We start from the raw sequence: 57,671 nt of genomic DNA, 5'->3' as shown, positions 1-57,671 counted from the left end.
TTCTAATTTTGAATATCATTTCGGAGATTATTTTCATCTGGGTCCCGGGGGTAGCTTGTACCTCGCAGGCTTTAATTTGGTGCTACTTTGGTTAGCAGATGTTTTGGTAACCAAAGTGAAAGAAAATAGAGTCTTTACATTTTTCTACTATTGCAGTAAAAGGGTTACCACTATTTATATTATCCAATGGGTATTGATTTGTTGGGGAATGGGGATATTAGGATATCAACAGTTTGGAGTAGTGGGTGTACTTTTATTAATCCCGCTATTTACCTTGTTAACATTAGGTGTTCAACGCTTACTTTTGGATCGTGTGATGTTTAAAAAAGGATCTCAAAAGCACATCTTTTCTGGCAAAAAGCAAATAGTCATTTCTAAAACCTGATAAGATGAGACAGTTTAATTATATTTCTATGTCATATATTCAGGAAGAAGAATTGCTGCTTTGGAAAATCAAGGATACGGGTATGCCTAATTTTTGTTTGCAAGGACTTTTAGAGTTTCAGGAATTTTGTGACTGGGTCAAAACCTATTTTTCCCATCCAGATAGGCCTTTAAAATTTATTGTCTCTGGATCAGAACATCAGGGTATTTATAACATGGGAGGTGATTTGTCTTTCTTTCTTCATTGTATACGATCAAAAGATATTGAACAGTTAATTACTTATGCAAACTTATGTATAGATGCCATTTATGCCATCCATTCTTCTTTTGATTTGCCTGTAATCACTATAGCTTTAGTAGAAGGAAATGCTTATGGCGGTGGTTTTGAATGTGCGTTGGCTCACGATTATATCCTTGCAGCAGAGGATGTGCAGTTTTGCTTACCTGAAAATAAATTCAATTTATTTCCAGGTATGGGAGCACACAGCTTACTGACTCGCAAAGTAAGTCCTTCAGAAGTAAATAAGTTAATTAGAAGCGATACCATGTACAGCGCAAAAAATTTGGAAACTATAGGGCTTGTAGAAAAAATTATTGAACCCAAGATGGCTATGCAGTCATTATATCAGTACATAGCTAAGATAAAAGAACGATTTAACTTCGAACTTCATCATATACAATGTAAAAAAATGGTTAATGCTATATCCAAAGAAGAATTACTGGCAATTACAAATCTTTGGGTTGAGGCGTGCATGAAAGTAGCATCATTTGATTTGCGAAGAATGGAGATTTTGGCAAAAGCTCAATCTCGTATTGCGAGGGTAGCTATTTAAATTGATACTATGCTTCGCTGCCAGTTCTATATTTTTTTGGTGTTACCCCTTCAATTTTTTTAAAAGCTGCTGTAAAATGAGTAGAGTTTTTATAGCCTACAAGTTCAGAAATTTCATAAATAGGTTTTTTACTATGATTAAGAAGTTGTTTTGCTTTGTTCATACGAGTTTGGGTGGCAAATTCGAAAATAGTTTTATCAAAAATCCGTTTGAATTCTTTTTTTAATACGAAATCATTTAACCCAACTTCTCTGGCAAGCTGTTGAATAGAGTATTGAATGGTAAGGTCTGAGGTGATCAAATGTTGCACTTGATATAGTTTTTTGACGAGCTTATCTGTTTGATGGGATGCAATGGGTTTTGATATAGGAGATTTTTCTAACTGGATGGCAATCAATTCGAGCGTTTTAGATTCTAAAAATAGTCGTTTTAACAGCCCTTTTTTAGAGTCTGATAAAATTTCAGAAAGTATATTCAGGGTTTTAGAGCACATTGGTTGTGCAAATTGATGCCTTAGTTTTGAAATAGTATAACGATTCAAAATATCATATTCTTCATCAAGATGGTGTTTCTGAATAAATTCGGCACTCATTCTAATTTTTATTTCTTTTAATCGTTTGTGTTCATGATAGGCAATAGAGCCTTGAATATTAGAAAAATAGGCCAAATAGCATTCTTGACTTTCATAAATATAGTCATGGGTAGTACCTTTGATTTTTATAATTTGTTCTCCTTCAATAAGAAATGATAACTCCAAAAAATCTTTGGGGATTTGGCCGGATAGATGAATATCTTTTGTAAGAATTACATCAAAGATGCCAACATATAAGCCCTCAAAATGATGAAGCCGAAAATAACCCTTACCAAATTCATCTAGAAATTTAAACTTTTTTGAAGTGATGCCACATTGTTCTTGTATGCTAAGTAATTGGATTATTGATTGTAAGGAACTTTGTTGTGTAGGTTTTTTAACTTCAGTTTTAAGCGACGTTCTTTTACGTCTTTTTTTATCCATAATGCGTCATTTATCTTTTTTTATACGTACTATTTTTGCATTTTATATTTATTTAGACTTATTATAAATAACAAATATAGTAAAACGATATTTTAAAAAACAAATGCTTATTTAAAAGTAGGTGAGAACGAATATATGTCAGAATATTCGATATACTTCATACTTAATAATAACAGTAAAACATGCAAGTAAAATGAAAAAAGTGAATAGGTTATTGCTCATAACTTTTCTATGTATCGCTCATACGGTGATTGCACAATCTGGAAGTATCAAAGGGAAAGTGATGTCATCATCAGGAAAAATTTTGGATAACGTAAATATTGCAGTAGGTACTACAAATTTGGGTACAAAAACAAAAACCGATGGAACTTTCGAAATTACAAATATTCCTTCGGGATCTTACACATTAGAAACGAGCTATATAGGATATACTTCTCAGCGAACTTCGATTAAAATAATTGATAATCAAGAAATTAAAATTCCCACCATCATTTTGGAGCCTTCGATACAGGCCTTAGATGAAATTACATTAAAAGGAGATAAAGCCAATACATTTTTAAGAAAAAAAAGTGCAACAGTAGCCAAACTTCCATTGGCAAATATTGAAAACACTCAAGTGTATAATACAGTAAGCGCAGAATTGATAAAGGATCAAGTAGTCACATACTTTGATGATGCCTTAAATAATGTAGTAGGATTAGATAGATTATGGGAATCTACTGGTAGAGGAAATGATGGAGCAGGTTATTTTGCGCTTCGAGGCTTTGAAGCACAGCCTAATTTTTCAAACGGTTTACCAGCTTTAAATTTTGGTAGTCCAGATCCAATAAATATTGAAAAAATTGAAGTAATCAAAGGGCCCTCAGGTACATTATTTGGAGGTCCACTCACCAATTATGGAGGGATGATCAATGTAACGACCAAAAAACCATATTCAGGATTTGGAGGGGAGGTGTCTTATACTACCGGAACATATGGTTTAAATCGAGTTACTGCAGACGTTAATACCAACCTTGATAGCGAAGGAAAATATTTACTACGGGTTACTAGTGCTTATGAATACAGTGGAAGCTGGCAAGATGCAGGCTTTAGTAAGTCATTCTTCATCGCACCCACATTATCTTATCAGGCCAATGATAGATTGTCATTTCTAGTAGTTGCAGAGTTTAGAGATGCAGAACAAACCAATCAACCGTTTTTGTTTTTGAATCGCTCGGCACCCTCGGCTGTATTGAATGCTGATGAAGTAGGGATTGATCGAGATCGTTCATTTACTAGCAATGATCTTACACTAGAGAATCCGACATTTAACTTACAGGCCCAGGTAAATTATCAAATTTCTGACCAATGGAGTTCGCAAACAGCTGTCTCGCGCAGTTTTGCCGAGTCTAGTGGGTATTATTCATTTTTATTCGATGCCGACGGTCAATTTAATTTCCAGCAGTTTATAAAACGTGAAAATTTTAAAACAGAAACTACTAATATTCAGCAAAATTTTAAAGGAGACTTCACTTTAGGTACTCTTAGAAATAGAGTTTTAGTAGGTGTAGATTATTACAACAGAACTATTACTGATAATAGTGATAACAGTATCGTTTTTTCTGGAAGTTTGGGTACGTTTAGACCTGATGGGACAGCGCTGGGTAGATTTGCAGGTGATGGTACTTTTCTTGGTCCTAATGTACCCTTAAATAGAACATCTGTAGACGCAGCCATTACCCAGATTATTACTACTATTTTGGCAGCAGATCCTACTGCAGTGCCTGTAAATAATAATAAAACCAGAGAACATATCTATGGTTTTTACGTTTCAGATCAAGTAGATTTTTTACCACAAAATACCAAACAACAGATTTCTGTAATAGCTGGGGTACGAGTTGATGTTTTTGACAATGAAGGGGATGTTTTTAATGACGAAGACGACTTTGATCAAACGGCCATATCGCCAAAGTTCGGACTTGTATTTCAACCTATAAAAGATCAGCTTTCTATTTTTGGAAATTATCAAAACAGTTTTAGAAATATCGCACCAGAAGTTTCACCAACAGGAGAAGTAATTAATTTTGATCCAGAACAGGGCAATCAATTGGAGTTTGGTATAAAAACAAATGTATTTAATGATAGATTATCTATAGTAGCGAGTTATTATGATATTAAAGTTGAAGACCGTGTATTTTCTAATATTCTTTTAGATAATACAGGAAGTCCTATAGGCGCCTTATCGGTTCAGGGTGGAGAAGTAGAAAGTAGAGGTTTTGAAATTGAAGTCATTGCAAATCCCGTTCCCGGTTTACATATTATTGCCGGATATAGTCATAATGATAGTGAGATCTTGGTGTCTACCAATAATCCAGGACCTTTCGATGAGGTCGGAAGAAGACCAGATACTGCCGGTCCAGAAGACTTAGCTAATTTATGGGCAAGTTATACGTTCCAGGAGTCTTCTATGCTGAAAGGATTTGGAGTTGGTGCAGGATTTAATTATGCAGGAGATCGTAAAACATTAGACAGTTCAATTACAAATACATTTATTATACCTAGTTATACAGTAGTTAATACATCTTTATTTTACCAAAATCAAGACTATCGCATAGCGTTGAAGTTAAATAATGCTTTTGATGAAGAATATTTTAGAGGATGGTCGACCCTAAACGCGCAGCAACCCAGAAGTTTGCTTGCAAGTGTGTCTTACAGGTTTTGATTCGTCTATTAGCACTCTAAAGGGTACAATAGTCATGAGTTTGCCCCTGGTCGGTTGACTTTAAGAAATCTAGTTTCCCCACTTTAATTACATACTCTCGGGAGATAAAGTACTCGAGAGTATGATTATAAAGTAATGGTATTATGAACAAGAAAAAGAAAAATAGGCATAAAACCATACTCCAAATCCATAAAATAGTGGGGCTGGCCACGGGATTGGTCATTTTTATTGTTTCCATAACAGGCTGTTTATGGGTGTTTAAAGAAGAAATTGAAGGCTTCTATGATGATTATAAATATGTCACTCCGCAAAATCAGAAGTTTCTACCTGCTTCTACAATTAAAAAATTGGCAGAAAAAGCACTGCCGGGAAGAGCCATTCACGGTGTGATTTATGGGCAATCCAATGAGGCTCTTGAAGTAATTTTTTATGAAGCAGAGCCTGAAATATTTTATCAAAGTGTGTTCTTAAATCCATATACAGGTGATTTCATCAAAAGAATAAATCATCAAGTTGGATTTTTCGCTTTTGTACTAAAAGGACATCTGTATTTATGGTTGCCCAGTGCAATAGGGTCTAGAGTTGTTTCCTACTCGGTACTTTTGTTTTTAATCATGCTAGTGAGTGGACTTATTCTTTGGTGGCCAAAAAATAAAAAAAATATACGACAACGTTTTACATTTGATTGGAATAAAAAAACACGTTGGAAACGTAAAAACTTTGATCTGCATTCTGTCGTAGGGTTTTACATTTCATCTTTAGGTTTGATTTTAGCATTTACAGGCTGTGTAATGGCTTTTAATTGGTTTTACTTTATAGCCTACAAAGCAAATGGAGGCAATAAAGACCCTAGATTTGTTATACCTGAAAGTGAACAAGTCGTAGTCGTACCAACAGCGTCGAATTATGGATACGACCAATTGATCCCTATGCTCAAAAACAAGTACAAAAATGCCCATAGTTTTGAACTGCATTATCCAGAAAATGATACCACATCTATTCTTGTAGAAGTAAGTAATTCTAAAGGCTTGTTTTATGATATGGATTACTTTTTCTTTGATCAGTACACGCTTCAGGAACTTGAAACCCCAAGTATTTACGGGAAATATAAAGATTCAAAATTTGCCGATAAAGTCATACGAATGAATTATGATATACACATAGGTGCCATAGGCGGTATTGTGGGCAAAATTATCGCTTTTCTGGCAAGTCTCATTTGTGCATCCTTACCGGTAACAGGTTTTTTATTATGGTATGGTAGAACCTATAAAAAGAAAAAGGCAAAGGCAGGACTCGCTAGAGCAATTCCTGATTTATAATTAGTAGGTACTTTTTTAACGAATTATCTATAAAAACCAAAAGCACTCATTCATTATGTAGTGCTTTTGGTGTTTAGAGAAACTCCACATATGTTAAAACCCGCTTTATGCATTAGAAAATCTATTGCGGCTTGAAACTGCTGAAAACCAAGCACTACGTTATATTTTTAAGTGTCACCGTAGCGATGCAATGCTGAAACTTAGAAAACACTTGGTTTTATGACATTTTCAACCTTCATGACAAAATTCTAATGTATAAACCGGGTTAAATTATCAGTAGAAATTAAATGATGTATCAAAGACTCGTAATTTTTAAGTTATACTGACATTGAAAAAACACTTGTTTTTATTGGTGTTTCAACCCTCATTACGAAATTTAATATATAATCAGGGTTTAAGATTGAAAATGATTGTAGTTGGTGCATGCTTTTTTTGTAGGTATAATCATTTCAAAAACGTTTGTTGTATATTTAGAACTGAAACTGGCGAGTCATATGAATAAATTCACAAATAAGTATTTAATTTATGCTTTACTGCTTGGTGTAATTTTTCATGGGATTTTAATTTTTTTCACACTCGAATCTACATACGATGCATTAATACATTTGTTTTTTGGTAACCATTATGCTACAAGCTGGTTCGAACCATGGAATTATAGTTGGTATACTGGTTTTACTGTGATGGGATATCCTCCTCTTGTTCATCAAAGCATAGGTTTATTGTCATATATAGCAGGATTAAAGTTCGGATTGTTTTCGGTTGCTATAATTGCTATAATTTTATTTATAACAGGAGTTTATCGCTATGCACTGGTACTTACTTCTCATAGAAAAGTTGCGGGATATACCGCGATTCTGGCTGTTTTTTCGACGGCATTTATAGAGACACTACACATTTTTGGACAATTACCCAGTATTGTCGGGATTTCAATATTATTACATGCGCTACCAGAGATTTACTTATGGATCAAGATTGGAAAATATAAGTATTTGTGGAAAGCATTAAGCCTTATTGCAGTTACAGTTGCCTCACATCATATAACTACTATTTTTGGAATGGTATTTTTTATTTTTCCTTTAATAGGTATGGCTGTTATGGATGGTGCAAAAGAAAAAATAGGAACTTATAAAGATGTCAGAGTAACGACTTTCATCAAAACATTTCTATCACTATTAAAAAGAATTGTATGTTTCGGGTTTGGTTCTTTAACACTTATTATAGTATGTATATTTCCCTATTGGATCAATACAAAAAATAATCCAATTACACAGGTGCCCATTCCTCATGGCTCTAGAGACAATTTCTTCGAGGTTGCATCTTCAGGGTTAATATTTTTCTTAATTCCTTGGGGAATTTTATTGTTTTTTATGCCGTATATCTGGTATCGTTTTTTTAGTAAAAGATATTTGTTTTTTGGTTTATCATTTACGCTTCTCACTATCTTAGGAACTGGTGGAACAACCCCAATACCTAAAGTGATTCTGGGCGAAAATGCTTTTAATATTCTTACACTAGATCGTTTCACATTGTGGGCTTCATTAATGGCATTACCAATATTTGGAGAATTTGGATACCGGTTTGTAAAAACAGATTTAAGAGAAAAAATTACACAAGATTACGGGCAGATCTATCATCGTATAGTAGGAGGACTCATAACCGTAGTTTTAATAAGTACAACATTTTTTACCGTATGTTTGGGATATTTTAGGTCTTTACAACCACAAAAGATTAAAATGTTACCTATTCTTAATTTTTTAAGGCAAGATCAGCATGATCATTGGAGGTATTTACCGCTTGGATTTGGAGATCAAATGGCATGGCTTTCGGCTCAAACCGAGGCTATGACGGTAGACGGAAATTATCATTCTGCAAGAAGGTTACCCGAGTTAACATCTAAGGCTGTAGAACGACTTGAGAATTCAAAATTTAGAGGTGTAGAAGGGATTGGTTCTTTACAGCAATTTTTAACGGTACCAGAAAAATACAATCTCAAGTATGTTTTTTCTAACGATAAGTTCTACGACCCCTTGTTATATTTTTGTGGGTGGCAACGATTACGAAGATTAGAAAACGGTATTATGGTTTGGGAAAAATTGAACGTTCCCCCACTTTCTAACGTTTTACCCAAAGATGATGTACCCTTGTATCAAAAACTAATGTGGGGATTAATTCCGATATGCACTGTTTTAATTGCTTTCTTTGTTAATATTCAGCCTATCTGGATTCAAGAATTACAATATAAAAATAACTCTCACCCAATCTATTTCAAGTTTGGATTACCATACAAAGGGTTGTTTAAAAATTCAATCTTTAAAGTGTCTCATATATGGGCATTATTTATGACCGCTGTCTTTGGGGTTGGGATTTATCTTATGTATATTAAAAATGCCGCTCAGATAAAACCCTATAATGTAGTCAAATCATATTACGATGCCTTGGATTTTAAAGAATTTAAACAAGCGTATTCTTATATAAACCCTCTAAGCAATACATCTTTGGATCAGTTCATGTTAGAAGTTTCTGTTACCGATGGCTTATTAAGTTCATATGCAAAACTAGATGAAATTGATATAGAGATAATTTCTAGAACAGATACAATTGCAAAAGCTAAAGTAGTTGGTTATTGGGTCACTTCGCTAGAAAGGATACCTAAAACTTTTTATCATGAATTGGTAAAACAAAAAGGGAAGTGGTACTTACAACCTTCAGATTATGATCTAGATATCCCTCCTGATCAATTGTTTACATCAAATAAATCTCTTTTTTACAATCATGGTCGTAGACGTATTACCTCAGAGCAAACACATCACGAAGATGTTTTAAAACAACCTGTTCTTGAGGTTCTTCAAGCAAAAGTTATCAAAAGAGACGGCCAATACCATATTATTGGAGCATTACAAAATGTAGATAATGTTCCGGCAGATGTTGTAATATCAGGAACTCTTTATACTAAAAAAGATATTAAATTGGCCAGGTTTAATGTCAAGGATCAAATGAAGCATAAATTAATGCCTAAAGAAGTAACAAGTTTTAGAATTGATTTTGAAGAAATTGCCTGGAAAAATAAAGAAGATCGAAAACCTAACACATTTGATCCTAACCAATTTACCAGTGTTGATATTACGCAAGTACCAAATAAATTTGATCTACAATGTGCAGGAAATGTTACAACAGTAGATCTTTATAAGGACCTTGTCTTAAATAGTATGGTGATAAAAGAAAACCGCATTCAAGGAGTCTTATTTAATTCGGGCTTAAAGGAAGTCACTATTCCACAGCTCTTGATTTCATATTATGACCAAAATAAGAACATAATTTGGGTAGACCATCACTATTTATCCAAGGGAATACGCCCGCAACGAAAACAGTTTTTTGAATATGATTTATTAGACCTTTCTGATTTAGAAAAAGTTAACGAAACTATGGAGTATGTTTTTGTTAATGGGTTATCAAATCAGCAAATCAGTAGAAATATGGTGCCCAATAGGAATAAGGATCATGTATCATCCCAACTTTTATCAATACAAGGAAAAGGATTTAGTCATATTAAATTTGAAATGAATAGTTATATAGGCAGTTCTAATTGATGAATAGAAATCGTAAACATATTGTTTTGGTTGGTTTTGTACTGCTTTTTGGTATTGGTATTGGTATTGGATCTACATTCATTATAAAAGTTCCTGAATTCTCTAAAGCAACATTAAAAACAACACAAAAAGTGTTTGAAGCAGGAGACAGAATTGTACTGGATTTTAATTTAAAAAACGGAGTAGAAGCACTGCTTTTTCTTAAGAGCTCATTTGGAAGTACTGTGATTTCTTCTACAGAGGGGAAATTTATTATTCCTAATCATTTTTGCAAAAGAAGAGGAGTGTTGAGCTATATTTTGCGGCAAAATTCAAAAATACTTTACAAAGGAAGTGTTATCATAAATGCAAAATCGAATTCGGAAATAGCTTTACAAACCTATATTGGTCCACCTAGTATTGTAGCAGGAGGCAAAGATTATACTATGCATATTGTGGTACCAACCGATGTGTACGATAATCCACTTCCTGATAGTACTACAGTTACGTTTAGACATCAGTTTTTAGATATTGAAAAAGAAAAAGATATGTACACCAAGAACTTAATCGCATGGAAAAATATCTTCTCGTATAATTCTTCAGGAAAATTACAGTTATCATCTGAAGTTAGTAATACCAATTCAAAAGAATCTTCTGTTCAGATATTTCCTGCGTTACCACAGGATTTTCAAATTTTCAGTTCTCAGGAGCATAAATATGCAGATGGGAATCAAATTATTGAATTTACTACCGAAATACTTAAGGATGAATTTGATAATCTTATTAGTGATGGTACTTTAGTAACCTTTATTATTAAAAATAGCAAAGGAATACTTCTACAATCTCGGGGAACTGTGGTAAATGGTCAAGCGACAGCAAACATGTTGCACCCTGATTATAAGGATTCATGGGAGGTAAAAGCATTTATACATGGTGTTTCTGAAAGTAACACACTACACTTGTCTTTTAAGGAAGTTCTGAAGGATTTTGATGTGGATATTAGTTCTGATGGAAGAAAAATAGAAGTAGGCCCTTTGTTAAGCTATATGAAACAACTTATTCCTGACGGTGCTGTAGTAAAACTGGAAATCTATAAACAAGATAGACTAATCGATACCAAAGTAAAAACTTCCTTGAACGGTAAAGTGAAGTTTGATTTAATAGAGGGGTTTTATTCAGCAGGAAACTATGAATTTAGGGTAATAGCATTAGGTGTACAAAAAGTACTTAAAAATATAATTGTACAATGACCGGTTTTAATACAAACATATATAGATTTTTGATCATTAGCTCATTTATCACATTTATTATCGTGGTGCTTTTTGGGATTAGCCAAACCCTAACGTATCTAAACACAGATGCAGATCGATCATCGATGCTTCATCTAGCATTAAATAAAGAAAAATTGTACGTACCTAAAGTAACCTGGAAAGATACAATGAATCCCGGAAGATCAATAGAAAAACAAGTTATGATAGATATTGAAGAAGATTATTTAAACGCATGGTATGTAAGCAATATAGCCTATCAAGACAACAAACTAGAAGGGGTAGACAATTATTATACAACGAGTGCTTTACAAAATATACACACAATTATTCAAGATAATTCTTCCAGAGATATTTCTATACATAGTACAACAATTAATCATAATCTAACTTTAGATTTTTATAGTGCAGATGGTCAATTGGCTATCATTACCGATTCTGACGTTAAAGAATATCAATACGTGTATCAAGAAGATAATTTACTGTTTGAAATAGAAGAAAAGTCAGATTATCAGGCCTTGATGTTATTAGAAGATGGATATTGGAGAATACGTCATTTAATCAAAAAAGAAAATAATCGCCAGGATATTCATAAAAAATCCAACGGATACACAAAGGTAATTCGGTATAGGATATATGTAGATAATAAAGAGTACCAGATCAAAGGAATCAACTATTACCCTCAAAAAACTCCGTGGGATATGTTTGGAAATGATTATGATATCAATCTAATTAAAGAAGACTTTGATATGATCAAAGCCGCAGGGTTAAACACTATAAGAATATTTGTGCCTTACCATGCATTCGGAAAAGAACAAGTTGCTATTGAGCAGCTTAAGAAGCTAAGGCAAGTGCTTGATGAAGCAAAAGCTCACAACTTGATGGCTATTGTCACTTTATTTGACTTTTATGGTGATTATTCTGTACTAAACTGGACATTAACGCATCGACACGCAGAACAAATAGTAAGCAGTCTTAAAGACCATAAAGGCATATTGGCATGGGACATAAAAAATGAACCAAACCTTGATTTTGATAGTAGGGGGAAAGAAAATGTAGTAGGGTGGTTAAAAGAGATGATTCTTCAGATAAAACAGTATGATCCGAATCACTTAATAACCATTGGTTGGTCTGATGTCGAATCTTCTGCCATATTAAAAGAAGAAGTCGATATTGTCTCTTTTCACTATTATCAGGATATAGATGATTTTGATGACGATTTCTTAGAATTGGATATTAAGATAGACAAACCCTTGATCTTACAAGAGTTTGGATTATCTTCAAATTGGAGTTTTTGGAACGTATTTGGTGCTACAGAAAAAAATCAGGCAGAATATCATCAGCAATTTCAAAAGAAAATCAGCGAAAAGAAGATCCATTACCTTTCCTGGACCCTATATGACTTTAAAAATGTACCGAGCAGTGTAGTAGGAAAACTACCCTGGAGAAAGCACAAACAGAAACACTTCGGGTTTATAGATAAACACGGCAAGAAGAAGAAATCATTTAAACACATTTCAAACTAGCACAACATCTACGATAAGTGAATCATAATTTACATTAAGGATAGTGTCATCTTTAGACTTTATTTTTAATGTCGTTGAAAGTATCCAGATATATACGCGTTATTCTACTCATTGGGAAAGCTGTTGCCGCTGCATAATTGGCCTTTTCTAGTTCGGTTCGGTACTCTGGATCCAGTACTATTTTTTGAATGGCATCTGCCAGACTATCAGCACTTGTTGGATTAAAAAATTCACCTCTATACCCTTCTTCTTTTGCCAAAATTCCTAAGTCTCCCAAATCTGGCATAACAACTGCTTTTCCATAACTGCCTGCCTGATGTAATACTCCTGAGCTTCCGGTGGTAGAAGTATACGGGAATACGACCATAGCGCTCTCTTCAAATATTGTAGAAACATCCTTTTCTTCTACATATCCTGTGAAGGTAAGGCCAGAAACTTCTGAATACTTTTCTTTTACAGATTTTAAATACCCTAGTACGTTTGGATTATCGGTTCCTGCAATTACGATTTCTAGTGTTGCTTTTGTTCTTGCCCTAATTTTTTCGACAGCTTCAATAAGTATTTCAACTTTTTTATAGGTCCCAAATTTTCCAAAAGTCATTATTTTTAGAGGGCCTATGGGTACATCATATGATGGTTTCTCTAGCGATTCAAAAGTGCCATGAGGTATCAGGATCACATTCTCTGCGTTGTATTTATCTTCAAGAATTTTGACATATTTACTTATGGTTACTGCAACTCTATCTGCTTTAAGGATAAAACGAGTGAGGATAGTGCCTATAAGATTATAGATTTTTTGTGATATTTTGTTTGCGGTAAAACCTGCACTTTTTAAGTCTACCTGCTCCATGATATTATGTAATAATACAATAGTGGGTATTTTTTTCCTTTTGCATAATAAAGGCAATAATAAACCTAATGCAGCTGCTACTTTTTTATCTCCGAACTTCATAAATTGAAGATTAAAAAGTATCGCATCAGGACGAATTTGTTTTACCACTTTCATAACCGAAAAAATAGTGTTATAACTATTAAATCTCCAGCATTGCTTGATAGTAACCTTACATCCTGCTTCCAAAAAATGAATATCTGCCTCATTTGGCTCGATATCTGTTAAAATTATAAGTTCAGAGACGTCTGTTTGTTGTCTGAAATGTTTTACCAAGTGATACGCATACTCATTTAAAGTTACTTTGCTTGGTGGATAAGCAGTTACAATAGCTAATTTCATGAAAATTCTGAATTTTTGAAACAGGCAGAAACGAAATAAAATCAAATAGAAATACGAAGGGGTACATTGATTTCAAGATTTTAAGACGAATAGATACATCCTAATATTTACCTACAATTTAGAGTAACTATATCAAAAAAGCAATAGAAATTATGAGGACTATAATTTGATATGGCCTTTGGCTCGATTATAAATGATTTTCAACAGAAAGAGCTATGCCTAGTAAGGGTAGTACTCTTTCAAAGATGTATCATTTTTATCGTATTCAATAACAACGCTCAATTCGAGAGACATTACTTTTGAAGAATAGGTTTTATCTAGAAATGAACTTTTTTGGATTTTTTTTGGTATAATACAAAAAACAATAGCTGAAAAGCGAGCAAAACTGTCATGGCAATGATTTGCATGATAACAACCTGTAATAGAGAGTCATGAAATATAACGATAAGCACCACTTGTAGAATCCCTAATAGAGCTGCTATGATTACAGGAATATATTGATCAAGTGATAAAAAGTAATAGGCAAAAATGTTTGATATTGCAAAAATAGAAGTAGCAATTGCATATTTCCAGAGTAAGGGTGAGATGCTTATATATTGTTTTCCAAACATGGTATAGATCACCAATTCAGGAAATACATAGCAACATATCACAATAGAGGCAGATAGTAAGGTGATATAAAAGATATATTTCAAAAGAATGTTAGCATGTGGTTGGTTATTTTTCTGTTTTTCGACCACTTTTGGCAGTAATAACATCACAAACATCCAGGCTACAAAATAAACGACCCTTCCTATTAGAGCTAGTGAAGCATATAATCCGGCTCGGTATGTATCAAAATAATGCTTTACGATCAAAATATCACTATTATTAATGATAATTTGAGTTAGTTCGTAAAAGGCAGTAAGCAAAAAAAACCGAAGAATATATTTATTTTCCTTCTTAGGTAAACTAAAGCGCTTATAAACCTGAAGGTCTTTACGATAAAAAGGAACCAACCCAAATAGCAAGGATACAGCAATTCCCATAGAGACTAATATCGAGGATTGCAAAGAAGAAATATAGATTAACATAAGCGTTACTATAAGCCTGCTTATCATTTCGCTCTGATACGTTATGGCAAGTTTTTCGAACTTCCTTTTTCCCTGATATATCCCACGATTTACGCTCACAATAAAATAAAGAGGGATACTTACTCCAAAAATGGTGAACATTAATGAAGATTGTGTGTTAAAAAGCAGTTGAAGCTGTTTTGAGAATAGTACTATGAGTACACCCAGTACAAGCCCAGTAAAAAATGAGGATTTATACATTATATTGATAAAGCTTTTAAAAATCCCTGTTTCAAATACTACTGAAAATTTTGCTGTCGAGAGTTGAAAAGTCATTGCTACAAAAGACAAAACGAGTAAGAAAGTGATTAAAAGTGCAGCATCTGCAAATTTTTCGGGACCCAAAATTCTTCCTAGAATTAGATTATATAAATAGTTTCCTCCATTTACAATAATCACGCTAATCATGAATTTTTGTTCTGAAGTAATATTTTTTAAAATTGTACTTTTTATAATCATTAAGCTTTGTGAAATTTTAACCTCTTATATTGATTCCTTATTCCGTTTTTAATGTAATGATGTCATTGGCGCCGCCAAAGGGAATAATTCTTCGAAGCTTGCCTCGTAATTGAAACATTGTTTTCTATGAATGCCTTGTAGGCTCGCCCTAAGGTAGTTTACTCTCTTTATAAAAAGCCACCAAAATTAGACATTGATTTAGTTTGGCGGCTTGATTTATAGTGTTTTAGCGTATCAGGAAACTACCGATGTATCTAATTGTAAAATCGTCTCCTCTAACACTGTATTTATAGACTCCTCGAGCCAGATTTTTGGCAGTAAACTCGAATGTATCAGATAATTCTCCTTTGCTCTTTATTTCCTCTTCCTGAACAATTCGTCCTAACATATCAACAACTGATATCATTATTCTTTTATTAGCGCTAGGCATTTTTATGGTTGTTCTACTACTAAATGGATTAGGAGAATTTTGTACAACCCTATTAGTAGTAGTCGAAATAGATGCCTCTTCGATATCATCATTATTGATTGCTATTGTTTCGGGATCTTCATTTTCTATTTTCTTTTGGTTTGTAAAGGCAAGTTTATGCACTTTAATTTTGAAAGGTATAAAAGTTTGATAATCACCTTGAACTGAAAATACAACGCTTCTCAAATCTTTGATAGTTGTGTTTTGTTTCGCTTTACTACTGAAGTCTGAAAAAGGAATGACATATTTTTGTAATGTAGTATTTGCCTTTATCTTGTATTTAAGTCTGTTATTCCAATCAGTAAGCTCTTTGGATACTAAAATTAACTCAACATCTTGATCGGTGTATAATTCGAATGAAATAGCATCATATTCAGAAATATCCAAGCTTAGGTCGCCTCCTAGTATATTTCTAAAAAGATTTATAGTTTCTTTTACAGAACCATGAACTTCTGCATTTCTTTCAACAAGATAATCGTCTTTTTCTTGCTCTTCAGTTTTTTCATTTTCAGAAATATTAAAATCAGAAATCGTGACACCATTTTCTTTATAATCTATACCCCATGGCCCATCGGCAAGATATAGTATATCTGCTTTTTTAGGATCCTCTCCTGCGATAGCAAAACCTATGTCGAATAAATACCCAGTATCTATGGTAACGATCTCTTGATACGCTCCAGAAAGCGAAATGATTTTAGTTATAAGTTCTTCTGAAGAAGATTCAGTTGCTCTTTTGTTCCCTCTAAAATGTAATTGACTGGCTTTTGATTTATTCACCAAACTCAATGTTAACTTACCGTCTCTATAAAACCCTTTTTGAATAAATATCTGTGGGATATTATTAGAAATAAAAGTTTTACCTAAAGACTTTTGTGAGATTAGTTTGTCGATTACTGTATTGGCTATTGTAACTGCTTGAGAGATAGAACCTCCCCAGATTTGAAAGTTAAGATAATTACCAACAGGATAATCTTCTATATTCCATAAACTATATAATTCGTTTTGATATTCGTCTATTCTTACAGAAAAGTGCAACGCATATTCTATCTCTCCTGTTACTCTTTTAATTCGAGTATTTACCAAAGGATGATTTCTTACAATAAGCGTTCTGATATCTTCTATGATCGATCCATTAAGCCTGTCACAAATGGTTTTGGAGTGATCATAAACAGCACCTTTTGTAGCCATCGCAAGGGCAGCTCCTACACGATTATCATTATTGTAATAATCAATAGAAAATACAGCGTTTGCATTTGTAATACCAATCAGATCTTCTGGGCTTGATACATAAGAAGTTTCAGTCCCGGTAGCTCCTGTAGTTGGGAAATAGTGACTAAGATCAGCACCATTTTTGTTTGCATACGATGTTGTACCTGGTGCAAATTTTTGTTGTAATTTCTTTTGGTTGAAAACTGTATTCGTTTTTGATCTCAAGAAGTTTCTTTTAGCAATCAAAGTTGCTAAATCACCATTGCTTTCTAACCCTCCGTCGTTACCTGAAGTTACAATACCCTCTTCTGTAAGCTCTGGTATGTTTGAAGTTTTTAAGGCTCCATATTGATCGGCCTTAATATGAAATAGAATATCATTAAAATCTTGATCGGCTTCAGGATAGTCTCTTCTGGCATCTTCAAATCCTAAAACGATCGTTTCGTTTGCAGTATCTGCCAATAAAATAGTATGAGGTTGTAAAGCTTCATCACACTCTGGGTTATAGTCTGCGTTTGAATACAGTTGCCATAACCCAGAATTAACTTCAGTGCCATTCCACCCGTCAGTAAGTAATACCCATCCAATACCCGTTTCGGCAGGAAAACTTCCTAGGTCTACAGTATTACCTGCATTGAGCCCTCCGCTACTTCCTGTTTTAGACCCATTTGGGAAAATAATAGTAATATCCTCGGGGTAAGGAGCGCTTGTTAAGGGGCTATTGATATTATAGGTGTAATACCCTAAAACATTTTTATAACTGGTATTTTCATCAATAAAAGTTACCGAAATGTTTGTTGTGCTTTCCAAGATAACATCGGTATCATATCCAGAATAGATATACTGTGGATTAAGATCTGGAATAGAGCTTCCTTCGGGTAATGCGTTCGTAATTCTATTAAGATACTCTGATGACAGAGTTTCATTGGAGCTTAAATAATCTGGTGTACCATTACCGTCAAATGTTCCAAGATATTGATATCGTTCTCTAATACTCAGAACTGGAAAACTACCCGGATTTTGATTATTGTTTTCAGAATCGAAAACGGTTCTTTTTAAATCGAAATTGTCATCTAATCCATCCTGATCAAAATCAGTTCCTGCGGTCACTGTATCAGCATTACCATCACTATTGGTGTCATAGGCGTCGACAGTATCTAATACTCCGTCATTATTAGAATCAGTATCCAGAAAATCTGGATTATCAGTTCCATCGGTATTTATTAATCCTTGTGGCGTACCACCGTTGTCAGGGTCAAAAATATCATCCATACCATCTCGATCAGTATCATTTCCAGATAAGGAAACAAAAATTGTGCTATTTTGACCTTCAATTAAATCGATAATGCCATCTTGATCAGCATCAATATCATAAGGATCATAAATTAGATCACCATCGGTATCTGCTGGATAAAAGGCTGTTCCTGTTTGATCAATATCTACCACATCGGCTATCCCATCAAGATCAGAATCTATATAATTAGCATCCTCAGTATTAAAAAGACCATCTCCGTTAGTATCATAACTGCCCAGACCAGCTTCGACAATATCAAAGATACCATCATTATCACTATCTAAATCCAGTACATTTGGTACTCCATCACGATCTGTATCAAAGGCTAGAGAAACACCACTATTACAAGTGCTACCAAAATCTGGATCGAGATAATTAAATATTCCGTCACCGTCGTCATCACCATAAGGGTCTGTACCACCACCTTCTACAAGGTCTGGGATTCCGTCTCCGTCGGTATCTTTATCAAAAGGATCCAACACCTCATCATTATCAGCATCTATTGGAGAAATACCCCCTGCACATTTAAAACCATCATTAGAATTCGTAACTTCAGTATTATTTAATAGAGAAGCATAAGGGCTAGTAGTTTCATAATCGTTAACCAAATATAGCCCACCATTATTACTAGATACATAGAGCCTGTTACTAGTATCGGTATAACAAGCGCCAAAAGTATGATTAGGTAAATCGGTTACAGATGTACTGCTAAACGTAGGAATTGCTGTAGAAAGATCCCATTTATAGACATTTCCTCTACTGCCTCCATAAAGGTTACCATCAATAAATACAATATCGGCGCAACTGCTGGGAGACGCTTGATTTGAAACTATAATTTCGAATACAGGAGCCGAAGATCCATTATAACTTTGCAGGTTTAAAACTTTATGGAATGATCTTTTGTCTAAAGCGTTTTGAAAAACCCATAAGTTTCCTTCATCATCTACATCGGCGGCATATCCACCACCAAACTGTACTGCACCATTTGGGGCAACAGCACCAAGATCGACTACAACATCTTTTCCAATACGCAATAAATGTTTGTCACTGCTTCTAATCGCATATAAGAAATTATCCACAGGATTATACCCTCCTGCATTATAAGCGGTGTGGGTATGTAAAGGATCAGAATACGTGCCTGTAATAGGATCATATGATCGTAAAGCTCCAGAAATTACTTGGTAAAACTTACCTTCATTACAATCAAAGGGTTGTTGGGCATACGAAGTATGTACCTGAAGCATTAGAAGTATAAATAGTGTAATTATTTTTTTCATACGTTACTGTTGTTGGTAATGAATACAGATGTTTAAATATTTTGGATAGTATAAATTTTAAGAAAAGAAAGTAGTTATCTAGTTATATAATAATCGGTTTTAAGATTGAAAATATCTGAGGCATTTTTGATCGTTGTTCTAATTTTGAAATAGCTAAACCAAATAATTACTAAATTAATGGGAATCAAAAAGGAATCTTTTAAAGTAATTTTAGACCCTTCAACCTCTATCCAGCTTTCCAAAGGTTCTTCACTAATACAATTTAATAGCTCGTTAAGCCCTATATGTTTTTTTAAGCGTAAAAAAATTTCTATATCAAATAACCATCTACTAATGAATCTTTGGCTATACACATTTTTTATAATGCTCTTTTTGAAGACTTTGGCTCCGCATTGTGTGTCTTTAATAGGAAGTTGTAAAATGTAGCGAATGAAAAAGCCAATAAAATTAGATAAAAACCTTCTTACAAAGCGTCTCTCTACGTTATTAGCTTTCGTCGCTTTTCTAGAGCCGAAAACTATGCTGAGTTCTGGATTTTTATCAAGTTTCTTAACCAGGTTATCCATTTCTTCAAGAGAAGTAGAAAGATCTGCATCTAGAAAACCGATATTTTCTATATTAACCAGGTTTACAAAATGATTTGCTCCTGTTTGCACAGCTGTGGCTTTTCCTTGGTTTTGTCGTAAATTAAGTACTGTAATTTTGTGAGGGTTTGATTTCTTAAGCTCGAGTAACATCTGTAAGGTGTCATCTGTACTTCCATCATTTACAAAGCATAAGTGATATGATGAATGTTTGTTAAGGAAATCGCAAAACTTTTGTTTTTCCAGCCTATAATACTCATTATAGCATGGAATAATAATTCCGGTAGTTTTCGTCATTTCAATTAAGATTTGGGTACACTCTTAAGGCTTAGAGTATTAATTTAAATAGAGGATATTTAAAATCTTCTTACTTAAATTATGTTAAACATTCTTCACGGGGCATTTGAAGATTATTTTACATTTTTGACGAAGTTACTTTATGGACTAAGATTGATATTAAATAGTTTGATTATCAATTCGATGTAAAACTAATAACAGTTTTTAAAAGTTAAATACGGTAAAACATCAATTTTTTTATGGTTTTTACAAAAACAGTGTATTTCGTCGATAAATACGTGTTTTTATTGGAATTTTAACATTTGTTTACTCAAAAAAAGAAAGTAAAAGATTACAAATGTTAATTATAATGAGGTTTTCCTTACAAATTTTTAGTTAAAAAGGCACTCATATTCGAAGTAATTCTAAAAAAAATCTATAATTATTTGTTAAAAAACGTCAAATTGCTCGATGCTGACTTCAAAATAATCTCTTTTATAGAAAACTGTTTTTGTTTTTAATGTTTATTGGTCTATATATTCTTAAATTAACAACAAATAATTAGCCAATATTTTTCTATACACAATGCATCTAAGATCATCACTTCTAGGTTTTTTTCTTTTATTGTTTTGCACATTTCTACATGCTCAAGATATGAGACCAGGTTTTGATTTGCTTGAAACCGGAAAATATGTTGGAGCTAAAAACTATTTTGAACAGGTTTTAAAAAAATATCCTCAAAACCGTACCGCCAAAATATGTTATGGAAGAGCCATTGGATTATCAGGAAATTCTAAAAAAGCAGTTTCAATCTTTACCCAATTAAAAAAAGAATACCCAGATGATTTCGAAATTAAATTGAACTATGCAGAATCTTTGCTTTGGAACAAAAATTTTGGTATGGCTAAGGATTTTTACGCTAAACTGTTAGAAGAAGATCCTACCAGCTTTCCTGTAGTTCTTGGTTATGCAAATACACTATCGAATCTTAAAAAATATCCAGAAGCATTACAATGGGTAAATAAAGCACTTGTATTAAGTGCGGGGAATGAGAACGCGCTTACCTCTAGAAAGTATATTCGCCTAGGACTTGCTTTTACCTTATCTCAAAATAAGGAATATGAAAAAGCACTTCGGTTACTTGATTTAAATCTATTGGATTTTCCAGGAGATAAAGATACACTATTAAACCGGGTAACTATCTTTTTGACTATCAACAATCTCGAAGCAGCAAAAGATAGTTATCAAAAATTGGCAACCAACCCCAAAGATAGTATTGTTGCTTTAAACGGACTAGCGCTACTATCCCACAAAAAAAATAAGGATAAGCAAGCTTTGCATACTGCAACTATAGCCGTGCAAAAAGTCGAAAAATTCAAAAACAATAATGATGTATGGTTATCTACTCAAGAAAGATTTATACAGGCCCTGTTATGGAACAGAAAATACAAAAAAGCAAAATTAGAAATCAAAAAGTTAAGAGAAGAATTCCCTAATCTTAATAGAATATCTAATTTAGAAGCGACATACGGGATGTATACTAATAACTTTGACATAAGTTTAGATTGGTATAAACTAATCTTAAATAACGAGCAAAATTCATTCGACGGTAATTTGGGAATAGCGAATGCCTATAGAGCTTTGGGATTAGATTCAAAAGCTTATGAATATGCATTTAAAACACTCGACTACTATCCAAAACAGCAAGATGCAGAAAAACTGATTAGAAAACTTAAAAAGACTCACACTCCTTTTATCGAGGAAAAAACTACGTTCACGTTCGATAATGGAGATAATGATGCTGTTAGTATTGGATTATCTTCAGAAATTCCACTATCTACAAAGTTTACTACACTATTTAATTACATATATAGAACAACCAAAAATACTAGAACCAACGTAGAAGCAACCTCAAATGATGCATCTTTAGGCATTCGTTATAAATTTAATGGTCAAATGACATTTTTAGGTGCTCTGGGAATCAACAATTCTGATGCTTTTACTACAAATTTTACCCAAGTAACAGCAGCAACTATATTGCAAACCAAACCTTTTAAGCTTCAAAATTTAGATATAGGTTATAAAAGAGAATTACAAAATTTTAATGCAGATTTAATTGATAGGGAGATTATAATGAACAACTATTTTCTTACTTATAATCTAGGCACTAACTTCAATTTAGGTTGGTATACCCAATATATGTATACTTCACAAACCGATGATAACACTCGAAATTTATTGTTTACTTCTTTATACTATTCACTTTTGAATCGACCTATTCTTAAAACAGGAATCAATTATCAATATCTAGCGTTTAAAGAGCAGCTGCCAGAGCTCTATTTTAGTCCAAGATCGTTTCACCTGGGAGAAATATTTGCCGAAATTGTTAGTGATTCAGAAAAGAAATGGTTTTATCAAGTAAGTACTGCGATAGGAAAGCAATTTGTAGATGATGATCCAGCATCCCTAGCTTTTAGAGCCGAAGGTAAGTTTGGACATCAGTTTTCCGATCGATTTATGTCTGTTTTATATGGAAAGTACAGTAATATAGCATCGGCTACCGCAGCAGGTTTTGAATACATCGAGTTTGGATTTCAGCTCAGGTGGTATTTTTTGAAGAGCCCTATTTTTAACAAAAAAATTGAAGCAATTAAACACACTAAATAAGAGCAAAAATTAATTGTATTGCAGTTGCTGATATTGCGAGTACGTTTGTTGCTATTTTTAGACAATCTAAATACAAACTACCAGTAAAACAGCTATTTAAATTGTTTCTACGTAGTGTTGTTTGTAGTTTTATACCAGTTCTATTTTAAAGTGGAAGCGGTATTAATTAAATTAAAAAAAATTAGACTATGGCAATACGATTAGGAAACAGTTGTGAAAACTGTGAGAATTTAATGGCAAACGATACTTGTAAGGTTCACGGTGTTAAAGTGAGTAGCAGTTATACCTGTGATAGCTTTGAAATGAAAGCCGAACTAAAAGATAACAGAAATTGTGGCACCTGTACTCGATACGAAACCAGTGATTGTGCAAACCCTCAAAAGGCTGCACCGGGAATGTTATGTTCTCACTGGGCACCTCAAAATGCGAGGGCATAACACACAATTTTACAACATAAAGAGGCTTGACATTTCGATGTCAAGCCTCTTTTTTATGGGCACCGTCAAAGAGCATAATAACTCAAGGGCTTATCCCAGGGTAGTGTACTCAAGTAATTGTACTTTTTCCTATTCTGAATGCTGATAGCTTAAACGATACGTTCTAAAAAAAGATCATATTCAGAAAAATTACACAAATGCGCTATAGCCTGTAATTGCACGACCTACAATAAGAGAGTTTATTTCTTTGGTACCTTCATAAGAGTAGATAGCTTCGGCATCTGCAACAAATCGTGCCACATCATACTCTAATAGAATCCCATTACCTCCCATGACCTCTCTGGCTCTACTCACAACGTCTCTGGTTCGCATAGAACAAAACACTTTGGCCAAAGATGCGTGTTCATCGGTTAGCAATCCCTGATCTTGTAGTTCTGATAATCGATATACCATGGATTTCATAGCAGTTAAATTAGAAAGCATTTCTACCAAATGATTTTGAATAAGCTGAAACTTAGCAATAGGTTTACCAAACTGTTCTCGCTTTTTTGTATACTTTAAAGCACTTTCATAAGCACCCCTGGCACAACCTACCGCTTGCCATGCTACTCCGGCTCTGGTCATGCGTAAAACTTTTGCAGTATCTCTAAACGAATTAGCATGTTGTAATCTATCACCTTCTGAGACTCTACAATCTGTTAAGGTGATGATTGCATTTTGAACAGTGCGCAATGCCATTTTATTTTCAATCTTCTCTGCTTTGTATCCTGGATTATCGGTGCGAACAATAAAACCTTTCACCTGATTAGATACTTCGTCACGCGCCCATATCACTGTGATGTCTGCGAACGTAGCGTTTCCTATCCATTTTTTTTGACCATTCAAAATCCATTCATCTCCCTCAATTCTACACGTAGTTTCCATACCTCCGGCAACAGCGCTTCCTACATTAGGTTCGGTAAGTCCAAAAGCTCCAATTGCTTCTAATTTCTGCATCTTTGGTAACCATTCTTGTTTTTGGTCTTCGCTACCACATAAATAGATTGAGCCCATGGCCAAACCACTATGAACGCCAAAAAAGGTTGAAATCGATACATCTACTCGTGCAATTTCTTCGGCTATGATGCCCTCCATAACAAAAGGTAAATCAGGGCAACCGTACCCCTTGTAAGCTACCCCGCATATGTTCAATTTCGCAAGTTTTGATAGAATCTCAAAAGGAAACTCAGCCTTATTCCAATATGTATTGGCGATAGGTTCAACCTCATCTTCCATAAAATTCCTAACTTTCATCTGTATCTCGCGATGTTCCTGACTCAATTTAAGATCGTAATCGTAGAAATCTCCATCTATAGGTGGCAGTTTGCTTTGACCTTTCTTCTGCTTTTCGGTGAGCATTTTCATGAGACCATTTAACTGGGATTCATTAAGTTCACCCACGGTTTTCATTATTTCTGAAAGATCGATTTTTTCTGAGATTTTAGCTAATTCGTTTACATCCACCTCTTTCATTAGGTGAATTACTTTCTTAATTTTATTAAATAATTGCATCTGCTGTTCTTTTATTTGAAAGTAAGAAAACTTCATTCGAAAAGATTAGATTTAATTTTTTTTTAGAAATATTTAACTTGGCTAACGCTTCATTAGTTTCAAGACATTTTCATACATTAGATCAATATTAATACCAGTTTAATACTTCGATATAAATACGTGATATGGTTCACTTCAAAATTAACAGCTTACTTTGATCAATACGTCACAGGTTTATCCTAAAACACTTTATATATAAGACAACATACATGAAGCCTTACTACATTAACATTATTGAATCTTCTATTATTATTGCTATTTACATTGTGTTACGAATAGCATTTTTTAATATCATCTCAAGAACCCTTAAAAAACGTCTGATTCAACAATCTCGTGGTTTCCTTATCAAGAAAGTCGTACATATTGTATTGCTGTTTATATGTGTCATCTTTATATTCCTGATATGGGGGGTTAATCAGTCTGATTTGGCTGTTTTCGTTGGATCGGTGCTTACTGTGGTTGGCGTTGCTTTTTTTGCACAATGGTCTATACTTTCTAATATAACTTCTAGCATTATTATTTTTTTTAAACATCCTGTTAAATTAAACGATTCGATTTCTTTATTAGAAGGAAAGGATTATGTCATAGAAGGCAGAGTGGTTACGATTGGACTATTTTTTATAACATTACAGACTGCCGAAGAAGAAGAGATTACCATACCTAATAATATCTTTATTCAAAAAAGTATAAGAAAAAGAAATGATTCTTCGACCGTATCAACCACCTGAGTAAATATGATTACCTTAACCCAGGCGATGCTCTAATTATAGTAGCTTATCGCAATATTTATACACTATTTTAATTTTATGAGGCTCAAAAAATACATTTACCTTTACACCTTTTTGTCGTTTGCCTTAGGGATATCGCAAAACGAAACCCATCAAAATCATGAGTTAATAGTATCTGCATACGCCGATTCATATTTGTCGTCATTTAGTAATGAATTGGATCAAAATGATTTTCAGCCCTATATAACAGCAGGGGCTAGAGATAATACTTTTGGATTAAATATAGCTGCATTTGGAGCACAATATACTAGCGAGCTCTTAAGGGGACAGGTTGTTTTTCATTACGGTGATATCCCTCAAGCTACATGGAGTGAAGATTTTCAAAATGTTCAGGAAGCTAATATCGGATTAAAATTATCAGATGGGCTTTGGGTAGATGCCGGGTTCTTTGCTACACATATCGGTACCGAAAGTTTTTTGCCTAAAAACAATATGTTAAGCAGTACTGCTTTTAAGACATTTAACGAACCATTTTACCAAGCGGGTGTAAAATTGAGCTATAATAAACTAGATAACTGGTACTTTGAATTATGGGGGCTAAATGGCTATAATAGTTTTGTGGATAATAATGATGCCAAATCGATTGGTGCATTGATAACATATAACTTTTCAGATTCGTTTTCTATAACATATACGAATTTGTACGGACGCGAGAGTGATGATCAAACAACGCCAGAACAAAATCGTTTTTACCAAAATATGTATATTAATAAGCATTGGAACGATACATGGTTTTTAAGTGCCGGAATTGATGTTGGAATGCAATCTAATAGTGATTTAGATGATGTAAACAAACAGGCACTCATGTATGCAGCGCTTATTACGTCACGTTATCAAATGAATACCCGGTGGAGCTTTACGGCAAGAGCAGAAGTTTTTCAAGATGAGCAAGGGATTATTAGCGGAACATTAATCAATACCCAAGGTAGGGCAGAGGGGTTAAGACTATTTGGCTTTACGCTAGGCTCAGAGTTTCGACCCTACAAAAATGGATATGCACGCATAGAAGGTAGATATACCGAGCTTGATAGCAATTTGGAAATCTTTATTCAAAACGGTGAAACCACAAATACGCGCTACGAGCTATTGTTTACAATTGGATTTGAAATCGATAAAGTTTTCAGTTTATAACATTTATTTTTTCTATGTGACTATTTTAACTTTTTCTGATCAGTTAAGGTCAACTTAAAACTACAAACAAAAGGATGACTACACCTGAATAGGTTCAGCATCTTTTAGACCTCTTCCATTCTTCCTGAACTAGAAATCGGGACAAAAGTCGTAGGTAGTGACATTTCAACTTGATTTAACGACGGTTCAATATAAAGTCATTTCACTTTCCAAAGAACATCTACATATTTGGGTCATTAATTCATTGAATTTATTCTTTAAAACAAAAAATTATGACTCCTACAGAAGTTTTTTCAATCGCCGGTATGATAACCATGCCCATGTGGATCTTAATGATTCTTGTACCCAAATGGAAAGTAACCAGGTTTTTAATAGCTTTTAAAGTTATTCCACTATTACTATCCATAATCTATTTGATATACATTATTCAAGCCTTTCAAATAAGTGGAGGAATGAATTTTAATAGCCTTACCTCGGTAATGAAATTGTTTACTGAAGAAAATGCTGTACTGGCCGGATGGGTGCATTATCTCGCTTTTGACCTTGTGGTCGGGATGTGGATGCTTGATCAAAACAAAAAATTAGGTATTCATCTCATACTAATGGCTCCTTGTCTTTTTGCGACTTTCATGTTAGGGCCTATCGGATTCTTACTTTTTTTCATCATTAAAACTATAAAACAAAAGCAATCATGAGGTATATCAACAAAGTATTCAGTACCGTAAAACAAGAAAGCCCCATATTGTATACTATTGTAATGATTCATCTGGTTCTTGCAATAGTTTGTATTCTAGGATTAGGTATAGACGATAGAACGTTAATGGGTGTTAGTGTTTGGATTAAACCTCTTAAGTTTTGTATCTCTAGCGGAATTTTTATGCTTACTTCGGGGTATCTTATTACGTTATACCCCTTTTCTAGAAGGAAAAAGGATATTATTAACAATCTTGTATCCTGGACGTTACTTATTGAAATTATCATTATCGTGTATCAGGCTTCTAGAGGGGTCAAATCACATTATAATCAAAGTTCGTTGTTTGATGGATTGTTGTTTGCTGCCATGGGAATATTGATAAGCATAAATGTTCTGATTATGGTACTGTTTATAATTGAAACTGTACGCTTACGGTTAAAAACAGCCAGATCTTTACAAATAAGTATTTTGTTAGGATGGTTAGTAGTACTTTTCGGAAGCTGGGTAGGTGGTCAAATGATAGGGCAAATGTCACATACCGTTGGAGTACCCGACGGAGGAGTAGGTTTACCATTAGTTAACTGGAGTACCATAGCAGGAGACCTGAGAATAGCACATTTTTTTGGATTGCATGGCATACAAATAATTCCGTTATTCGCATTATGGCTTTCTAATACATGGAAAACAACGCAGAGAAATCAAATTATTGCTGTTGTTATTTTTGGTGTATTATATGCCGGATGGATTGGATTTACGTTCTATCAAGCCAAACAGGGAATTCCTTTACTGAAAATGTAGTACCAATGTTAATCAATAAAGAAAAACGTATAAAATACTTAGGATTTAACGACTTTTGGTTTGTTGTTATCGGTATTTTAATCCTCAGTTTTGTTACCGACTTTATTTTTAGTAATTCTTCTTTCACACGTTTGCCTTTTATAAGAGCAGTGTTAAACTGGAGCGTATCATTGTTCTTTTCAACCTGCAATTGGTTTTTGATTAGAGCTATTATGATTTTCTTGCGGAAAAGGTATCCTACATTAAAAGATAGTGTAAAACGTATCGCACTATTTTTTCTTGCCATCGTTTGTGCAGTATTAGTCGTAGATATCGTTGGAGGTTTGTTTTTAAATCAAGTTTTTAGGGGAAGTTACAATCCTCCCACCAGATCTAAAATAGTAATACCTGTTATCGTGATTAGTACGATGACGATGGCTATTTACGAAGCGATATATTATTATATAAGGCTTAAAAAATCGATTAGAGAAGAAGAACAGGCAAAACAAGCTATTGTCCAGGCACAATTAGATACGCTACGCAATCAGGCACAACCCCACTTTTTATTTAATAGTCTTAATACATTACGAGATATTATTGATCAAAACTCTAAAGAAGATGCCAAACATTTTGTAGATAAATTATCGAGTGTATATCGTTTCATTTTAGAATCAGGGAACGTAAATTTAATATCGCTTCAAGAAGAATTAAAATTTGCAAAAGCCTATGTGCACATACAATCTGAAAGATTTGGTCAAAACTTAAAAGTAAATTGGAATATTTCTAATGCTTCGCTTACCTTTATGATTGCTCCTATGTGCCTTCAATTATTGTTAGAAAATGCAATAAAACATAATATTATTTCTAAAGTAAAACCATTGATTATTGATGTCAAAACTAAAGACGATTATTTGTTGGTGAGTAACAAAATTCAATCAAAATCTACTAAAATTCCATCAACACGAGTCGGATTAGCCAATATAAAAAAGAGGTATGAGTTACTTTCAGATACGTCAGTAGAAATTAGAAGTGATAAAGAATACTTTATAGTTGCGCTACCTTTATTAAATCCATAATAGATTTTATAATGCATAATCCAAGATAAAACTGTTAAACAAAAGAATTCGTATGCAGATATTAATTATTGAAGACGAACCACGGGCTGCTAGCCAATTGCAAAATATGCTGAACACATGTCGTTTTGAGTATCAATTATTAGATGTAATCGATACAGTCGAAGAGACTGTACTATGGTTTCAAAAACATGCTACTCCCGATCTCGTATTTATGGATATACAATTAGCCGATGGATTAAGTTTTGAGATTTTTCAAAAAATAGAAGTAGAAGCACCAATCATTTTTACTACGGCTTTCGATCAATACGCCATACAGGCGTTTAAGGTTAATAGCGTCGATTATTTACTAAAACCTATACAGCAAGATGAACTAAATAAAGCTCTAGACAAATTCGAAAAGTCTAATACATCTACCTTTATTGAACCTGTCATTTTAAAGCAACTTTTAGGAAGTATGCAAGATACTACCAAGCGTCAGGGGATTTTAGTAAAAGAGGGTAGTGGGTTTGTACACATTAAAATTTCAGATCTCCTACATGTATATTCGCAGGATAGTATCACCTTTGGAGTTACTTCTGGCAAACGATATATAATAGATGAAACAATAGACAAGTTATTTGACTCACTCGACCCTGATCAGTTTTATAAAATAAATCGCGGACAGATTATCTCCAAAAAGTCAATTCAAAAAATAGAACCGTATTTCAATCATCGTGTAAAACTTGATGTTGTAAACCCTAGAGATCAAGAATTTGTAGTAAGCAGGCAAAAAACAAATGATTTTAAAGCATGGATGAATAGCTGAAATGTAGATTTGGTGTTAGCATTGATTTATCTATGTAATTGATCTAGAATTTCCATAACCTCATTCTTTTTTCTTACCGACACCGGTATGTTTTCATCGTTTTTAAGCATTAAATACCCACCATCGGTTTTAATAAAAGCACTGATACACTGTAGATTCACCAGGTGACTTTGGTGTACCCTTAAAAACTGATAACTTTTCAGCATGTCAGCAAAATACTTTAGGGTCTTGGTTACAAAAATTTTTTGACCATCCTGAAGATAAAAAATGGTATTATTACTGTCTGATTCACAACGTATAATGTCATCAAGACTTACAATTATAATTTTATCAAGAGTATGTAAAGAAATTTTATCTGGTTTTTGTTCGGGAGCCGATAGCGTATTTTTCAAAATACGAAGTCGCTCTTTATTAGGTTGTATTTGTTTTTTTGCTTTAGCAATAGCTTGTGCTAGTTCTTGATTAGAGTACGGTTTTAAAACATAATCGATAGCTGCAAATTTAAAGGCTCGAATAGCATATTCATCACTCGCAGTAACAAAAATGATTTTTGAAGAGAGCTCTGGAAAAATTTCTAATACATCAAATCCGGTACCATCGCCTAGCATAATATCCAGAAACAAAATGTCTGGCTCTGTATTTCGCAAGGATTTGGCTGCTTCTACGACACTTTGGGCCGTATCAATTACCTTTATTTCTGGATGATTAGCTTCAAGATCATTCTTTAATAGCTGAAGCGCATCGGGCATGTCTTCTACAATAATAGCTGTAAGCATAATTTTAATAGTCGGTTTCTAGTGGAATTTTAAAGGCTATTTGTGTTCCGGCCACGGTATTACTACCATCAGTAAAAATCTCTTTTATATCAAGAGAATTTTGTCCGGAAATCGATTCTAATCGCTCTCTGGTTACAGTAAGTGCCATAGATTGATGATCGGTTTTTGTTTTTGTTTTTTGAGATTGAAAAATCCCCTGGCCATTATCTACTACAGTACAATGTAAAAATTCTTCGGTAGTATGAAACTTTATATGTAGTTTACCGTCTCGACTGCCTTTTAAAATGCCATGTCGTACAGCATTCTCAACGAAAGGTTGTATGAGCATTGGCGGAATCAATATTTCTTCCGGATCCAGATCAGAATCAATAGAAATTTCAAAAGTAAATGGTTTACTGGCCATAAGTTGTTCTATCTCAATATAGTGTTTCAATGTTTGTATTTCTTGATCTAAGGTGATATAATCTTTTCTCGAATTGTATAAGGTTTCTCTTAATAATGTAGCAAAAGTATTTATGGTACTGTTCATGCGTTCGGGATTATTGGTTCCCATAGCTTTAATACCGTTAAGTGCATTAAAGATGAAATGCGGATTCATTTGTAGGCGCAATGCTTTTTGTTCTAACGACAAGAGGTGATTTTGCATTTGTAAGCGATCTCGTTCTACTTGGTTTTTTTGTTTTACTCTTCGAATATAAGAAAAAGCAAATCCTGCTATAATCAATACGATAGTGGCTAGTACTGCTAATTGAAACCAGGTTTTTTTATAAATAGGGCTGTCGATAAAAAATCGAAAGGTAGCCAAATCACTTTCTTCCCATCTATAGTTTCGAGATTGTGCCGAGAAATAGTGAGAACCATAAGCTAACCCAGCTAAATTTTGTTTGTTTTCATACGACCATGGACTCCACTCAGAATTATTAAGCCTAAAACGATATTGTATGTCATTAGGATGATCAAGGTCTACAGTTTTGTAACTAAACGATAATTCAGTTTGGTTGGGGCGTAACTTTAATACATGATCACTATTCGTCCAGGTATTAATATTGATTGAATCAACGCTTTTATAAGTTACTTCGATATCTTCAAAAAAGATACTGGGTTTTACTGTAACTTTAGTATTTTCTGTAGGTTTGTATTTGGTAAGACCATAAATAGCCCCAAACCATAAACTACCATCATTATCTTTTGTTACAGCGTTTAGGCAAGTTTCAATCCCTAAAAAACCATCATTTCTTCCAAAATGAAATATATCTACAATATCGTTAGTTTGATTTAGTTCAATTTTATCCACACCTCTTTCACTACCTGCCCAGAGATTGCCTAAATCATCAAAAATCATTTGATAGATATTATCAGAATAAGGTCTTTTTCTGCCTTTTAATTTTCTAAAACTGATTTTTTCGGTACCCGACCACCATATTCCTCTCCCGGCGGTACCGATAAACATTTTATTATTATGAAATAACAATGTACTTATCGCAATTTTTTGACGTAATACATTGCCTAAATGAGTTACTCGATCTTTTTCTATAAATCCAAGATGACCATTTTGTGTAGTATACCATATTTTCCCTAAGGAGTCTTGAGTCATAAAACTTATTTGTAAGTCCTCTATACCCTTTTTTCTGTCAAATATTCTTTTGTTGATTAAGCGCTTTCTTTTTGGATCATATGTAAAACGAAGTATGCCGGTAGAGTAAGAGGCTGCCCAAATCTTGGCTTTATCTACTAATATCGTTCGTATCCAATTCGAATGCAATCCACTATCACTGTCTATGATATGATTCTTAAAAACGGTTTTTACCAGGGTGTCTGTTTTTACATTCAATACAGAATCTATAGACGTATTATACACATAATTGCTATCTACTACTACACTATCGATTTCTTTTATTTGTTTGAACAAGATTCCTTTACCATCGGTACCTGCCCAAATATTGCTCGATGCATCGCTGGTAATCGTTTTTATTTTTACTTCTGCCAATTGATCTTCTTGTGCTATATGATGAATCCCTAGAGAATCTATTTTTACGAGACCTGCTTCAGAATTTGAAGCCCAAATATCCTCTTTCGACGTATGCACAGCATATACTCGATTCCCTTTAAGCCCTGTGTTTTGATCGTAGTGTATAAAATTATTTTGAAAATATTTATAAAAACCTCCCCCCGATGTTGCAATCCATATGTTGGATTGGCGATCCAGTATACTTTTTCTAATATGAGATATATTCATACCATTGCGCCTGTTAATTTTTCGCAATTGTCGTCTTTTATCAGCATCTACTATATGTATTCCTTCATTATCTGTTGCAAACCACAGTTCGTTCTCGTTATGTATAGAAATGCTAGTAACGCGCAATGGTTGCGAGATCCAATAATTTCCGTAGGATTTTGCATTGGTGTTTAAAACTAAAATCCCTTGGTTAAAAGCGGCGGCAAAAACTTTATTATTATAGAAAATAGCAGCCGTGAAGTCATGTGCGCTGTGCCTCTCTATGATTCTAGCGTCTTTATGAATGCCGCTCAGTTTCCATAGACCTTTGTTGGTTGCTATCCAGAATAACTTTCCATCAAAAACAATATCATTAATAATGCTGGTATTTATTTTAGAATTCAACTTGATTTTGGTAAGACCACTACCGCTTTTAAAACTATAGATACCAACATTGGTAGCCAGAAATGTGGTATTATTAATACGGTAAATTTTATTAATTCGAGGCCCTTCAAGATTGGTAAATGTATTTTTTGATTTAATAGAAAGCCCTCTTCGGGTACCAATAAACAAACTATCTTTGGCCCAGGTTAAAGCATGAATATAATTAGATTGTAATCCATCATTTTCATTCCATATTTTAAATTCCTCTCCGTTAAATCTACAAAGCCCTCCTCCTTGAGTTCCCAACCAAAGATATCCTTTATCGTCTTGAATAATATCATATACTTGAGACTGCGGCAGCCCATCTTCTAAAGTGAAGGCTCTTAGCTGATTGTTTTGTGCATAGGATACATAAACTGAAAGCCACAGCAGCAAAAAGTAAGGCAATAGAAGCGAAACTTTGTTCATAAATAATCTTTGAGGTCAAAACAAATATAATCAAACTGATGTTGAGGTTCTAAAGTTCTCTTAAAATTAACTGATAAAACTTGTTGTGCAGTTAGAAAAGATATTGATTGTCCGTAATTATACCTAAAATTTAACTAAGAAGTCATCCTGAATTCATTTCAGGATCTCATTACGTTTATTTTCAGTACATTGAGATGAGAAGCTGAAACGAGCCTGTGCTGAACTCGTTCCAGTATTCAGCTTGACGCAAACCGTTTAGGTTAAATTATGGGTATTCATATAAAAGATAAAAGGAATATTAAAGAAAAGTGTCGATTAGAGTGATTCTCGTCTTGAAATGAATAAAAATTATATCGAGAATAGCTTTTAATAATCAAAATCCTACGTCATCCTAAGCGTTTCTAAGAGCTCAATACACTTTTTCCTATGGTCGAAGCATCGAACGATTTTTTAGAACATAATAATTTAGGGGGCAAAACAAAACCGACAATACCTAAATTAGGATTGTCGGTATAATAAACAAAAGTTTCCCCCTTTTTGCCTATCAGATTGAGTTGTGTTACTTAATTTTTAGTAACTTGTTATAGCAGTGTTTTTAGAAAAGCTTATAGTATTATCATTCCAAGCATGACTTTGCTTTAGGTTCACATATTTAATATCAGATTTGTTTTCATAAAAAGTTTGAGTCTTTAATATATTTCCTGCCACACCATATTCTTGATTAGGAAATATATATTGAAAATCGGTATCAGAATCTTCACAATATACATTTTTAACTTCAGGCAATTCGACGATGTTGTTGTCGTGATCAATCATGAAATAGTAAGATGCTACATGTGCACAACATGCCAAATATTCAACCTCCATCTTAATTACCTCAGAGATTCCCTCTAATCCGGGATTCTCTAAGGTAGTAATAAAGATGTCCTCAAAAAGCTCGGTGTCAGCAATGGTAAGCGTTGATATAATATCGGAGCTGTTATCAGCGCGAACCAAACTAACATGATAAGCAGGATAGTCTTGCCCCCGATCTGAAATTTCAGTAGTGACAATGTATTTTTTCGTAGTTACAAATTCACCTTGGGCATAGATCAATTGAAAACTTTGAAATAGAACGATAATGATAACTAAATTTTTCATAACAGCTTATTTTGAGGTTGGCTATTTCATGTAAAAGTAGTAGTACATTTTATGTTTATTTTACCAGTTTTAGAATTCGTAAAGATCAAACTAGAATTCGTATTTTAAGGATTTAAGTACTTTTGATTGCATGAGTTCTATTTCCATTAATTGTATAAAGCAAGTAAAAAGCAGAGATAAGTAGTAGTTAGCCATTGTACTACACGAATACTAATTGATTCGGTATTATTTGTATTTTAGTATACTTAAATTTTTAATGTGAGAGTGTAGCGGTTACATACGTTCTCAATTTTTTAATTATTTCGTTTTCAAAAAATTAAAAAGATTTAAATGTATGAAAACACTGCGATATCGATCAAGAGGAGATGAAGTATATTATTTAGAAGAAATTTTAACGAAGTTAGGATATGAGGTATACATCTCTAATTTCTTTGGTAAAGATACACAGGAAGCTGTGAAAGATTTTCAATCCAAAAATGACCTGGTCGTAGACGGTGTAGTAGGCTTAAAAACCTGGACAAAACTTATTGCAGCCGAGGATAGTTTGGGCAATTTCAATAACAAATTTTTATCAGAACAAGATGTAAAAGACTTTGCCGATCAGTTTGACTTGGAGTTGGCTATGGTAAAAGCTGTTAATGAGATAGAAAGTAGAGGTAAAGGTTTTTTGATAGACGGTCGACCTGTTATTTTATTTGAAGGACATATATTTTGGCGGGAATTAGAAAAAAGAGGTATAAACCCCTCTCAGTATGTATCCAATCATACCAAAGATGTGCTGTATAAAAAGTGGACAAGAACCCACTACAAAGGAGGGTCAGGAGAGTATGATCGCTTAGAAAAAGCGGCAGGAATCTCAGACGTATCTTCTTTTCATGATGCGGCTTATTGCTCAGCCTCCTGGGGGGCTTTTCAAATTATGGGCTTTCACTACGATCATTTGGGGTATGCATCTATAGATCATTTTGTCTCAGAAATGTATGAACATGAGCGTGAACATCTCAAGGCTTTTGGAAAATTTATCCAAAAAACCTCTTTTAAAGGCAAACCATTAATCGACTGGATCAAAGAAAAAAATTGGGCTAGATTTGCCGAGGGTTATAATGGTCCGGGATATAAAAAAAATAAATATGATAGTAAGTTGAAAAATGCTTATTTAAAGTATAGCATGGTCAATTCTTAGGATATAAAAAGTTGAATACAATCGAACGATAGTTTAATGAACTCCTTTTTTACTACCCAACTCACTGTATGCAATATTCATGATAGATAATTTTGAAAACGAATTTTTTGGTATTGGTATCCAAAATGGAAAAACACCTGAAAATTTAGGGGTTTTATGGCGTTCTGCTCAAAATATGGGAGCAAGTTTTATTTTTACCATCGGAAATCGTTATGCCAAACAAGCATGCGATACGCACAACGCAATTAAAGCTATGCCTTATTTTCATTATGATACGTTTGAAGATTTTTATAAACATTTACCTAAAGGAGCGATGTTGGTCGGGGTAGAGTTAACAAAAGATGCCGAGGCACTAGAAACATTCAAACATCCTAAACGATGTGTATACCTTTTAGGAGCAGAAGATCATGGGTTATCTAAAAAAGCAATCGAGAAATCACAATTTTTAGTAAAATTCGCATCCAAATTAAGCATCAACGTTGCCGTGGCAGGAAGTATTATTATGTATGATCGAGGAATCGATAAGCCGAGATTTATAAGATGATCTTATTAATTTATACCAAATATGCTATAAAATGGTATATAAAGGGTGCGAAGTTGCTTTTCTCTCCTTCGAAGCCGTAAAATTATCGCATAGTCATAGCTACGGAATTATTTTTCAATGAAGCAGGAGGGAAAATGAACAAGGAAATTTGTGTTATTTTATGGTAGATTTGGTATTAGTAATCATTAAAGTATATAGATTATCATGTGGATCTCTTTAATTTTTACGTTACTTTTATCATAACTACACTAATCTATGTTCGAAACAGTAGAAGGTCTTGTTGCAAGTTTTAGCTCTTGGGTTTGGGATTGGCCTTTACTTGTGTTACTTATTGGTGGTGGTTTTTTCTTTCTTATATATTCTCGGTTTACTCCGTATTTCTATTTTAAACACGGTATAGATGTACTTCGTGGTAAGTATGATCAAAATAACACTCCGGGTCAGCTAAGTCATTTTCAGGCATTGTCTTCTGCAATTGCTGCAACTGTAGGTATGGGGAATATTAGCGGAGTAGCCGTAGCGATTGTAGCAGGAGGTCCCGGAGCAGTTTTTTGGATGTGGATAAGTGCTTTGATCGGAATGGCTACCAAATTTTACACCTGCTCGCTTGCGGTTATGTATCGTACCACAGATAAAAATGGTAACACATATAGTGGTCCTATGTACGTCATCAGTAACGGGTTAGGAGCACGATGGAAGCCTCTTGCGGTTCTTTTCGCAATGGCAGGCTTGGTAGGAACACTTCCTGCTTTTACTGCAAATCAATTAACACAAACGTTAGTCGATGTGATGGAACTGGATGATTTCTATAAATGGTACATCGGGATTGGTTTGGCAATCATTGCTTCGGTAGTGATTTTAGGTGGAATCAGAAGAATTGGAGCAGTAGCTAGCAAATTAGTTCCTTTTATGGTGATACTTTATTTTGTTACTGTAATTACTATACTCAGTATGCAGATTACCATAGTGCCAGATATGTTTGTATTGATTTTTAAAGATGCATTTTTTGGGGAAGCTGCTGCAGGAGGTGCGTTGGGATATCTTATAATGACTGGCGTCAAAAGAGCTGCTTTTTCAAATGAAGCAGGTGTAGGAACTGCCCCGATGATGCACGGTACAGCAAAAACCAATGAGCCCATTCGCGAAGGTCTCGTAGCAATGATTGGACCTGCAATCGACACCCTGCTAGTATGTACATTAACCGCATTAGCTATACTGTCAACAGGGGTTTGGCAGCAAACTAGCAGCAACGGGATCTCTCTTACTTTAGATGCATTTAATACCGTACTTCCTTACCATTTGGGCAACGTCGTGGTTTTAATAATGGTTCTGATATTTGCATTTTCAACGTTATTCTCGTATTCATATTATGGAACTGTATGTTTAGGATTTTTGACCAAACCGAAATACGGAAAGTATTATAATTATATCTACATTATCTCTATTGTTATTGCTGCTGTAGTCAAAATTGAATTTGCTATTGATCTTATTGATAGTGCGTTTGCAATCATGGCTATCCCAACAGTTATTTCAGGCTTGTTGTTGGCACCTAGCGTAAATAAAGAAGCAAAGATGTACTTTGCAAAGTTAAAGTCATGATAATTTGGCAATTACAATAATTTTTTTATATTACCCAATGAACCCCAAAATACTATAAATAATGAAAAAACTATTTGCTATTTGTGCACTTACCATTTTTTTATCTTGTGAAGACGAATTAAACAGGCTTACCGTTTTTGAAGTAGATGATACAACAGAGTTTACTATTCCATCCTCAACCATAATTGAAATACCGGATAATATAGGTACTCCATCAATCACAACAAATTCTCAGTCAGAATTCGAAAATAACAATACCAATAGTAATGCTATAGAAAGTGTAACACTAAAATCCTTAAGGCTTACCATTCAAAGTCCAGAAGATGGAAATTTTAACTTTTTACAAGAAGTGCATATTTTTATAAAAGCCGATGGCTTAGAAGAACAAGAACTTGCTTTTGCCGAAAATATTGAAAATACAAATGCCAACGTATTAGATCTTCAAACTACGGGGGTAGAGCTGAAGGAGTATGTCAAAAGAGATTCATATAGTCTAAGGATAAACACAACCACAGACGAGACGATCAACCAAAATCATGATATCCAGGTGTATTCTGTGTTTCGAGTAGATGCAGAAATATTAGGGATTTAGTATCTAAATTCTCCTTAATCGTAACGAGCAGCAAACTTACTAAAGTTTGCTGCTTTTTTGCATTACGATGCAGTAAATACATCATATTACTATACCTTTGTTAAAAATCCATGAGGTATGACACACAAAGCAGGCTTCGTTAACATCATAGGAAACCCCAACGTGGGGAAATCGACATTGATGAACGCTTTTGTTGGAGAAAAGCTATCGATAATCACCTCCAAAGCGCAAACAACAAGACATAGAATTCTTGGGATCGTAAACGGAGATGATTTTCAGGTCATTTTGTCTGATACTCCCGGTATTATTAAACCGGCATACGAGTTACAAGAATCTATGATGGATTTCGTAAAATCTGCTTTCGAAGATGCCGACGTGCTCATTTATATGGTCGAAATTGGTGAAAGAGCCCTTAAAGATGAAGTTTTTTTCAACAAAATAAAAAATGCCAACATTCCTGTACTTTTATTAATTAATAAAATTGACACATCCAATCAGGAAAATCTAGAAGAACAGGTGCAATTTTGGTCTCAAAAAGTGCCAAACGCAGAGGTTTACCCCATCTCTGCGCTAGAAAATTTTAATATAAAAGAAGTATTTGGCCGTTTGGTAGAACTATTACCTAAATCTCCAGCTTTTTATCCAAAAGATCAATTAACAGATAAGCCAGAGCGGTTTTTTGTAAACGAAGCCATACGCGAAAAAATTCTTACAAATTATAAAAAAGAAATTCCGTATGCCGTAGAAGTTGAAACTGAAGAGTTTTTTGAAGATGATGATATCATTAGAATACGTTCTGTAATTATGGTAGAGAGAGATTCGCAGAAGGGGATCATTATTGGTCATAAAGGCGCGGCGCTTAAAAAAGTAGGTATCGAAGCCCGTAAAGAGCTTGAAAAGTTCTTTGGAAAACAGATTCATATAGAATTGTATGTAAAAGTCAACAAAAACTGGAGAAGCAGTCAGCGGCAGTTGAAACGTTTTGGTTATAACAATCAATAAAAATTCGGATACTATTTTTATTGGCACCACCAAAGGGTATAATACTCCCTAGGCTTGCCTCGAAATTGAAAAATTGTTTTCAACGAATGCCTATTGGGCTTGTCCCCCGAGGTAGTTTACTGTAAGCTATTGTCTAAATCTTAAAAGTTCGTTAAAGATTTGACACCATTCAATGTATACTGCTACAGGATTTGCAGAATGATTATGAGTTCATTCTAAATTTATCTTTGGGATAACGTTAAAGAAACATTGTTTACTAAAATTTGTGGATTTAATCATAGAACTGGTTTAAACTTTTTTCAATTTGCTAAAAAAATGCTGTTTTGCCCTTATATTTCATAATTTTTGACTTCCGTAGCGCCGCTATGCAAGTAAAAAATCACTTCATTTAAGCACAAAACCTTCATTTTTCGCCTAAATCAAAAAAGTTTAAACCAGTTCATACAAAATAGTAGTACTAATGAAAATCTTTAACAAATCAATTCTTATTACAACCTTAACTTTAGGAATATTTACGTCTTGTGATCTAGACGACTACTCTGGTGGTGGCGTAGATGAGGAGCTTCAGTTTAGCAAAATAGGTAGCTTAACCAATGGTTCTGGTGACGAGGGTTTTGCCGAAATCTCTGCCTTCGACCCCAAAACCAATAAACTTTTTATAGTCAACCCAAATGAAACAGAACTTTCGGTTTGGGATTTGACGAATCCTTCCAATCCAATACAAGGAGCAGATATTGTAGTATCAGGAGTTCCTAATAGTGTTGATGTTTATAAAGGTAAGGTAGCAGTAGCACTAGAAAACTCTTCAAATAAGCAAGCTAACGGAACAATAGCATTGTATGATGCCGAAACACAAACGTTAACCAATAGTTATGAAGTTGGTGCACTACCAGATATGGTGACTTTTAGCCCAGATGGTAAATACATCGTTGTTGCCAATGAAGGTGAACCTAATGATCTGTATACAAATGATCCCGAAGGTTCAATAGGTATTATAGATGTCGTACAAGGTCAGGTATCTACATTAGGGTTTTCAGGATTTAATGGTCGCGACATAGGTAATGATTTTAGGGTTTTCGGCCCCAATGCGTCTTTAGCGCAAGATGTAGAACCAGAATACGTAACTATTTCTGAAAACTCAAAATTTGCATATGTCACCCTACAGGAAAATAACGGGATTGCCATTGTAAACCTAGATACTAAAACGATAACAACTGTGCTTGGGTTAGGCGTAAAAGATTATTCATTGGCATATAACCAAATAGATGCTAGTGATGAAGATGGTATTGTTGGCAATTTTCAAAATTGGCCAGTTTTCGGGTTCTATCATCCAGATGCTATAACATTTGCAAAAATACGTGGAGGTGAATTCTTAATTACAGCAAACGAAGGAGATGCACGTGACTATGATGGTTTTTCAGAAGAAACTAGAGTTAAAGATCTCTTGCTTGATCCTATCATTTTTCCCAATGCGGAAACCTTACAGTTAGATGAGAATCTGGGCAGATTAAAAACTACTACAGCCAACGGGGATGTTGATGGAGACGGAGATTACGATGCTATCTACGCTTATGGAGGACGCTCTTTTACGATTTGGTCTACATCAGGAACGTTGATCTACGATAGTGGCGATCAGATAGGAAAAACTATTTTTGAGTTGAATCCTGCTGCTTTCAACTCAAATGAAGGTAGTGAAGCCGATAACAGATCTGATGATAAGGGTGCAGAGCCAGAAGCCGTAGAGACTTTACGGGTGGGTGATAAAACCTTATTGTTTGTTGGTTTAGAAAGAACCGGTGGCATAATGGTCTATGATATCTCTAATCCTTATCATCCCGAATTTTTAGAATGGTTACAGGATGATGCAGATATCTCCCCCGAAGGTCTGATAGCTATAGAAGCCAAAGACAGTCCGACAGGAAATCACCTAATCATGGTTACTCATGAGGTCTCTAACACGGTGGCAATCTACGAAATAAAATAAATCAACATATTGATTATCAAATATTTAATATAGTTCCATAAAAAATTTGTTGTTTTACAGTAACCGAGTTAATCGCAATACTTACTATCTTTGATTAAGTAATTATTTCACTGACTGACTATCAATTATGAAAAGTTCCTGAGGTCTTAACTATTTGGCCTTGGGACTTTTTATTTTTACTTCGTTTTGATGGTATTGCTCAAATAAAAAGGCTAATTTTACACTCATTTTAGCATATAGATCTTAATGAGCAGTATTGTAGCAATTGTCGGGAGACCCAATGTAGGGAAATCAACTTTTTTTAATCGTTTGATTCAGAGAAGAGAAGCTATTGTTGATGCCGTAAGTGGGGTGACAAGAGATCGTCATTATGGAAAAAGTGACTGGAATGGTGTTGAGTTCTCATTAATCGATACCGGTGGGTATGTGCTAGGTAGTGACGATATATTTGAAGCAGAAATTGATAAACAAGTAGAGCTCGCTATAGATGAAGCTGATGCTATAATCTTTATGGTCGATGTAGCGTCTGGTGTTACCGGCATGGATGAAGATGTTGCAAAGTTGCTTCGTAAAGTAGATAAGCCTGTATTTTTGGTGGTAAATAAGGTCGATAATGCCATGAGAGCTGCAGATGCTGTTGAATTTTATAGTTTGGGGCTTGGAGAGTATTATACTATTGCAAGTATCAATGGAAGTGGTACAGGTGATCTTTTGGATGCTTTGGTAAAAGCATTACCAGAGAAAATAGAAAATGAAGATGACGAGTTACCTCGATTTGCAGTAGTTGGCAGACCCAATGCTGGTAAATCTTCTTTTATAAATGCCTTGATTGGCGAGGATCGGTATATCGTTACCGATATCGCTGGTACGACTCGCGATGCTATAGATACAAAATATAACCGCTTTGGTTTCGAGTTTAATTTGGTCGATACGGCAGGAATACGAAGAAAATCTAAAGTAAAAGAAGACCTAGAATTCTATGCTGTTATGCGATCGGTTCGAGCTATCGAGCACTGTGATGTCTGCTTATTGGTGTTAGATGCCACGAGAGGGTTTGACGGCCAGGTGCAAAATATCTTTTGGCTGGCAGAGCGCAACCGGAAGGGAATTGTAATTCTGGTTAACAAATGGGATCTTATCGAAAATAAAGAAAGCAACACCCTCAAGGATTTCGAAAAATATATTCGTAGAGAGATAGCACCTTTTACCGACGTACCTATCGTATTTATTTCTGCGCTAACAAAACAGCGATTGTATAAAGCTATAGAAACAGCTGTAGAAGTATATAAAAACAGGTCTAAAAAAATTAAAACGAGCGAACTTAACGATATATTATTACCAATTATAGAGCACAATCCGCCTCCTGCCTACAAAGGAAAATACGTAAAAATTAAGTACATCACCCAATTGCCTACACCACAACCGCAATTTGCTTTTTTTTGTAATCTCCCTCAGTACATCAGGGATCCCTACAAACGTTTTATCGAAAATCAGTTACGTAAAGAGTTTGATTTTCGCGGTGTCCCGATATCTGTATATTTTAGGAAGAAGTAGTTTTGTTAGGTGTTAGGTCGAGCTTTGCTCTAGAAAGAAGCTTTCAATCAAAAATAATTAACTTTTTATGGGCACCGCAAAAGGATGTAATACCCCGAGGTAGTTTACAGAGCCTGTCGAGAATAGTAGCTACCAACTTCCGCCGGCACCTCCTCCACCAAAGCCTCCGCCGCCAAAGCCTCCTCCGAAACCTCCGCCAAAGCCACCACTTGATCCACCGCCAAAACTACCTCCGCCGTAGCTGCCACGACCCATATTACTTAAGATGATTGCATCTAGCAAACTACCACCACGAGATCGGTTGCCACGATTTCCTCTACCACCATTACCATGGTTGCTTTTTGAGAATGCTTTTACTATGATAATAAAAAATATAAATAGTAAAAATAATTGCCCGATAGGAAGTCCTTTTTTGTTATTTTTTTTTCTTTTTCCTTTAAAAGTTCCATCTAAAACCTTAAAAATGGCCGTGGTTCCTTTATCTAAACCCGTATAAAAATTTCCTTTTTTAAACTCTGGAGTAATAATTTGGTCTACAATAGTTTTCGAAACATAATCAGTAAGCTTATCTTCGACACCATAACCTGTAGTCATCCAAATTTTACGATCCACTTTTGATACCAGGATGAAAACGCCATTGTCCTCTTTTTTTTGTCCAATACCCCATTCATGAGCCCATTCTGCGGCGTATAATCCTATATTTTCTCCTTGTAATGAAGTAATGGTGGCGACCACGATTTGTGTAGAAGTTGTATCAGCGTATCGAACAAGTTTTTCTTCGAGTATATTCGCTTCAGATGTAGAAAGCATTTTGGCTTCATCATAAACCGATGTTTGTGCCTTTGGTTTCGCAGGGATAGCTCTTTGTGCGCATACTGTATTCGTGGCGAGATACAATATACCAAAGAAAAGTAGAACCGTAGCAAAACTATTTTTTGTAGACATCATTTATCCTTTCGATATTTCATCAGACAATTCATTTAAATCTGTATGATCCCAGGGGAAATATTGTTGCAATTGCGCTCCTGCCATTAAAATACCGTCAATCAATCCTTGTGTAAAATCACCTTTTTTGAATTGCGCTAAAATAGCATCTTTTGTACTTTGCCAGAAATGATCCCCCACTATTTTATGAATTCCTTCATCTCCATAAACTGCAAATTTGTGGTCATCTATGGCAACATAAATAAGTACGCCATTATGCTGTTCTGTAGTATCCATTTTAAGAAAATGAAAGACTTCTTTAGTTCGCTCTAATACATCAAGATCTGTGTGTTTTTCGATATGGACACGAATTTCACCAGAGGTCGTTTTTTCTGCATTTCGAATCGCTGCGACGATTTGCTCTTCTTGATCTGCGGTTAGAAAATCTTCTACTTTTGACATGAAACGCGGTTTAGTTTCTAAATTTCGTTGGTCTTGCTAAAGAATATTATATCCCCAGGGGTGGTTTACTTAAAATCAAAATCAACATCAGGTGCTTTTTCGACACCAGCTTCACCTTCAAATCGCGACATTTCATCAAATCCCAGTATACCTGCAAATAACGAATTTGGTAACACTTTGATATGTTTATTATATACACCCACCTGCTCGTTATATCGATTACGCTCTACATTAATCCGATTTTCGGTCCCTTCTAGCTGATTTTGTAAATTTAAGAAATTCTGATTCGCTTTTAGGTCCGGGTAACGTTCGACAGTAACTAATAACCTGGACAATGCAGAAGATAATCCCCCTTGTGCCTGTTGAAATTGTGCCATTTGACCTGCTGTAATATTGCTGGGATCTATAGTAACTGAAGTTGCTTTTGCTCTGGCTTCGATAACATCTTTTAAAGTAGAACGCTCAAAATCGGCTGCGCCTTGTACTGTTTTAACAAGGTTACCAATAAGGTCACTTCGCCTTTGGTATGCACTTTCTACATTTGACCAAGCTGTTTTTGCGTCTTCTTGAAGTACGACGGCTTTATTGTTAAAACTATAGGCCATGATTGCACCAATGATGAAGATGATTACAATAAGTCCAAGGCATCCCAAGCCTGCAAAAAGTCCTTTTTTCATTTATTTTATTTATAGTTAATAGCTCTTCCCTAATTTGTAATTTTATAGGTAACCATCAAAGGGTACGCTGCCCCCGGTAATTTACTAGCCAAGCTTATTATCAATTTAGAACATTCTTTAAAAGTTAAAGATGCTCTTTAATTTTTAGAAGCTGACCCTTAATTGATTCTAATTTACGTATAATATCAAAACTATCTAAAGCTTCTTGTTTCTGTTCTTTAAGGTGGGTTTTGGCACCTTCGAGTGTAAAGCCTCGTTCTTTAACCAAATGATAGATTAATTCTAAGTTTTTAATATCTTCTGGAGTAAATTTACGATTTCCTTTTGCATTTTTTTTCGGCTTCAGAATATCAAATTCTTTTTCCCAAAAACGAATTAATGATGTATTCACACCAAAAGCTTCGGCTACTTCACCAATACCATAGTACATTTTTTTTGGCAGGTCTACATACATAATTAGTCTTGTTGTTGCAAAAAACTTCCGTCGTCCTTAAAAATAAGCTTACTTTCTGGAAAATCCTCTTCAGTTAACTTTTTAATTTCTCGTAAAGCCGCTTTTTTTTCATCCATAAAAGGATATATCTCATCGATTTGCTTCGCAGAGTGTAGCACACCTTCAATAAAATTACCTTCAAGATCAATTGATATTTCTGCTATAGGGGCGTATCCTTTAATCCCGCGAAGATTAAATCTCGAATAGGTACAAAAATTGCCGAGGCTATAGGCTATAAATTTATTTTTATAAATCTCAAAAGCTCTAGAAACATGGGGGCCATGACCAAGAACAACATCAGCACCTGCATCGATTACGGTGTGTGCAAACAGGTACACATTACCGCGATCTTCTCCATAAAAACGCTCTGTCTTTCTGGTTACATGTGTATGCTTAAGTCCTTCGGCTCCGCCATGAAAAGAAACAATAACAATATCTGTTTTTTCTTTAAGTTCGGTAACTATAGTTGCTGCCTTACTTAAATTGTGAATTTTTAAGCAATCTTTATTAGGAGCAAAAGCACAGAACCCATAGGTAATTCCATTTTTTTCAAAAATTGTATACGGTTGCGCAAAAACACCTGCGTAGGCAATATTGTGTTTCTTTAGGGTTTTCATGGTATTTTTGATACCCACCTCACCAAAATCGCCTATGTGGTTGTTGGCGATACTCATTACATCAAAACCACTATCTTCAAGGTGTTTGCCATAGGCTTCAGGAGACCTAAAAGAATAACATTTAGAAGGGTCAGAGCAGCGCTTAGCGTTTTCTCCTTCATCGGTAAGTGTTCCTTCAAGATTTCCAAAAAGAAGATCTGCCTGGGTTAGAATAGGGTTAACATCGTCAAAAGGAGCCTTTCCCTCAGGGGGTAGATAGCTGTTATCAGGAAAGTTGGTTCCCATCATTATATCTCCTACCGCCATGATTTTGATGATTGAAGGTGTAGAGAGTTTTTGTTGGGTGCCTAATGCGACAACATACATAGCATCAATGGCTTCTTTTGTAAATTTTTGGGCCCAAATAGAAGAACTGAAGCCAAAAAAGAAAACCAAAAGAAGTATTTTACGCATACATCACTAATCTAATGATTCATTAACTAAATTAGATGCTTTAAGCATTTGATCAAATTCTTCAGAAGTCAAGCTTCCGTAGTAAAAGTTTCTTGGGTTGATTTTTTCTCCGTCTTTAAAGATTTCATAATGAAGATGAGGAGCTACAGATCTACCGGTGCTACCCACATATCCAATGACATCGCCACGTTTTACCTTTTGTCCTTTCTTTACATTATACTTACTGAGATGTGCGTATAAACTCATGTAATTAAAGCCATGATCGATACGAACATGTCTTCCGTAGCCGGTCGAATTTGCATCGGCTCTGGTAACTACACCATTTCCGGTAGCATAGACGGGGGTTCCTGTCGCTGCAGAGAAATCCATACCATAGTGAAATTTTCGAGCTTTTGTAAATGGATCGCTTCTCCAACCATAGCCAGAGGCCATTCTTTTTAAATCAGAATTTTGTATGGGCTGTATCGCAGGGATGGTAGCGAGAAGTTCTTCTTTCTGTTCTGCCAGTGTAGCAATTTCATCAAGAGATTTTGATTGCACTACGATTTGTTTGGTTAGCTTGTCTATTCGTTCACTACTTTCAATGATCATTTTAGAATTATCGAAACCTTCAAGGGTTTTGTAGCGATTCACACCTCCAAATCCTGCATTTCTAAGCTCTTCGGGTATAGGGTTTGCACCAAAATAAAGTCTATAGATATTATCGTCCCGCTCTGCAATTTCCTGAAGCACGTCTTCATTACGTTTCAGCCTCTTATTCATAAGATCATATTGCAACTGCATGTTTTCAAGCTCTCTTTTGTACGCTTTTTCTTTAGGTGTTTCTAATTGCGGGATATTGAGATAAACGAGAAGCAATATGAAACCAGCTAAAAATGAACCGATTATCCCAATGGCTGCAATACCAAATTTACGACCTTTCTTTTGCTCTATTCTGCGGTAAGAAAGCGTTTCACTATCATAGTAATATTTAACCTTTGACATAATTTAAAATATGCTATTTTTGCAGGATATCAACCAAATAAAGTCCTGTTTTTAAACAAGACCTGGCAACAAATATAGTAAAATGTTGCAAAGTGTAGAAAAAACTGACAAATATAGAAACGATAGCCTACATAAAGCTGCGATGCAAATTGTTATCGGCACATACGAAACATACATTTAATTATAAAGTATACCAGTGAAATCCCGTCAAATCAGAAATACGTTTTTAGACTTTTTTAAATCAAAGAATCACGAGGTGGTACGCTCTGCACCTATGGTCATAAAAGATGATCCTACCCTAATGTTTACTAATGCAGGGATGAACCAGTTCAAAGAATATTTTCTAGGAAATGGTACCCCCAAAAGCAATCGTATTACCGATACTCAAAAATGTTTACGAGTAAGTGGTAAGCACAACGATTTGGAAGAAGTGGGGATGGATACCTACCACCATACCATGTTCGAAATGCTTGGCAATTGGAGTTTTGGAGATTATTTCAAAAAGGAGGCCATACAATGGGCTTGGGAGCTACTTACCAAAGTATACGGCATCGATAAAGATATGTTGTATGTTTCTGTTTTTGAAGGGGCAAAAGATGAAGGTCTTGAGATGGACAACGAGGCTTATGATTTGTGGAAAGAAATTATTCCGGAAGATAGAATCATTATGGGCAATAAAAAGGATAATTTCTGGGAAATGGGAGACCAAGGTCCTTGCGGACCCTGTTCTGAAATACATGTCGATATTCGATCTTCAAAAGAAAAAGCCAAAATCCCAGGGCGAGAACTAGTCAATGCAGATCATCCACAAGTAGTTGAGATCTGGAATCTAGTTTTCATGCAATACAACAGAAAAGCTAATGGATCTTTAGAAAAATTACCTGCACAGCATGTGGATACAGGCATGGGATTCGAGCGTTTATGCATGGTATTACAAGGGGTAAAGTCAAATTATGATACCGATGTTTTTACACCTTTGATACGCGAGATAGAAGTTATTACGAAGTCTACATATGATAAAGAAAGCTTACCCGCTAATGAAGATGGAAAAGTAAGTGTTGCCATTAGGGTTGTTGCAGATCATATACGAGCAGTCTCTTTTTCTATTGCCGATGGTCAATTGCCCAGTAATACAGGTGCAGGCTATGTAATTCGAAGAATTTTGCGCAGAGCCATACGATATGGTTTTACATTTCTAAATACCAAAGAGCCTTTCATTTATAAATTAGTGGATACCTTGGTCGAACAAATGAGTGCTACATTTCCAGAACTTAAGGCACAAAAAAATCTAATCATCAATGTCGTTAAAGAAGAAGAACAATCTTTTTTAAGAACCCTGGATCAGGGATTAACGCTATTAGATGATGTCATACGAAACACCAAAGGGAAAGTAGTCTCAGGTAAAAAAGCTTTTGAATTATACGATACCTATGGGTTTCCGATAGATCTCACTACACTTATAGCAAGTGAACAAGGGTATACACTTGATGAAAATGCTTTTGAAAATGAACTTCAAAAGCAAAAAGAACGATCCAGAGCTGCATCACAACTTTCAACGGGTGATTGGGAACATGTTCACGATAATACACTTGAAGGTTTTGTTGGATATGACCAGCTCTCGTCAACAGTTAACATCAATCGTTTTCGAAAAATAAATAGTAAAAAAGAAGGGAATCTTTACCAGCTTGTTTTTAATAAGACACCTTTTTATCCCGAAAGTGGTGGACAAGTGGGAGATAAAGGGTATTTAGAAGATAAAAATGGTGATGTAGTATATATTATAGACACGAAAAAAGAAAATAATCTAATTGTTCATTTGGCCAAAAGCCTGCCTAAACAAGTAGATGGAGAATTTACGGCGGTTGTAGATCGCAAACAACGTACCAGAACAGCATCAAACCATACAGCAACACATCTTTTGCATCAAGCTTTACGATCTATTTTGGGAACACACGTAGAACAAAAAGGATCTATGGTGCATAGTGGTAATCTAAGATTTGATTTTTCACATTACGCAAAAGTTTCTGAGGAAGAACTTAGGCAAGTAGAAGATTTTGTAAATGCACGTATTCGAGAGTACTTACCCCTTCAAGAAAAACGTGATGTTGCATATGATCAGGCAATTTCTGAAGGTGCAATTGCACTTTTTGGCGAAAAGTATGGCGATGCCGTGCGTACCATTCGATTTGGTGAATCAATGGAATTGTGTGGGGGAACCCATGTGCCCAATACCAGGGATATCTGGCATTTTAAAATTACTTCAGAAAGTGCGATTGCTGCCGGAGTACGTCGTATAGAAGCAATTACCGGGGATGCTGCCAAAGAATATTTTACTACACAGTCTGATGCTTTTAATCAGGTTAAAACTACACTCAACAACGTAAAAAATCCTATACAAGCAATTACATCTCTACAAGAAGAAAATGCAACGCTTAAAAAACAGATCGAAGCTTTGCTTAAAGCTAAAGCCAAGAATCTTAAAGGAGATCTTAAAGCAGCACTCGAAGAGAAAAATGGAATTCATTTTCTAGCAAAAAAAGTGGATCTGGATGCCTCTGGAATCAAAGATGTGTGTTTTGAGTTGGGTGGAGAAATAGACAATGTATTTATTATTTTAGGATCAGAACAACAAGGTAAAGCGATATTATCATGTTATATTTCTAAAAGTTTGGTTGAATCCAAAGGACTGAATGCAAGTCAAATTATAAAAGAATTGGGGAAATGTATTCAAGGTGGCGGTGGCGGACAACCATTTTTTGCAACAGCTGGGGGTAAGCATCCGGCAGGAATAGAAGAAGCATTGGTAAGTGCAAAAAAATATGTGTAAATCTAAAAAAAGCAAATGAGTATTCATGTAGCATGCCCTGCTTGCAAAAAAGAAGTTGCAAGTAACGAAGATATTTGTCCAACTTGCGACTTTCCGTTTAACGGAAGCGAAAAGGAAAAATCAATTCATATAGGAAGATTTATTAATAAAAAAGGAATAATTATAGATTCTAATAATGCTTTGAAAGGAATTAGAAACATCCTTTTTATAGTAGCGACCTTTCAAATACTAAAACTTCTTATTTCAATTAATCAAGGATTTAATGATATATTTACAATAGGAATTTATGTTTTTTTATCATTAACATTCATTTTATCTGGAATTTTAGTAAAAAAAAGTCCACTGCTTTTTACCATTTTTCCATTAATTCTTCTGTTAGGGCTGTATTTTTTACAGTATTTAGTAGATCCAACTTCGATTTATAGTGGAATTTTCTTTAAAATAGCGATAATTGGAGGAATGTTGTATAGCGTTTTCCTGACAATTAAATCTAATAAGTTCAAAAAAACATATAATTTATAAACGGATTATTAGTTTTTCGTTTTTTATATGTTAGGAGTAGTGGTATAATATGCTTACAAATAATGACTTATGAACTTGCAAACGTGCATACCTTTATCAACTCAAAAACCTAGCATTGATTATAATTCAGAAATACTAATGCTCGGTTCATGCTTTGCAGAACATATAAACAAAAAGCTCGAATATTTCAAATTCAAAACGCTAAGTAATCCTTTCGGTATTCTCTTCCATCCCAAAGCCATAGAAACTTTTTTATGGATGGCGAGTCAAGATGAGCGGTATACCGATGCCGATATTTTTTTTCACAATGAAAGATGGCATTGTTTTGACGCGCACTCGTCTATAAGTGACCCTGATGAAGATGTAATGATAGCAAGACTAAATGAAGGTCTGCAAAAAGCAAAACAACAAATTTTAAAATCAACCCATATTTTTATTACCCTGGGAACTGCGTGGGTGTACCGCCTTAAATCGTTGGATATGATCGTGGCTAATTGTCATAAAATTCCACAGGCAGCGTTTGATAAAAAGCTACTCTCTGTAGAAGAAATAGCAGACAATCTTCAAAATTGTGTGCAATTGATACAAAGTCTAAACACTTCAGTTCAAATCACATTTACGGTGTCTCCGGTACGACATAGTAAAGATGGTTTTATTGAAAATACCAGAAGTAAATCCCACCTTATTACGGCAGTGCATCAAAGTATAGAAAAAAATGCAAAACTATCTTATTTTCCGTCATACGAACTCATGATGGACGAACTTAGGGATTATAGGTTTTACAGTATGGATATGCTTCATCCCAACGATCTCGCCATTCAATATATTTGGGATCGATTTTGTAAAATTTGGATTTCTGAACGTGCTACTAAAACAATGAAAAAAGTTGAAGAAGTACAAAAAGGGTTGACCCACAAGCCATTTAACCCTCACAGTGAGCAATATGCTTCATTTCTGGAAAAACTTCTGATAAAACAAAAGCAACTACAGCAGGAATATCCATTTATGATTTTTTTAAAGTAATCAATCGTATGTAGTGGTAAAGTTTGTTTTGATCAACTGTAATCCGCTATCGATTAAGTGTGCGATGTTTGGTTTTTTCGTTTTGATGGTGTCAAAATAATTCAAAATTCGAGTTGCAAATGTACTATCCCGATCAAACACCAGCTCATAAATTTCGAGTGCCAGTAACCAATCATCTAGATGATTCATTTTTAAAATATCAAAAACAGCTTCAAGAGAGAATTTAGTGTTTTTGCCATCTCTGATGTTTCTTACTGATTGGTACAAAGAATGTAATTCTAATTCTTTTTCGGTGTACATTCGTTTTGTAGCGGTCGAAGTCGTATTATGAGTAATCAAATCAAATGAATGATCATCTGCCGGACCTGAGAACGCAGAAACAATTTCTTTACCTACTGCAAAATCAAATGTACCCCATTCGGGCTTAAACAAATATTCATTTTTATATTTTATAGTACATTCACTAAACTGAATCAAAATGAGTTCTCCCTGAATGTTTCTTATACCTGTAATATTATTTCCGGCAACGGTAATTCCACTTTCAAATTCAAACTCTATATATTCTCCATCATAAAAATTATAGGCTTTTAGGTCTCGCGGTGACATATTTTCAATAGCAAGATTGATTCCCTTCAATTTTCCTAAGGGAGAGCTAAACCCATTGGGGTGAGCCTCGATACCATGGCCAATAAGTTCTTTTTCTCTAAATGATAGGGCAGTGGGTCCAGAAGTTTCAAAATAAATCACTTCGTTATCTTCGTTTTTAATCATTCGCGTAAACACCCCAGAGATTTGAAGTCCGGTACTTAATTCTATGGTTCCAAGGTTTTCAGAGGCAATTAATTTCGCAAGACCATGATGTCCACCTTTTCGTAATGCCATCGTATCTGCAAATTCTTCTAATACCTGGCATAAATAGGCAAAGTCGGGAGTAACAAACAATTGAGGTTGAGGTTTGGTGATATCAAAGTCTTGAGATGCCGCTGCCGCCGAATAGGGGATTTTCTTCACTTTTTCAGTCATGCACCATTCGCTTTCACCGATCGATGATAATAACCCTGCACCATAGATTTTTGGATTGGCGGTTGTTCCTACAAGTCCGTATTCAACAGTCCACCAGTGCAAGTTGCGTATCAACGCCATTTCTGACGGAGTAGACTTTTGGTTTTGAAGAACTTCGATCTTTTCTTCTGCTTGAATGATCTCGTCTGGATGGGTATCATGAGCCTCTTTCAAAATAGAGAGCGTACGTACCGCTTCATACATTTTGTAATCTTCTTTTGAAGAAATAGCTTTACATCCTATTTTACCAAATCTTCGTAAATACTCGGCATAATCAGGATTGGCAATGATAGGAGCGTGACCGGCTGCTTCATGAATAATATCGGGAGCGGGAGTATACTCGATATTCTCTAATTGTCTTATGTCTGAAGCAATTACCAAAATATTGTATGCCTGAAATTCCATAAATGCATTAGGAGGTATAAAACCGTCTACAGCTACCGCAGCCCAGCCTATTTCCTTTAAAATTCTATTCATTCCGTACATACTTGGAATGGAATCTACAGAAATACCGGTTTTTTTAAGTCCTTGTAGATAAGAATTATGAGCTACCTGCGTTAATGAAGAGATGTTCTTTCTCATTACATAACGCCAAACAGCTTGATCAACCGGGGTGTACTCCTCATAATTTTGTGGTTTGATAAATTGTTTTAAATGAGGAGGTAATTTGTCGATTAAAGGATTTGACGCTATATTTAGAGACATTTTGAAAGTCAAATTTTGGTTAAAAAATTTCGAAAGGGAAATTAATAGTTTTATTTTGATATTGAAGTATCTTTACTTAGATATTTGATTGTCTATTATTATACCTAAAATTTAACTGAGAAGTCATCCTGAATTTATTTCAGGATCTCATTAAGTTTATTTTCAGTACATTGAGATGAGAAGCTGAAACAAGCCTGTGCTGAACTCGTTTCAGTATTCAGCTTGACGCAAACCGTTTAGGTTAAATTACGGATATTCATATTTAGATAAATTTGGTTTCAGAAAATAAAAGAAATGATAAAATATAAATTTTTAGTCATCGTATTCTTTTTAGTATACGCAGTACATGCTCAGGTTACTAATAAAGGAGTACCTAAAAGTTGGCAGTTGGCCTATAAGAAATCCAGTACCCCTGTAGTAATGAAGCCTTTTAATTTGAAACAAGTTCAAAAAGAGGATGCTGCCAATGATCTTGATAAGTCCCAACCTTGGAGATTTGGATATGAACATAAGGTGAACTTGGGATTGAACAATTCGGGAGACTGGGATGTTTTACCAGATGGAAGTAGAATTTGGAGAATTAACATTATTTCTAAAGGAGCAAAAACATTAAATTTTGTATTCAATACCTATAAAATCCCTAGAGGTGCTACCATTTATTTGTATAACAACGATCGATCGGATTTGCTAGGAGCTTACACAAATATTTTTAACGGGCCTGACGAAATGGTAGGAACATGGCTGGTAGAAGGAGAAAACGTTTGGATAGAGTATCATGAGCCCAAAGCAGTCAAAGGACAAGGAAAATTAAATATTTCGAAGGTAGTTCATGGATATAGAACGTTTACTACCAAAGAAATAGAAGAAAAAGGGCTAAATGATTCGGGGGATTGTAATGTCGATGTAAATTGCCCTATAGGAGATGATTACAGCGAATTGAAGGATCAACTTAAAAAGGCAGTAGGGCTTATGCTGGTTAATGATTCAGGTTTTTGTACGGGAACACTCATCAATAATACAAATAATGACAAGGCTCCTTATTTTTTAACTGCAAAACACTGCTCTGGAAATGAATCGAGATGGGTTTTCCGGTTTAATTGGATAAGCGTGAATACTGTTTGTGCCACGACAGATAGCAGTATTAGTAACGGGGCAAATAATTTTTATCAAACTACTAACGGTGCCAGAGTTTTAGCTACTAATTCTAAGTCTGATTTTGAACTTGTAGAGATTACAGGAGGTTTAGATGAGCGTTGGGATTTAGAATGGGCTGGTTGGGATAATTCTGACGATACACCCAATTTTGCAGTGGGTATTCATCACCCTAATGGAGATATCATGAAAGTATGCAGAGAAAATAGTACCCTGACTAAATTAGAAGAAGTGCTCATAGGTCGCATTCCGGATCCAGTAGATTCTTGGGAGGTGCAAGATTGGGACATTGGGGTTACAGAAGGAGGTTCTTCGGGTTCTGCTCTTTTTGATACTAATGGAAGAATTGTGGGGCAGCTTGCGGGTGGAGGCGCAGCTTGTAACGGTACTAATGACAATAATTTACCTGATTATTATGGTAGATTTGCGGTTTCTTGGGATTTTGGTACTACAGATTCGACAAGACTTTCGAATTGGTTAGATCCTTCAAACACCGGAAAGGAAACGCTAGACATGCTTTCTATAGAAATAACAGGAGGAGGCATTCCACCTGTTGAAGAGGATGAAGTTTTAGTCTTTTTTAAAGTCTCAGAAGCATTGGTTGAAATTTCTAACGGAGCAAATAAGATTCTTGACTACAGTGTTTACGATATTGCTGGTAGAGAAATCACATCTGGTCGATTATTACGCAACGACAAAACGATAGATTTAAAAGATAGAGCTTCAGGAATGTACTTTATTTATTTCACTGATACTTCAAACGGGAGCTCTTTTACCAAAAAAGTTATCATAAATCAACGGTTTTAAGGCTCCGGGAATTTTAATAATCAATTTTTTTGCCTCTGCGTTGCAAGCAATAGATTTTTGCCATTTTTGTCTTGTAGTACAAGTGTGTCATTCGTCATATTTTTGACTTCAACAGCTAATAACACCTTAAAAAATTCTTGTTCTAGAGCTGCTTTTTTTTCACAATACATTTTAGTTGCTATGGGGAATTTAAACGAAATCGTAGTGTCATCTGTAGTATATGTACTCGAAAACGTATTACAACCAGAAAATCCAGAGGCCCTATTGTTATTTTGATCAAAGGTTATGTATAGATTTTCTTTAGAAACATCAGTTTCATTGAGATAAAGTATATCATATGTTGATTTCAGAGTTTCTTGCGGTAAAGATTCGGTATTATTTTTTTCTTTATCCTTTTTGTCATTGCATGATGCAGGGTTTGAGAACAAAACCAGTACAAACATAAGAATGGATATGATCTTCATACTATGGAAAAATGTTTAACTCGCTTTATACATTAGAAATCTACTAAGACCCGTAACTATTTTAAAACCAAGCATTACGTCATACTTTTAAGTTTCACCGTAGCCCTTTGACTCCGTTCAGAGTAAACTGTTATGCTGAAACTTAGAAAACACTTGGTTTCATCGCATTTTCAAACTTTATAATGAATTCTAATATATAAACCAGTTCTAATACCACTTCCACTTTAAAATAGAACTGGTATAAGTATTACTAAACTATATAGTGAAAATAATAATTTAATTAGAATTATCCGTTTTTATTCAAAAAATATATGATATACCAGATAATAGTTATTTTTGATCGATAAAGAGAAACTATACATGAAGACTGTAAGTAGAAAACAAGAAATTATTAATGCTGCTGCCATTCTTTTTAAAGAAAAAGGGTACAGTGCTGTAACTATGAGAGATTTAGCCAAAGCTATGGGTATAAAAGCAGCAAGTTTGTACAATCACATTCAGTCTAAACAAGAAATACTGTCTACAATAATTATTGATCTTGCCGAAAAGTTTACTAGCGGAATGAACCAA

General features: G+C 34.7%; 44 protein-coding genes (2 of these 44 cut by a window edge). 27 read left to right on the top strand and 17 right to left on the bottom strand.

Annotated features, from left to right (window positions below; genetic code table 11):
• A protein-coding gene (locus tag J8281_RS05500; protein WP_210196605.1) for a heparan-alpha-glucosaminide N-acetyltransferase domain-containing protein crosses the window boundary here: on the top strand, positions 1–385 show its final stretch. It extends 758 nt beyond the left edge of the window; the window shows 385 of its 1,143 coding nt (coding positions 759–1,143); the start codon falls outside the window, past its left edge; its stop codon occupies positions 383–385.
• A 4-nt stretch (positions 386–389) separates the two neighbouring features.
• Positions 390–1,217, top strand: coding sequence for a crotonase/enoyl-CoA hydratase family protein (locus J8281_RS05495; RefSeq protein ID WP_210196604.1), 828 nt, complete (start codon positions 390–392; stop codon positions 1,215–1,217).
• A gap of 7 nt (positions 1,218–1,224) precedes the next feature.
• On the opposite strand, the gene J8281_RS05490 is transcribed toward J8281_RS05495, so the two are convergent.
• The gene (locus J8281_RS05490; RefSeq protein ID WP_210196603.1) at positions 1,225–2,232 is read right to left on the bottom strand and encodes an AraC family transcriptional regulator; all 1,008 of its coding nucleotides are present in this window, start codon (positions 2,230–2,232) and stop codon (positions 1,225–1,227) included.
• A 193-nt stretch (positions 2,233–2,425) separates the two neighbouring features.
• On the opposite strand from J8281_RS05490, the gene J8281_RS05485 reads away from it, so the two are divergent.
• The 5 genes from J8281_RS05485 to J8281_RS05465 all read left to right on the top strand — a co-directional run bounded on the left by J8281_RS05485 (position 2,426) and on the right by J8281_RS05465 (position 12,612).
• Entirely contained in the window at positions 2,426–4,933 is a 2,508-nt protein-coding gene (locus tag J8281_RS05485; RefSeq protein ID WP_210196602.1) for a TonB-dependent receptor, read from the top strand.
• 143 nt (positions 4,934–5,076) lie between these two features.
• A complete protein-coding gene (locus J8281_RS05480) occupies positions 5,077–6,252 on the top strand; it encodes a PepSY domain-containing protein (RefSeq protein WP_210196601.1) in 1,176 nt (391 codons plus the stop codon).
• Positions 6,253–6,746: 494 nt separating this feature from the next.
• Positions 6,747–9,839, top strand: a complete 3,093-nt coding sequence (locus J8281_RS05475; protein ID WP_210196600.1) for a hypothetical protein — start codon at positions 6,747–6,749, stop codon at positions 9,837–9,839.
• Entirely contained in the window at positions 9,839–11,068 is a 1,230-nt protein-coding gene (locus tag J8281_RS05470) for a hypothetical protein (protein ID WP_210196599.1), read from the top strand. Before J8281_RS05475 ends, J8281_RS05470 begins: the two co-directional genes overlap by 1 nt.
• Before the next feature lie 29 nt (positions 11,069–11,097).
• Positions 11,098–12,612 carry a glycosyl hydrolase family 5 gene (locus tag J8281_RS05465; protein WP_371812586.1) on the top strand — a complete coding sequence of 505 codons (1,515 nt, stop codon included), beginning with the start codon at positions 11,098–11,100 and terminating at the stop codon, positions 12,610–12,612.
• Between the two features lie 52 nt (positions 12,613–12,664).
• Here J8281_RS05465 and J8281_RS05460 read toward each other — a convergent pair whose 3' ends face one another.
• The 4 genes from J8281_RS05460 to J8281_RS05445 all read right to left on the bottom strand — a co-directional run bounded on the left by J8281_RS05460 (position 12,665) and on the right by J8281_RS05445 (position 20,544).
• On the bottom strand, positions 12,665–13,843 hold the full coding sequence (locus J8281_RS05460; protein WP_210196597.1) for a glycosyltransferase: 1,179 nt from the start codon (positions 13,841–13,843) through the stop codon (positions 12,665–12,667).
• A 317-nt stretch (positions 13,844–14,160) separates the two neighbouring features.
• A complete protein-coding gene (locus J8281_RS05455) occupies positions 14,161–15,414 on the bottom strand; it encodes an oligosaccharide flippase family protein (protein ID WP_246848984.1) in 1,254 nt (417 codons plus the stop codon).
• A 226-nt stretch (positions 15,415–15,640) separates the two neighbouring features.
• Positions 15,641–19,663, bottom strand: coding sequence for a DUF4114 domain-containing protein (locus J8281_RS05450; protein WP_210196596.1), 4,023 nt, complete (start codon positions 19,661–19,663; stop codon positions 15,641–15,643).
• Positions 19,664–19,737: 74 nt separating this feature from the next.
• Positions 19,738–20,544: a dolichyl-phosphate beta-glucosyltransferase gene (locus tag J8281_RS05445; protein WP_210196595.1), complete on the bottom strand. Its 807-nt coding sequence runs from the start codon at positions 20,542–20,544 to the stop codon at positions 19,738–19,740.
• Positions 20,545–21,177: 633 nt separating this feature from the next.
• Here J8281_RS05445 and J8281_RS05440 point away from each other — a divergent pair.
• Positions 21,178–23,190, top strand: a complete 2,013-nt coding sequence (locus tag J8281_RS05440; protein ID WP_246848983.1) for a lipopolysaccharide assembly protein LapB — start codon at positions 21,178–21,180, stop codon at positions 23,188–23,190.
• A gap of 188 nt (positions 23,191–23,378) precedes the next feature.
• A complete protein-coding gene (locus J8281_RS05435) occupies positions 23,379–23,627 on the top strand; it encodes a hypothetical protein (protein ID WP_210196593.1) in 249 nt (82 codons plus the stop codon).
• A gap of 189 nt (positions 23,628–23,816) precedes the next feature.
• Here J8281_RS05435 and J8281_RS05430 read toward each other — a convergent pair whose 3' ends face one another.
• Entirely contained in the window at positions 23,817–25,178 is a 1,362-nt protein-coding gene (locus tag J8281_RS05430) for an acyl-CoA dehydrogenase family protein (RefSeq protein WP_210196592.1), read from the bottom strand.
• 248 nt (positions 25,179–25,426) lie between these two features.
• Between J8281_RS05430 and J8281_RS05425 the strand changes: the two genes are divergently transcribed.
• The 6 genes from J8281_RS05425 to J8281_RS05400 all read left to right on the top strand — a co-directional run bounded on the left by J8281_RS05425 (position 25,427) and on the right by J8281_RS05400 (position 30,488).
• Entirely contained in the window at positions 25,427–25,945 is a 519-nt protein-coding gene (locus J8281_RS05425; protein ID WP_210196591.1) for a mechanosensitive ion channel domain-containing protein, read from the top strand.
• A 78-nt stretch (positions 25,946–26,023) separates the two neighbouring features.
• Positions 26,024–27,136: an outer membrane beta-barrel protein gene (locus J8281_RS05420; protein ID WP_210196590.1), complete on the top strand. Its 1,113-nt coding sequence runs from the start codon at positions 26,024–26,026 to the stop codon at positions 27,134–27,136.
• Positions 27,137–27,408: 272 nt separating this feature from the next.
• Complete coding sequence (locus tag J8281_RS05415) at positions 27,409–27,831, top strand: ABA4-like family protein (protein ID WP_210196589.1); 423 nt, start codon at positions 27,409–27,411, stop codon at positions 27,829–27,831.
• Positions 27,828–28,628 carry a hypothetical protein gene (locus tag J8281_RS05410; protein ID WP_210196588.1) on the top strand — a complete coding sequence of 267 codons (801 nt, stop codon included), beginning with the start codon at positions 27,828–27,830 and terminating at the stop codon, positions 28,626–28,628. The genes J8281_RS05415 and J8281_RS05410 overlap by 4 nt, the downstream gene beginning before the upstream one ends.
• 5 nt (positions 28,629–28,633) lie before the next feature.
• Positions 28,634–29,683, top strand: coding sequence for a sensor histidine kinase (locus tag J8281_RS05405; RefSeq protein WP_210196587.1), 1,050 nt, complete (start codon positions 28,634–28,636; stop codon positions 29,681–29,683).
• A gap of 52 nt (positions 29,684–29,735) precedes the next feature.
• Complete coding sequence (locus tag J8281_RS05400) at positions 29,736–30,488, top strand: LytTR family DNA-binding domain-containing protein (RefSeq protein WP_210196586.1); 753 nt, start codon at positions 29,736–29,738, stop codon at positions 30,486–30,488.
• A 26-nt stretch (positions 30,489–30,514) separates the two neighbouring features.
• Here J8281_RS05400 and J8281_RS05395 read toward each other — a convergent pair whose 3' ends face one another.
• From J8281_RS05395 to J8281_RS05385, 3 genes are all read right to left on the bottom strand, one after another.
• Entirely contained in the window at positions 30,515–31,264 is a 750-nt protein-coding gene (locus tag J8281_RS05395; RefSeq protein ID WP_210196585.1) for a LytTR family DNA-binding domain-containing protein, read from the bottom strand.
• Positions 31,265–31,268: 4 nt separating this feature from the next.
• On the bottom strand, positions 31,269–34,331 hold the full coding sequence (locus J8281_RS05390; protein WP_210196584.1) for a histidine kinase: 3,063 nt from the start codon (positions 34,329–34,331) through the stop codon (positions 31,269–31,271).
• Between the two features lie 570 nt (positions 34,332–34,901).
• A complete protein-coding gene (locus tag J8281_RS05385; RefSeq protein ID WP_210196583.1) occupies positions 34,902–35,471 on the bottom strand; it encodes a hypothetical protein in 570 nt (189 codons plus the stop codon).
• A gap of 334 nt (positions 35,472–35,805) precedes the next feature.
• Here J8281_RS05385 and J8281_RS05380 point away from each other — a divergent pair, with 334 nt between their 5' ends.
• The 7 genes from J8281_RS05380 (at position 35,806) to der (ending at position 43,929) form a co-directional block, all read left to right on the top strand.
• The gene (locus tag J8281_RS05380; RefSeq protein WP_210196582.1) at positions 35,806–36,654 is read left to right on the top strand and encodes an N-acetylmuramidase family protein; all 849 of its coding nucleotides are present in this window, start codon (positions 35,806–35,808) and stop codon (positions 36,652–36,654) included.
• Between the two features lie 79 nt (positions 36,655–36,733).
• Positions 36,734–37,198: an RNA methyltransferase gene (locus tag J8281_RS05375; protein WP_210196581.1), complete on the top strand. Its 465-nt coding sequence runs from the start codon at positions 36,734–36,736 to the stop codon at positions 37,196–37,198.
• A gap of 255 nt (positions 37,199–37,453) precedes the next feature.
• Entirely contained in the window at positions 37,454–38,797 is a 1,344-nt protein-coding gene (locus J8281_RS05370; protein ID WP_210196580.1) for a sodium:alanine symporter family protein, read from the top strand.
• 61 nt (positions 38,798–38,858) lie between these two features.
• Positions 38,859–39,389, top strand: a complete 531-nt coding sequence (locus J8281_RS05365; protein WP_246848982.1) for a hypothetical protein — start codon at positions 38,859–38,861, stop codon at positions 39,387–39,389.
• 117 nt (positions 39,390–39,506) lie between these two features.
• A complete protein-coding gene (gene era, locus J8281_RS05360; RefSeq protein WP_210196579.1) occupies positions 39,507–40,391 on the top strand; it encodes a GTPase Era in 885 nt (294 codons plus the stop codon).
• Positions 40,392–40,851: 460 nt separating this feature from the next.
• Positions 40,852–42,375 (top strand): choice-of-anchor I family protein, encoded by a 1,524-nt coding sequence (locus tag J8281_RS05355; protein WP_210196578.1) that lies wholly within the window; start codon positions 40,852–40,854, stop codon positions 42,373–42,375.
• A 246-nt stretch (positions 42,376–42,621) separates the two neighbouring features.
• The gene (gene der / locus J8281_RS05350; RefSeq protein WP_210196577.1) at positions 42,622–43,929 is read left to right on the top strand and encodes a ribosome biogenesis GTPase Der; all 1,308 of its coding nucleotides are present in this window, start codon (positions 42,622–42,624) and stop codon (positions 43,927–43,929) included.
• Between the two features lie 129 nt (positions 43,930–44,058).
• Here the strand turns inward: der and J8281_RS05345 are convergent, their stop codons facing one another.
• The 6 genes from J8281_RS05345 to J8281_RS05320 form a co-directional block, all read right to left on the bottom strand.
• Entirely contained in the window at positions 44,059–44,877 is an 819-nt protein-coding gene (locus J8281_RS05345) for a YgcG family protein (protein WP_210196576.1), read from the bottom strand.
• Complete coding sequence (locus J8281_RS05340) at positions 44,878–45,315, bottom strand: TPM domain-containing protein (RefSeq protein ID WP_210196575.1); 438 nt, start codon at positions 45,313–45,315, stop codon at positions 44,878–44,880.
• A gap of 65 nt (positions 45,316–45,380) precedes the next feature.
• Positions 45,381–45,992: a LemA family protein gene (locus J8281_RS05335; protein WP_210196574.1), complete on the bottom strand. Its 612-nt coding sequence runs from the start codon at positions 45,990–45,992 to the stop codon at positions 45,381–45,383.
• 124 nt (positions 45,993–46,116) lie between these two features.
• Positions 46,117–46,446, bottom strand: coding sequence for a MerR family transcriptional regulator (locus J8281_RS05330; RefSeq protein WP_210196573.1), 330 nt, complete (start codon positions 46,444–46,446; stop codon positions 46,117–46,119).
• Between the two features lie 2 nt (positions 46,447–46,448).
• A complete protein-coding gene (locus J8281_RS05325; protein WP_210196572.1) occupies positions 46,449–47,555 on the bottom strand; it encodes a CapA family protein in 1,107 nt (368 codons plus the stop codon).
• A gap of 6 nt (positions 47,556–47,561) precedes the next feature.
• Positions 47,562–48,539 carry a M23 family metallopeptidase gene (locus J8281_RS05320; protein WP_210196571.1) on the bottom strand — a complete coding sequence of 326 codons (978 nt, stop codon included), beginning with the start codon at positions 48,537–48,539 and terminating at the stop codon, positions 47,562–47,564.
• A gap of 196 nt (positions 48,540–48,735) precedes the next feature.
• Here J8281_RS05320 and alaS point away from each other — a divergent pair, with 196 nt between their 5' ends.
• From alaS to J8281_RS05305, 3 genes are all read left to right on the top strand, one after another.
• The gene (gene alaS, locus J8281_RS05315; RefSeq protein WP_210196570.1) at positions 48,736–51,366 is read left to right on the top strand and encodes an alanine--tRNA ligase; all 2,631 of its coding nucleotides are present in this window, start codon (positions 48,736–48,738) and stop codon (positions 51,364–51,366) included.
• Positions 51,367–51,381: 15 nt separating this feature from the next.
• Positions 51,382–51,888 carry a hypothetical protein gene (locus J8281_RS05310; RefSeq protein ID WP_210196569.1) on the top strand — a complete coding sequence of 169 codons (507 nt, stop codon included), beginning with the start codon at positions 51,382–51,384 and terminating at the stop codon, positions 51,886–51,888.
• 69 nt (positions 51,889–51,957) lie between these two features.
• The gene (locus J8281_RS05305) at positions 51,958–52,911 is read left to right on the top strand and encodes a GSCFA domain-containing protein (RefSeq protein WP_210196568.1); all 954 of its coding nucleotides are present in this window, start codon (positions 51,958–51,960) and stop codon (positions 52,909–52,911) included.
• Here J8281_RS05305 and J8281_RS05300 read toward each other — a convergent pair whose 3' ends face one another.
• Entirely contained in the window at positions 52,912–54,678 is a 1,767-nt protein-coding gene (locus tag J8281_RS05300; protein ID WP_210196567.1) for an aromatic amino acid hydroxylase, read from the bottom strand.
• A gap of 294 nt (positions 54,679–54,972) precedes the next feature.
• Between J8281_RS05300 and J8281_RS05295 the strand changes: the two genes are divergently transcribed.
• Entirely contained in the window at positions 54,973–56,637 is a 1,665-nt protein-coding gene (locus tag J8281_RS05295) for a T9SS type A sorting domain-containing protein (protein WP_210196566.1), read from the top strand.
• 20 nt (positions 56,638–56,657) lie between these two features.
• Here the strand turns inward: J8281_RS05295 and J8281_RS05290 are convergent, their stop codons facing one another.
• Positions 56,658–57,101, bottom strand: a complete 444-nt coding sequence (locus tag J8281_RS05290; RefSeq protein ID WP_210196565.1) for an META domain-containing protein — start codon at positions 57,099–57,101, stop codon at positions 56,658–56,660.
• Positions 57,102–57,461: 360 nt separating this feature from the next.
• Here J8281_RS05290 and J8281_RS05285 point away from each other — a divergent pair, with 360 nt between their 5' ends.
• Positions 57,462–57,671, top strand: the beginning of a protein-coding gene (locus J8281_RS05285) for a TetR/AcrR family transcriptional regulator (protein WP_210196564.1). 360 nt of this gene lie beyond the right edge of the window; only the first 210 of its 570 coding nucleotides appear in the window; its start codon is at positions 57,462–57,464; the stop codon falls past the right edge of the window.

The organism is Aquimarina sp. U1-2 (genome assembly GCF_017897595.1).
Lineage (GTDB): Bacteria > Bacteroidota > Bacteroidia > Flavobacteriales > Flavobacteriaceae > Aquimarina.
This window is presented reverse-complemented; position numbering and strand designations above follow the sequence as displayed.

Excerpts from the sequence above, each read along its gene's own strand:
- J8281_RS05365 (WP_246848982.1), top strand. The coding sequence starts at position 38,859 with ATGAAAAAACTATTTGCTATTTGTGCACTTACCATTTTTTTATCTTGT.
- J8281_RS05475 (WP_210196600.1), top strand. The coding sequence starts at position 6,747 with ATGAATAAATTCACAAATAAGTATTTAATTTATGCTTTACTGCTTGGT.
- J8281_RS05420 (WP_210196590.1), top strand. The coding sequence starts at position 26,024 with ATGAGGCTCAAAAAATACATTTACCTTTACACCTTTTTGTCGTTTGCC.
- J8281_RS05450 (WP_210196596.1), bottom strand. The coding sequence starts at position 19,663 with ATGAAAAAAATAATTACACTATTTATACTTCTAATGCTTCAGGTACAT.
- J8281_RS05480 (WP_210196601.1), top strand. The coding sequence starts at position 5,077 with ATGAACAAGAAAAAGAAAAATAGGCATAAAACCATACTCCAAATCCAT.
- J8281_RS05425 (WP_210196591.1), top strand. The coding sequence starts at position 25,427 with ATGAAGCCTTACTACATTAACATTATTGAATCTTCTATTATTATTGCT.
- J8281_RS05330 (WP_210196573.1), bottom strand. The coding sequence starts at position 46,446 with ATGTATGTAGACCTGCCAAAAAAAATGTACTATGGTATTGGTGAAGTA.
- J8281_RS05305 (WP_210196568.1), top strand. The coding sequence starts at position 51,958 with ATGAACTTGCAAACGTGCATACCTTTATCAACTCAAAAACCTAGCATT.
- J8281_RS05380 (WP_210196582.1), top strand. The coding sequence starts at position 35,806 with ATGAAAACACTGCGATATCGATCAAGAGGAGATGAAGTATATTATTTA.
- J8281_RS05415 (WP_210196589.1), top strand. The coding sequence starts at position 27,409 with ATGACTCCTACAGAAGTTTTTTCAATCGCCGGTATGATAACCATGCCC.
- J8281_RS05320 (WP_210196571.1), bottom strand. The coding sequence starts at position 48,539 with ATGTCAAAGGTTAAATATTACTATGATAGTGAAACGCTTTCTTACCGC.
- J8281_RS05375 (WP_210196581.1), top strand. The coding sequence starts at position 36,734 with ATGATAGATAATTTTGAAAACGAATTTTTTGGTATTGGTATCCAAAAT.
- J8281_RS05460 (WP_210196597.1), bottom strand. The coding sequence starts at position 13,843 with ATGAAATTAGCTATTGTAACTGCTTATCCACCAAGCAAAGTAACTTTA.
- J8281_RS05430 (WP_210196592.1), bottom strand. The coding sequence starts at position 25,178 with ATGCAATTATTTAATAAAATTAAGAAAGTAATTCACCTAATGAAAGAG.
- J8281_RS05440 (WP_246848983.1), top strand. The coding sequence starts at position 21,178 with ATGAGACCAGGTTTTGATTTGCTTGAAACCGGAAAATATGTTGGAGCT.
- J8281_RS05300 (WP_210196567.1), bottom strand. The coding sequence starts at position 54,678 with ATGTCTCTAAATATAGCGTCAAATCCTTTAATCGACAAATTACCTCCT.
- J8281_RS05335 (WP_210196574.1), bottom strand. The coding sequence starts at position 45,992 with ATGAAAAAAGGACTTTTTGCAGGCTTGGGATGCCTTGGACTTATTGTA.
- era (WP_210196579.1), top strand. The coding sequence starts at position 39,507 with ATGACACACAAAGCAGGCTTCGTTAACATCATAGGAAACCCCAACGTG.
- J8281_RS05405 (WP_210196587.1), top strand. The coding sequence starts at position 28,634 with ATGTTAATCAATAAAGAAAAACGTATAAAATACTTAGGATTTAACGAC.
- J8281_RS05385 (WP_210196583.1), bottom strand. The coding sequence starts at position 35,471 with ATGAAAAATTTAGTTATCATTATCGTTCTATTTCAAAGTTTTCAATTG.
- J8281_RS05310 (WP_210196569.1), top strand. The coding sequence starts at position 51,382 with ATGAGTATTCATGTAGCATGCCCTGCTTGCAAAAAAGAAGTTGCAAGT.
- J8281_RS05325 (WP_210196572.1), bottom strand. The coding sequence starts at position 47,555 with ATGCGTAAAATACTTCTTTTGGTTTTCTTTTTTGGCTTCAGTTCTTCT.
- J8281_RS05395 (WP_210196585.1), bottom strand. The coding sequence starts at position 31,264 with ATGCTTACAGCTATTATTGTAGAAGACATGCCCGATGCGCTTCAGCTA.
- J8281_RS05390 (WP_210196584.1), bottom strand. The coding sequence starts at position 34,331 with ATGAACAAAGTTTCGCTTCTATTGCCTTACTTTTTGCTGCTGTGGCTT.
- J8281_RS05470 (WP_210196599.1), top strand. The coding sequence starts at position 9,839 with ATGAATAGAAATCGTAAACATATTGTTTTGGTTGGTTTTGTACTGCTT.
- J8281_RS05290 (WP_210196565.1), bottom strand. The coding sequence starts at position 57,101 with ATGAAGATCATATCCATTCTTATGTTTGTACTGGTTTTGTTCTCAAAC.
- J8281_RS05345 (WP_210196576.1), bottom strand. The coding sequence starts at position 44,877 with ATGATGTCTACAAAAAATAGTTTTGCTACGGTTCTACTTTTCTTTGGT.
- J8281_RS05435 (WP_210196593.1), top strand. The coding sequence starts at position 23,379 with ATGGCAATACGATTAGGAAACAGTTGTGAAAACTGTGAGAATTTAATG.
- der (WP_210196577.1), top strand. The coding sequence starts at position 42,622 with ATGAGCAGTATTGTAGCAATTGTCGGGAGACCCAATGTAGGGAAATCA.
- J8281_RS05490 (WP_210196603.1), bottom strand. The coding sequence starts at position 2,232 with ATGGATAAAAAAAGACGTAAAAGAACGTCGCTTAAAACTGAAGTTAAA.
- J8281_RS05400 (WP_210196586.1), top strand. The coding sequence starts at position 29,736 with ATGCAGATATTAATTATTGAAGACGAACCACGGGCTGCTAGCCAATTG.
- J8281_RS05355 (WP_210196578.1), top strand. The coding sequence starts at position 40,852 with ATGAAAATCTTTAACAAATCAATTCTTATTACAACCTTAACTTTAGGA.
- J8281_RS05370 (WP_210196580.1), top strand. The coding sequence starts at position 37,454 with ATGTTCGAAACAGTAGAAGGTCTTGTTGCAAGTTTTAGCTCTTGGGTT.
- J8281_RS05410 (WP_210196588.1), top strand. The coding sequence starts at position 27,828 with ATGAGGTATATCAACAAAGTATTCAGTACCGTAAAACAAGAAAGCCCC.
- J8281_RS05455 (WP_246848984.1), bottom strand. The coding sequence starts at position 15,414 with ATGATTATAAAAAGTACAATTTTAAAAAATATTACTTCAGAACAAAAA.
- J8281_RS05495 (WP_210196604.1), top strand. The coding sequence starts at position 390 with ATGAGACAGTTTAATTATATTTCTATGTCATATATTCAGGAAGAAGAA.
- J8281_RS05340 (WP_210196575.1), bottom strand. The coding sequence starts at position 45,315 with ATGTCAAAAGTAGAAGATTTTCTAACCGCAGATCAAGAAGAGCAAATC.
- J8281_RS05445 (WP_210196595.1), bottom strand. The coding sequence starts at position 20,544 with ATGACGAAAACTACCGGAATTATTATTCCATGCTATAATGAGTATTAT.
- J8281_RS05485 (WP_210196602.1), top strand. The coding sequence starts at position 2,426 with ATGAAAAAAGTGAATAGGTTATTGCTCATAACTTTTCTATGTATCGCT.
- J8281_RS05295 (WP_210196566.1), top strand. The coding sequence starts at position 54,973 with ATGATAAAATATAAATTTTTAGTCATCGTATTCTTTTTAGTATACGCA.